This window comes from Streptomyces sp. NPDC002403 (assembly GCF_053593015.1).
On sequence record NZ_JBSFBQ010000002.1, the window covers coordinates 277,846 to 326,568 of the forward strand.

The 48,723-nt window shown below is 71.3% G+C and carries 36 protein-coding genes and 2 pseudogenes (1 of these 38 only partly in view); 22 read left to right on the forward strand and 16 right to left on the reverse strand.

Features of this window, described 5'->3' with window-relative positions:
- Positions 1 to 528, forward strand: partial view of an endonuclease/exonuclease/phosphatase family protein gene (locus ACWCPY_RS03755; RefSeq protein WP_451262692.1) — the 3' portion only. It extends 519 nt beyond the left edge of the window; only the last 528 of its 1,047 coding nucleotides appear in the window; its start codon lies off the left edge, out of view; it ends in the stop codon at positions 526 to 528.
- Between the two features lie 244 nt (positions 529 to 772).
- Entirely contained in the window at positions 773 to 1,993 is a 1,221-nt protein-coding gene (locus ACWCPY_RS03760; RefSeq protein WP_451262693.1) for an MFS transporter, read from the forward strand.
- 53 nt (positions 1,994 to 2,046) lie between these two features.
- On the opposite strand, the gene ACWCPY_RS03765 is transcribed toward ACWCPY_RS03760, so the two are convergent.
- The 5 genes from ACWCPY_RS03765 to ACWCPY_RS03785 all read right to left on the reverse strand — a co-directional run bounded on the left by ACWCPY_RS03765 (position 2,047) and on the right by ACWCPY_RS03785 (position 7,397).
- The gene (locus tag ACWCPY_RS03765) at positions 2,047 to 3,801 is read right to left on the reverse strand and encodes an NAD+ synthase (protein ID WP_451262694.1); all 1,755 of its coding nucleotides are present in this window, start codon (positions 3,799 to 3,801) and stop codon (positions 2,047 to 2,049) included.
- A 90-nt stretch (positions 3,802 to 3,891) separates the two neighbouring features.
- Entirely contained in the window at positions 3,892 to 5,559 is a 1,668-nt protein-coding gene (locus tag ACWCPY_RS03770; RefSeq protein WP_451262695.1) for a multicopper oxidase family protein, read from the reverse strand.
- A gap of 67 nt (positions 5,560 to 5,626) precedes the next feature.
- Positions 5,627 to 5,797, reverse strand: coding sequence for a hypothetical protein (locus ACWCPY_RS03775; protein ID WP_451262696.1), 171 nt, complete (start codon positions 5,795 to 5,797; stop codon positions 5,627 to 5,629).
- 164 nt (positions 5,798 to 5,961) lie between these two features.
- Positions 5,962 to 6,387 carry a CBS domain-containing protein gene (locus tag ACWCPY_RS03780; RefSeq protein ID WP_403770932.1) on the reverse strand — a complete coding sequence of 142 codons (426 nt, stop codon included), beginning with the start codon at positions 6,385 to 6,387 and terminating at the stop codon, positions 5,962 to 5,964.
- Positions 6,388 to 6,713: 326 nt separating this feature from the next.
- Entirely contained in the window at positions 6,714 to 7,397 is a 684-nt protein-coding gene (locus tag ACWCPY_RS03785; RefSeq protein ID WP_451262698.1) for a DUF3105 domain-containing protein, read from the reverse strand.
- 289 nt (positions 7,398 to 7,686) lie between these two features.
- Between ACWCPY_RS03785 and glnA the strand changes: the two genes are divergently transcribed.
- On the forward strand, positions 7,687 to 9,048 hold the full coding sequence (gene glnA / locus ACWCPY_RS03790; protein WP_072483343.1) for a type I glutamate--ammonia ligase: 1,362 nt from the start codon (positions 7,687 to 7,689) through the stop codon (positions 9,046 to 9,048).
- Between the two features lie 92 nt (positions 9,049 to 9,140).
- Here glnA and ACWCPY_RS03795 read toward each other — a convergent pair whose 3' ends face one another.
- The gene (locus ACWCPY_RS03795; RefSeq protein WP_451262699.1) at positions 9,141 to 9,344 is read right to left on the reverse strand and encodes a tyrosine-type recombinase/integrase; all 204 of its coding nucleotides are present in this window, start codon (positions 9,342 to 9,344) and stop codon (positions 9,141 to 9,143) included.
- Positions 9,345 to 9,570: 226 nt separating this feature from the next.
- On the opposite strand from ACWCPY_RS03795, the gene ACWCPY_RS03800 reads away from it, so the two are divergent.
- Positions 9,571 to 9,759: a hypothetical protein gene (locus ACWCPY_RS03800; RefSeq protein ID WP_451262700.1), complete on the forward strand. Its 189-nt coding sequence runs from the start codon at positions 9,571 to 9,573 to the stop codon at positions 9,757 to 9,759.
- Between the two features lie 170 nt (positions 9,760 to 9,929).
- Here the strand turns inward: ACWCPY_RS03800 and ACWCPY_RS03805 are convergent, their stop codons facing one another.
- On the reverse strand, positions 9,930 to 10,304 hold the full coding sequence (locus tag ACWCPY_RS03805; RefSeq protein ID WP_451262701.1) for a hypothetical protein: 375 nt from the start codon (positions 10,302 to 10,304) through the stop codon (positions 9,930 to 9,932).
- A gap of 412 nt (positions 10,305 to 10,716) precedes the next feature.
- Between ACWCPY_RS03805 and ACWCPY_RS03810 the strand changes: the two are divergent.
- The 6 genes and pseudogenes from ACWCPY_RS03810 to ACWCPY_RS03835 all read left to right on the forward strand — a co-directional run.
- Positions 10,717 to 10,809 (forward strand): annotated as a pseudogene (locus ACWCPY_RS03810) (glutamine synthetase); the annotation flags it as partial.
- A gap of 81 nt (positions 10,810 to 10,890) precedes the next feature.
- Positions 10,891 to 11,025: a hypothetical protein gene (locus ACWCPY_RS03815; protein WP_451262702.1), complete on the forward strand. Its 135-nt coding sequence runs from the start codon at positions 10,891 to 10,893 to the stop codon at positions 11,023 to 11,025.
- 247 nt (positions 11,026 to 11,272) lie between these two features.
- Positions 11,273 to 12,619 (forward strand): discoidin domain-containing protein, encoded by a 1,347-nt coding sequence (locus tag ACWCPY_RS03820; RefSeq protein ID WP_451262703.1) that lies wholly within the window; start codon positions 11,273 to 11,275, stop codon positions 12,617 to 12,619.
- A complete protein-coding gene (locus tag ACWCPY_RS03825; RefSeq protein ID WP_451262704.1) occupies positions 12,619 to 13,920 on the forward strand; it encodes an MFS transporter in 1,302 nt (433 codons plus the stop codon). The genes ACWCPY_RS03820 and ACWCPY_RS03825 overlap by 1 nt, the downstream gene beginning before the upstream one ends.
- The gene (locus ACWCPY_RS03830) at positions 13,917 to 14,975 is read left to right on the forward strand and encodes a TolB family protein (RefSeq protein ID WP_451262705.1); all 1,059 of its coding nucleotides are present in this window, start codon (positions 13,917 to 13,919) and stop codon (positions 14,973 to 14,975) included. Before ACWCPY_RS03825 ends, ACWCPY_RS03830 begins: the two co-directional genes overlap by 4 nt.
- Before the next feature lie 195 nt (positions 14,976 to 15,170).
- Positions 15,171 to 15,992, forward strand: coding sequence for a putative protein N(5)-glutamine methyltransferase (locus ACWCPY_RS03835; RefSeq protein WP_451262706.1), 822 nt, complete (start codon positions 15,171 to 15,173; stop codon positions 15,990 to 15,992).
- On the opposite strand, the gene ACWCPY_RS03840 is transcribed toward ACWCPY_RS03835, so the two are convergent.
- Positions 15,985 to 16,497, reverse strand: coding sequence for a pyridoxamine 5'-phosphate oxidase family protein (locus ACWCPY_RS03840; RefSeq protein WP_451262707.1), 513 nt, complete (start codon positions 16,495 to 16,497; stop codon positions 15,985 to 15,987). The two genes, ACWCPY_RS03835 and ACWCPY_RS03840, sit on opposite strands and share 8 nt — an antisense overlap.
- A 135-nt stretch (positions 16,498 to 16,632) precedes the next feature.
- Here ACWCPY_RS03840 and ACWCPY_RS03845 point away from each other — a divergent pair, with 135 nt between their 5' ends.
- On the forward strand, positions 16,633 to 19,623 hold the full coding sequence (locus tag ACWCPY_RS03845) for a bifunctional [glutamine synthetase] adenylyltransferase/[glutamine synthetase]-adenylyl-L-tyrosine phosphorylase (RefSeq protein WP_451262708.1): 2,991 nt from the start codon (positions 16,633 to 16,635) through the stop codon (positions 19,621 to 19,623).
- A gap of 82 nt (positions 19,624 to 19,705) precedes the next feature.
- On the opposite strand, the gene ACWCPY_RS03850 is transcribed toward ACWCPY_RS03845, so the two are convergent.
- On the reverse strand, positions 19,706 to 20,320 hold the full coding sequence (locus ACWCPY_RS03850; RefSeq protein WP_451262709.1) for a TetR/AcrR family transcriptional regulator C-terminal domain-containing protein: 615 nt from the start codon (positions 20,318 to 20,320) through the stop codon (positions 19,706 to 19,708).
- A gap of 142 nt (positions 20,321 to 20,462) precedes the next feature.
- On the opposite strand from ACWCPY_RS03850, the gene ACWCPY_RS03855 reads away from it, so the two are divergent.
- Positions 20,463 to 21,938 carry an APC family permease gene (locus ACWCPY_RS03855; protein WP_451262710.1) on the forward strand — a complete coding sequence of 492 codons (1,476 nt, stop codon included), beginning with the start codon at positions 20,463 to 20,465 and terminating at the stop codon, positions 21,936 to 21,938.
- A gap of 11 nt (positions 21,939 to 21,949) precedes the next feature.
- Entirely contained in the window at positions 21,950 to 23,548 is a 1,599-nt protein-coding gene (locus tag ACWCPY_RS03860; RefSeq protein ID WP_451262711.1) for an amidohydrolase, read from the forward strand.
- Positions 23,549 to 23,576: 28 nt separating this feature from the next.
- Here the strand turns inward: ACWCPY_RS03860 and ACWCPY_RS03865 are convergent, their stop codons facing one another.
- A complete protein-coding gene (locus tag ACWCPY_RS03865) occupies positions 23,577 to 24,476 on the reverse strand; it encodes a phosphatase PAP2 family protein (protein ID WP_451262821.1) in 900 nt (299 codons plus the stop codon).
- 211 nt (positions 24,477 to 24,687) lie between these two features.
- Positions 24,688 to 25,725: a LacI family DNA-binding transcriptional regulator gene (locus ACWCPY_RS03870; protein ID WP_451262712.1), complete on the reverse strand. Its 1,038-nt coding sequence runs from the start codon at positions 25,723 to 25,725 to the stop codon at positions 24,688 to 24,690.
- A gap of 358 nt (positions 25,726 to 26,083) precedes the next feature.
- Between ACWCPY_RS03870 and ACWCPY_RS03875 the strand changes: the two genes are divergently transcribed.
- From ACWCPY_RS03875 to ACWCPY_RS03910, 8 genes are all read left to right on the forward strand, one after another.
- Positions 26,084 to 27,358, forward strand: coding sequence for an extracellular solute-binding protein (locus tag ACWCPY_RS03875; protein ID WP_451262713.1), 1,275 nt, complete (start codon positions 26,084 to 26,086; stop codon positions 27,356 to 27,358).
- 19 nt (positions 27,359 to 27,377) lie between these two features.
- A complete protein-coding gene (locus ACWCPY_RS03880; protein WP_329816124.1) occupies positions 27,378 to 28,394 on the forward strand; it encodes a carbohydrate ABC transporter permease in 1,017 nt (338 codons plus the stop codon).
- Positions 28,388 to 29,257 (forward strand): sugar ABC transporter permease, encoded by an 870-nt coding sequence (locus ACWCPY_RS03885; RefSeq protein ID WP_451262822.1) that lies wholly within the window; start codon positions 28,388 to 28,390, stop codon positions 29,255 to 29,257. The genes ACWCPY_RS03880 and ACWCPY_RS03885 overlap by 7 nt, the downstream gene beginning before the upstream one ends.
- 115 nt (positions 29,258 to 29,372) lie before the next feature.
- Positions 29,373 to 31,049, forward strand: coding sequence for a glycoside hydrolase family 13 protein (locus ACWCPY_RS03890; protein WP_451262714.1), 1,677 nt, complete (start codon positions 29,373 to 29,375; stop codon positions 31,047 to 31,049).
- Positions 31,034 to 32,092, forward strand: a complete 1,059-nt coding sequence (locus tag ACWCPY_RS03895; protein ID WP_451262715.1) for a LacI family DNA-binding transcriptional regulator — start codon at positions 31,034 to 31,036, stop codon at positions 32,090 to 32,092. The genes ACWCPY_RS03890 and ACWCPY_RS03895 overlap by 16 nt, the downstream gene beginning before the upstream one ends.
- A 411-nt stretch (positions 32,093 to 32,503) precedes the next feature.
- Positions 32,504 to 34,210, forward strand: coding sequence for a carbohydrate-binding module family 20 domain-containing protein (locus tag ACWCPY_RS03900; protein WP_451262716.1), 1,707 nt, complete (start codon positions 32,504 to 32,506; stop codon positions 34,208 to 34,210).
- 95 nt (positions 34,211 to 34,305) lie between these two features.
- A complete protein-coding gene (pulA, locus tag ACWCPY_RS03905; RefSeq protein WP_451262717.1) occupies positions 34,306 to 39,642 on the forward strand; it encodes a pullulanase-type alpha-1,6-glucosidase in 5,337 nt (1,778 codons plus the stop codon).
- A 189-nt stretch (positions 39,643 to 39,831) separates the two neighbouring features.
- Positions 39,832 to 41,868, forward strand: coding sequence for an ATP-binding protein (locus ACWCPY_RS03910; protein ID WP_451262718.1), 2,037 nt, complete (start codon positions 39,832 to 39,834; stop codon positions 41,866 to 41,868).
- A 31-nt stretch (positions 41,869 to 41,899) separates the two neighbouring features.
- On the opposite strand, the gene ACWCPY_RS03915 is transcribed toward ACWCPY_RS03910, so the two are convergent.
- The 4 genes from ACWCPY_RS03915 to ACWCPY_RS03930 all read right to left on the reverse strand — a co-directional run bounded on the left by ACWCPY_RS03915 (position 41,900) and on the right by ACWCPY_RS03930 (position 46,707).
- Positions 41,900 to 42,622 (reverse strand): TetR/AcrR family transcriptional regulator, encoded by a 723-nt coding sequence (locus ACWCPY_RS03915; protein ID WP_451262719.1) that lies wholly within the window; start codon positions 42,620 to 42,622, stop codon positions 41,900 to 41,902.
- A gap of 83 nt (positions 42,623 to 42,705) precedes the next feature.
- A complete protein-coding gene (locus ACWCPY_RS03920) occupies positions 42,706 to 43,788 on the reverse strand; it encodes a PDR/VanB family oxidoreductase (protein WP_451262720.1) in 1,083 nt (360 codons plus the stop codon).
- Between the two features lie 2 nt (positions 43,789 to 43,790).
- Entirely contained in the window at positions 43,791 to 44,696 is a 906-nt protein-coding gene (locus tag ACWCPY_RS03925; RefSeq protein ID WP_451262722.1) for a metal-dependent hydrolase, read from the reverse strand.
- A gap of 76 nt (positions 44,697 to 44,772) precedes the next feature.
- Positions 44,773 to 46,707 (reverse strand): hypothetical protein, encoded by a 1,935-nt coding sequence (locus tag ACWCPY_RS03930; RefSeq protein ID WP_451262723.1) that lies wholly within the window; start codon positions 46,705 to 46,707, stop codon positions 44,773 to 44,775.
- A 454-nt stretch (positions 46,708 to 47,161) separates the two neighbouring features.
- Between ACWCPY_RS03930 and ACWCPY_RS03935 the strand changes: the two genes are divergently transcribed.
- Positions 47,162 to 47,887: an AfsR/SARP family transcriptional regulator gene (locus tag ACWCPY_RS03935; protein ID WP_451262724.1), complete on the forward strand. Its 726-nt coding sequence runs from the start codon at positions 47,162 to 47,164 to the stop codon at positions 47,885 to 47,887.
- Positions 47,888 to 48,026: 139 nt separating this feature from the next.
- On the opposite strand, the pseudogene ACWCPY_RS03940 reads toward ACWCPY_RS03935, so the two are convergent.
- Positions 48,027 to 48,723, reverse strand: a pseudogene (locus tag ACWCPY_RS03940) (hypothetical protein); the annotation flags it as partial.

Below are 48,723 nucleotides of genomic sequence, written 5' to 3' on the forward strand. Positions count from 1 at the left end.
GCGACGTACGAGGCGGCCCTCGCCGACCGCTACCGGTACCACTCGGTGCAGGGCACCGTCGGCCTGTGGAGCAAGTACCCGATGAGCGGCACCAAGCCGGTCGACATCAAGATGGGCTGGACCCGGGCGATGCGCTCCACGGTGACGACCCCGAAGGGCGAGGTCGCCGTCTACGTGGCCCACCTGCCGTCCGTACGGGTCAAGCTGCACGCCGGATTCACCGCCAACCAGCGCGACGACAGCGCGGACGCCCTGGGCGAGGCCATCGCCCACGAGAAGCTCGGCAGGGTGATCCTGCTCGGCGACCTCAACGGCACGATGAACGACCGCGCGCTGAACGGCGTCAGCGCCCAGATGCGCTCCACCCAGGGCGCGGCGGGCAACGGCTTCGGCTTCAGCTGGCCGGCCTCGTTCCCGATGGCGCGGATCGACCAGATCCTGGTGAAGGGCGTCGAGCCGATGTCCTCGTGGACGCTCGGGGCGACGGAGAGCGACCACCTGCCGATCGTGGCGCGCGTGCAGCTCTGAGGCGTGACACCGGTGACGCGGTGAGCCGTTCCGCCACCGGCTCCGAACGCTGACGAAACGGTCCGTTCACCCGCCGGGACAGAGCGTCTGAGAGAATTTGTTCCGTTCGGGAACCAAGGGTGTCCGGCGACGGCGCCGGATGGGCCGCGCACCGGCCCGCCCGGTTCCCTCCTCCGCCTCCCGCCCACCGGTCCGCCCTGTCCGGCCGGGGCGGTCCGGGCTTCCCGCGGAAAGGTCTCTCCTCATGCCCCTGGCCCTGCTCGCACTCGCGGTGAGCGCCTTCGGCATCGGTACCACGGAGTTCGTGATGATGGGCCTGCTGCCCGATGTCGCGGACGACCTGGGCACCTCCGTACCCACCGCCGGCCACCTCGTCTCGGCGTACGCGATCGGTGTCGTGGTGGGAGCCCCGCTGCTCACCGCCGTCGGCTCCCGCATCCCGCGCAAGCGGATGCTCCTGCTGCTGATGACCCTCTTCACCGTCGGCAACCTCGCCTCCGCCTTCGCCCCCGGCTTCGGCTGGCTGCTGGGCGGCCGGTTCCTGGCCGGGCTGCCGCACGGGGCGTTCTTCGGCGTCGGCGCGGTCGTCGCGGCCCGGCTGGTCCCCGAGGGGCGCCGGGCCCGGGCCGTGGCCACCATGTTCCTCGGGCTCACCGTCGCCAATGTCGTCGGCGTCCCGGCGGCCACCCTGCTCGGCCAGCACCTCGGCTGGCGGGCCACCTTCCTGGTCGTCGCGGCGATCGGGCTCTGCGCGCTGGCGGCGCTCGCCCGGCTCGTACCGCAGGTGCCCCTCGACGCCCATCAGGGCCTGGGCCGGGAACTGCGCGCCCTCGGCGACCGCCAGGTGCTGCTCGGCCTGCTCACCGCCGTCCTCGGCTTCGCCGGGGTCTTCGCCGTGTACTCCTACCTCTCGGCCATGACGACCGAGGTGATGGGCTTCGGCGAGTCCGCGGTGACGCCGGTGCTCGCGCTCTTCGGCATCGGCATGACCCTCGGCGCACTCGCGGCGGGACCGCTCACGGACCGGGCGCTGCGGCCGACGCTCTACGGATCGCTCGGCGCGCTCGCCGTCGTCCTCGCGGTCTTCCCGTTCGCCGTCCATGCGCGGTGGGCCGCGCCGGTGCTGGTGGTGCTGCTGGGCGGGGTCGGCTTCATGACGACCACACCGCTCCAGATGCTGGTCATGAACAAGGCCAAGGACGCCCCGACCCTGGCGTCCGCCTCCAACCACTCCGCGTTCAACCTCGCCAACGCGGGCGGCGCGTGGCTGGGCGGCGCCGCGATCGCGGCGGGCTGGGGATGGACCTCCCCGGCCCCGGTCGGCGCGGCCCTCGCGGTCGCGGGCCTGGCGGTCGCGGTCACGGCCGGCCTGCTGGACCGGGAACGCACACCGGGGACGTCGAGGGTGGTGGCCCGTGCGCAGGCGCGGCCCGCACGGGACGACACCCCGGTGGACACGCGCTGAGACGCGTGGGCGCGGTGACCGGGCGGACCGGTCACCGCGCGCCCACGCCCCGCTCAGCCCGACTCGCGCCACCGGTTGGTGATCGGCAGCCGCCGGTCCTTGCCGAAGCCCTTGGGGGAGATCTTGGTGCCCGGCGGGTACTGCCGCCGCTTGTACTCCGCGGTGTCGACCATCCGCAGTGTCTTCGCGACCAGGGCCTTGTCGAACCCGGCCGCGACGATCTCGTCCAGCCCCTGGTCCCGGTCGACGTACAGCTCCAGGATCCGGTCCAGCACGTCGTAGTCGGGCAGCGAGTCCGTGTCGACCTGGCCCGGGCGCAGCTCGGCGCTGGGCGGCTTGGTGATGGACGCCTCCGGGATCGGCGGGGTCTGCCCGCGCTCCTCGGCGGCCCGGTTGCGCCACTTCGCGAGGCGGAAGATCGACGTCTTGTAGACGTCCTTGATCGGGCCGTACGCCCCGACCGAGTCGCCGTACAGCGTCGAGTAGCCGACCGCCAGCTCGGACTTGTTGCCCGGTGCGAGGACGATCTGGCCCTCCTGGTTGGAGACGGCCATCAGCATCGTGCCGCGCAGCCGGGACTGCAGGTTCTCCTCGGCGAGACCGGTGAGCCCCAGCGAGCCCATGTACGCGTCGAACATCGGCTCGATCGGTACGGTGCGGAAGTTCAGCCCGGTGCGGCGGGCCAGCTCGGCCGCGTCGCCCTTGGAGTGGTCCGAGGAGTACTTCGACGGCATCGAGATGCCGTACACGTTCTGCGCGCCCAGCGCGTCGCAGGCGATCGCCGCGACCAGCGCCGAGTCGATCCCGCCGGAGAGCCCGATCAGCACACTGCTGAAGCCGTTCTTGGCGGCGTACGCCCGCAGGCCCACGACCAGCGCCGAGTACAGCTCCTCGTCGTCGTCCAGCCGCTCCGCGTACCCGCCGCCCAGCTCCGCCGGGTACGCCGCGAGGGGCTCCTCGGAGAGCACCACGTGGTCGATCCGCAGCCCGTCGTTGACGACACCGGACGGCGGCTCGGCGGCGGCCGCCGGCAGCTCCAGGTCGAGTACGACGCTGCCCTCGGCGAACTGCGGGGCACGGGCGATCACTTCGCCGTCCCGGTCGACCACGATCGAGTCGCCGTCGAAGACCAGCTCGTCCTGGCCGCCGATCATCGCCAGGTACGCGGTGGTGCAGCCCGCCTCCTGGGCCCGCTTGCGGACCAGTTCCAGCCGGGTGTCGTCCTTGTCCCGCTCGTACGGCGAGGCGTTGATCGACAGCAGCAGCCCGGCGCCGGCGGCCCGCGCGGCCGGCACCCGGCCGCCGTCCTGCCAGAGGTCCTCGCAGATCGCGAGCGCCACGTCCACGCCGTGGACCCGTACGACCGGCATCGAGTCGCCCGGCACGAAGTACCGGAACTCGTCGAAGACGCCGTAGTTGGGGAGGTGGTGCTTGGCGAAGGTCAGCGCGACCTGCCCGCGGTGCAGCACCGCCGCGGCGTTCCGCGGGGAGCCGGCGGGCTGGCCGTAGCGGGGCTGGGCCGTCTCGGAGCGGTCGAGGTAGCCGACCACGACCGGCAGCTCCCCGAAGCCCTCCGCGTCGAGCCGGGCGGCGAGCGCGCGCAGCGCCTGCCGCGAGGCCTCGACGAAGGACGGGCGCAGGGCCAGGTCCTCGACCGGGTAGCCGGTCAGCACCATCTCCGGGAACGCCACCAGATGGGCGCCCTGTTCGGCGGAGTGGCGGGTCCAGTGGACGATCGCCTCGGAGTTGCCGGAGAGATCACCGACGGTCGAGTCGATCTGATTCAGTGCGAGACGTAGTTGAGGCACGCGCACCAGTGTAATCGTCTGACTGACGCAATGTCCTGGCGGGCCGCGGAACCAAGGCCGCGGCCCGCCAGGAGCCGGGTCCCGCGGCCCTCAGCGGCGGTAGCCGATGACCGTCATCATGCCCACGTCCGAGTGGTAGATGTTGTGGCAGTGGAGCATCCACAGCCCCGGGTTGGTCGCGTCGAACTCGACGGCCAGGGAACTGTCCGGCCGGATGATCGCGGTGTCCTTGCGTGCCCAGTCGACCGCGCCCCGGCGGGTGGCCCGGTGGCTCGGCCCCGCCGGTCCCACCAGGCCGAACGAGTGCCCGTGCAGGTGGATGGGGTGCCACATCTCCGTGACGTTGAAGAACTCCAGCCTGACCCGCTCGCCCTCCCGCACCGGATGGCGCTGGTGGGGGTTGTAGGGCTCGTGGTCGAAGGCCCAGTCGTACGCCTTCATGTTGCCGGTCATCCTGAACCGGATGGTCCGGTCGGGCTTGCGCGAGGACAGCTTCACGGACTCGTCCGGCATCAGTCCGTACGCCTCCACCAGCTCTCCGTCCAGCTCCCTGGGGCGTACGGACGCGGTGGGCGCCTTCCCCTGGCCGGTGCGGAGCAGGGCCAGCGCCGAGGCCCTCTTGCCCTCCGCGAGCGCGGTCAGCGGGAACACCCCGTCGCCGGCGGTGATCATCACGTCGTACCGCTCGCCCATGCCCATCAGCAGGGCGTCCGTCGTTCTGTGCCGGACCGGGTAGCCGTCGGTGTGGGTGATCGTCATCCGGTGGCCGCCGAGCGCCACCCGGAAGGCGGTGTCGCCGCCCGCGTTGATGATGCGCAGCCGGATCCGGTCGCCGGGCTTGGCGGCGAAGGACGTGGGGGACTTCGCGGTGCGGCCGTTGATCAGGTAGTACGGATAGGCGACATCGCCCCCGTGGCTGTCGAGCAGTTCGCTGTAGGAGTCCCTCGTCATCCGCGAGGGTCCGGAGCGGCCCTTGGCGGGCTTGGCGGGGGCTCCGTGCGCGCCGCTGCCGTGGTCCATGCCGCCCCTGCCGCCGCTGAGCTCGTACAGCACCGAGTCGGGCGTCGAGCCGTCCACCCCGTCGACCCAGTCGTCCAGGACGACGACCCATTCCTTGTCGTACTTGAGGGGCTCCCTGGGGTCGTCGACGATCAGCGGCGCGTACAGTCCGCGGTCCTGCTGGACGCCCGTGTGCGGGTGGAACCAGTACGTCCCCGCGTGCGGGACCTTGAACCGGTAGGCGAATTCCGCACCGGGCTTGATGGGTGCCTGGGTCAGAGCGGGCACCCCGTCCATGTCGTTGCGCACATTGAGCCCGTGCCAGTGCAGTGTCGTTTCCGCAGGCAGGTGGTTGGCAAAGTTGACGGCGAGGGTGTCGCCCATCGTGACCCGCAGCTCCTTGCCGGGCAGCCGGGCGTCGTACGCCCAGGAGCCGACGGTGAGCCCGTCGCCCAGATCGAGCCGGGACGGGGTGGCGACGAGGTCGATCTTCCGTACGGGGCCGGAGCCCCGCTTGGCCTCGGCCGCCGCGACCTCCTCCCCGCCGGGGGAGACGTACCCGTCATCGGACTTCCCGCGGGGCGGGGTCCCGTGGTTCACGCCGCCGTGGCTCGTGCCACCGGCGTTCGCGCTGCCGGTCTTCTTGCCGCCGTGGCCATGGCCGGTGTCGGATTCGTCGGAGCAGGCGGCCAGTACCGCCGTGCCGGCGGTGGCGAAAGCGGCGCCGAGCACGGCGCGTCGGGTGGGTGGAGTGCGCATGACGGAGTGCACCTCGGGGTGTTGTCGGTATTTCGGTCTGCTGGGAGAGGGGGAGGCGCGCCCCCTTCTATATGCGCAGCACCGACAACGGGGCGGGACGGACGCCGCCCTGCCGGGGCCCCGGCCCCGGCAGGGGAGCGACCCTGACCGCGACGCCCCTGAGGAGGTGGAGGATCCCGATGAGCAGCGAGACGCACAGCAGCAACTGTCCGTATGTCGCACCTTCACTCAGGGTCATGCAGAGCACCCTACCCCCGCCGGGTATCCGGCGCGCGCGGAGACGTTTCTCCGCAGCGGTACGGGCTCCGGCGGGGGAGGGCGAGGCAATGGCCCGGCACCCTTCGGGCAGGGGGCACCGGGCCATCGGCGCAGCAGGACTGCGGACCGGGTCGGCGCGGGCGGTCAGCCGCGCGCGTAGACCTTCTCCGCCCAGCCGGCGATCTGTTCCTCGGTGAGGTGCTGCGCCAGGTCGGCTTCGCTGATCATGCCGATCAGCATCTTGTTCTCGATCACCGGAAGCCGGCGGATGCGATGGGTCTGCATCTCCTCCAGCACCATCTCCACATCGGCTTCCGAGTCGATCCAGCGAGGGGTGCCGTGGGCGAGGTCGCCCGCCGTCATCTTGGACGGGTCGTGGCCCATGGCCACACAGCCGACCACGATGTCCCGGTCCGTGAGGATGCCGATCATCCGGTCCTGCTCGCCATTGGCCGAGATGGGCAGCGCACCGACCTTGTGGTCGCGCATCAGCTGCGCGGCCCGGTCGAGCGTCTCGTGCGCGGGGATCCACGTGGCCCCGGTGTGCATGATGTCCTTGGCGGTGGTCATGAGGGATTCCTCCTGCGTGCCGATGGGCATGCTGTACGACCCCGAGCGAACCCATCGTCATGGGCCCGTTCGGGGGACGCGACCGCTATCACCCGTTCGGGTGCACCTGCGGCCGGAGGGAATCTTTCAGGAGCGGGGTCCCGCGCCTCGCGCCGCCGGCATGTCGGCCATCGCGTCCGGCTCCGACTGCTGGGCCTCTGCCATTCCCCGGGCGAGCCGCTTCTCCGCCGGCACCGTGCCCGCGAACAGCAGCGCGAGCGCCACGGCGGAGCCGGCCGCTCACCGCACGCGCCGGACGCGTTCCGTACCGGTCACTGCGCCACCGGTCACTGCTCCCCCAGGCCGCCCGTGCAGGGCGCACCGGGCTCGGGCGTCTGCGGCCCCTGCACGAACTGCGAGAAGAACCGGTCGACCCGCGGGTCGTCGGCGCCGTCCACCGTCACCTGCTTGCCCCAGGCGGTCAGCATGATCGCCCCGGACTGTTCCTCGTACGGGCTCATCAGCGAGTACGGCGTCCGCCCGACCCGCTCGGCGAGCTTCGCCACATCGGCCTGCGGGGCCTTGTCCGTGTACGTCACCCACACCGATCCGTGCTCCAGCGAGTGCACGGCGTTCACATCGGGCAGGGCCTTGGTGTACACATCGCCGTCGCAGTTCATCCATACGGGGTTGTGGTCACCGCCCACCGGCGGCTTCATCGGGTACGCGACGGTCCCGGTGACGTGGTTGCGGGTCAGCTTCGTCGCGTCCCAGGTCCGCAGCCCCGCGACCGGTCCGTCGGCGGGCTCCGTCTGCTTCTGCTCCGTCGAGGGCGCCTTGGCGTCCTCCGCCGGGGCGGCCCGCTCCTGCTCGGACGCCTCGGACGTCTCCAGCACCATGTAGGTGCCGAAGCCGGCCAGGCCCACGACGACGAGCACGCTCAGGCCTATGGCCAGGGCACGGTCGCGGCGCTGCCGCGCGCGGTGGGCGTCGTGCTGCTGAGCCATGGGGGCCCTGGGGTCGAAGCTCATGTCGTCAGGTCCTTCCGGGAAGGGGCGGGAACGGCTGGCGGGAGGCCGGGGACCGTCGTTCGGATCCGGCCGGATCCGAACGGGAGACCCTGGGAGAACCGGCGTGCGCGGGGCCGTCGCGAGGCCGCTCCACCCCCGGTGCGCCGTGGGCGCCGATCGTAGTGGGTGGCCGGGTGCTCCATCTCACTTCGTGTGCGTAATCTGGGTGAAATCCCGGGTCGTGATACTGGAGCTTCTCCCCTACCCCGGGCGGTGGTGCACGGACCGTCTGAACTGCAAGGATGTGGCTATGGACAAGCAGCAGGAATTCGTCCTCAGGACGCTTGAGGAGCGCGACATCCGCTTCGTACGGCTGTGGTTCACCGATGTCCTCGGCTACCTCAAATCCGTCGCAGTGGCCCCCGCCGAGCTGGAGCAGGCGTTCGACGAGGGTATCGGCTTCGACGGCTCGGCCATCGAGGGCTTCGCCCGGGTGTACGAATCCGACATGATCGCCAAGCCGGACCCGGGCACGTTCCAGATACTCCCGTGGCGTGCGGAGGCCCCCGGCACGGCCCGGATGTTCTGCGACATCCTCATGCCCGACGGTTCGCCGTCCTTCGCCGACCCGCGCTATGTCCTCAAGCGCATCCTCGCCAAGACCTCCGACCTGGGCTTCACCTTCTACACCCACCCGGAGATCGAGTTCTTCCTGCTGAAGGACAAGCCGGTGGACGGCAGCCGCCCCACCCCGGCCGACAGCTCCGGCTACTTCGACCACACCCCGCAGAACGTCGGCATGGACTTCCGCCGCCAGGCGATCACCATGCTCGAATCGATGGGCATCTCGGTCGAGTTCAGCCACCACGAGGGCGCCCCCGGCCAGCAGGAGATCGACCTGCGGTACGCGGACGCGCTCTCCACCGCCGACAACATCATGACCTTCCGCCTGGTGATGAAGCAGGTCGCACTGGAACAGGGCGTGCAGGCGACGTTCATGCCGAAGCCGTTCTCCGAGTACCCCGGCTCGGGCATGCACACCCACCTCTCCCTCTTCGAGGGCGACCGCAACGCCTTCTACGAGTCGGGCGCCGAGTACCAGCTCTCCAAGGTCGGCCGCTCCTTCATCGCCGGTCTGCTCACCCACGCGGCGGAGATCTCCGCCGTCACCAACCAGTGGGTCAACTCCTACAAGCGCATCTGGGGCGGCTCCTCCCGTGCCGCGGGCGCCGGCGGCGAGGCCCCCTCGTACATCTGCTGGGGCCACAACAACCGCTCCGCGCTCATCCGCGTCCCGATGTACAAGCCCGGCAAGACCGGCTCCGCCCGGGTGGAGGTCCGCTCCATCGACTCCGGCGCCAACCCCTACCTGACGTACGCGGTGCTCCTCGCCGCGGGCCTCAAGGGCATAGAGGAGGGCTACGAACTCCCGGCCGGCGCCGACGACGACGTCTGGGCGCTGTCCGACGCGGAGCGCCGCGCCATGGGCATCGAGCCGCTGCCGCAGAACCTGGGCGAGGCGATCGCGCTGATGGAGAAGAGCGAACTGGTGGCCGAGACGCTCGGCGAGCACGTCTTCGACTTCTTCCTCCGCAACAAGAAGCAGGAGTGGGAGGAGTACCGCAGCGAGGTCACCGCCTTCGAGCTGAAGGCACTGCTGCCGGTGCTGTAACCGCAGGTCAGTGGGCTAGGAAGTGTTACACGGGCGGGTCGTCCGGTCGAGCAGAGGCGACCCGCCCGCAGTCATGATCAGCCCTGGGCCGTCTATGGGCCGTCAGACACGAACGGGCGGCCGAGGTACACCTTGTCCATGGCGACACGGGCCTGGCCCTCGCTGCTCGGCAGCAGGTGCGTGTACGTCCGCAGGGTGAACCCGGGGTCGGTGTGACCGAGGTACGTGCTCAGCGCCTTGATGTTCTCCCCGGCGTCCAGGAGCACCGACGCGTAGAAGTGCCGCAAGGCATGCATCCCATGCCTCTCGCAGCCGCGTGGCGCTTGCCCGGCTCGGCGCGCACGGTGCTCGCGCTGCAAGGGTTCTTGCGCAGGTACTCGTCATCGACGGCCGCATTGAGGATCGCTGAGACGCTGGAGAAGATGACGCGCCGGTACGGGAAGTGGCTGAGCTGCGGTCGAAACGCCTCTCGGCGGCCTCGATGTACCGTGCCCCGTAAGGCAAGCACGGGGGAAACGCAGCATGAGCCGAAGACGGTATGTGGCCAGAGGGGTCCCTGGCGGCTACCGCATCTGGGACAACAAGGGTGGCCGTTGGTGGGGCGACCACTATGAGCTCTGCCCGGATGATCTCCTTGCGGAACTGAACGGCGGCGCCGACTACGCGAAGATCACGGCTCTACTCAAGAGGTACAGGGCCCAGAAGCGCTGAAGTGCCGTGCCCCGCACGTGCCCGATCGAGCGGGAACAGGCGGGGAACCACGGCGTCCTACGGGCGGCGCGCACGAGAACGGCCCCCGACCGATTCACCAGGTCAGGGGCCGTTCAGCTGCGGTGGGTGTGGGATCTGAACCCACGGTTACGTCGCTGCCACGACGGTTTTCAAGATCGCTGCCGAGTTGAGTCGGCCCTTGTTTTCACGGAGGCGATCACGGCGGTAGCGACACCGGTCACGACGAGGCTCCCCATCGCGATCATCCCCACGCCGACCATGAATAGGCCGCTGGAGTCGTCCGACCAGTCGTAATAGGCGGCAACGGTCAGGCCGATTGGGACGCCGAGCACGGCGCCTGCGATGTAGCGCCGGGATGCCGCCCAGTACACCGGCGCCAGCAAAGTCAGCACCAGCCCGATCACCTGCCACGCCTCGTACGGGCCGGTCACCGAACCATCAGGATGCACGTCACGTTTCTGGTCCCAGCCCAGCCAGGCAGCCCACACCGCTAGCGTCATCACAGCCAGCACGAGGATCGCCATCAGCTGGGGAACGAGTTTCATAGGTCGTTGTGGCATGGCTCAAGCGTTCCGGCTCACCCTGGAGCCGACCAGAGTCCAAGTACTCACCTCTGCTTGAGTGATTCGCCCACGGATCACAAGTTCCCCGTGCCGCAACCGCGCCAGATCGGTCGGGGACTCACGGGGAACTGCGGCTGCTGGCCGGAGCTCACAGTCAGCAGGCACCGAGGTCCGTGTTCCGCAGGTCAGGCCCCAACTCGCCCCACCTCGCTCCTGAAGTGGTGGTCGGCGCAGTACGGCGGCGAGCACCATCCCTGGGCCGTCTTGGGGCCGTGGAAGGGCACTCAGCGATGAACAACGTTGACAACTGCTGACAGCTCGGCCGCAGGTCACAGCGTTGATCGATACATGACCGCAGGTCGGAATCGCCTCAGATCACTTCCTCCGCAACAAGAAGCAGGAGTGGGAGGAGTACCGCTCCGAGGTCACCGCCTTCGAGCTGAAGGCACTGCTGCCGGTGCTGTAGCCGCATCGCGGCGACGCGACGGCGATCCGGGCCGGAGGCGGCATGCCTCCGGCCCGGAGTGCGTCCGGGTTGAATGCCGGCATGCGAAAGAACGACGACCAGGCGAGAACTGGTGCCCGGCTGACAACATCCGGCTGTCTGGCCGGCCTGCTGGTCGCGCTCGCGATCCCGCTGTGGATTGTCGGAGCGCTCCTGCTCGACGTCCTCTCCCGTTGAGAAGCCGCGCGGGCGGTGCCGAACAGGCCGTGGAATGAAGCAAGTTGGGGGACTGGTAGGAAACTTTACTGTTCGCTAGCATTCCCGGCGGTGGCTTGGCGCGGTGTCCGTCGTGCGGGCATGACGCGCTCAGTGAGAGCTCTGGCCCGGCCACCGGGTCCCCGTCACTCGCCCGTACCCGGGAGTGCGGGGCCGACACGTACCGATGCCCAGCTCTCGCCACCCCCACAAGGCCAGGAGTCCAGGGATGCATCCGAACGGCTCAGCTTTGCTCCTCACGCCCACGCGGCGCCGTACGGTGGGCGTGGTCCTCGCCGCCGTACTCGTCCTCATCGGCGGCCTGTTGCTCGCCTACCCCGAACGGGCCGGGGCCGCCGCCGACCCCCTCATCTCGCGCGGCAAGGCCGCCACCTCCTCCTCCGACGAAGGCTCCGGGCTCGGACCGCAGAACGCCTTCGACGGCGACCCGGCCACCCGCTGGGCCAGCGTCGAGGGCAAGGACCCGCAGTGGCTGAGCGTCGACCTCGGCGCCGGTGCCGAGGTCACGCGGGTCAAGCTGAGCTGGGAGGACGCGTACGCCAAGGCGTACCGGATCGAGATCTCCGCCGACGGCACCGGTTGGACCCGGCTCGCCGAGGAGACGGCCGGGAACGGCGGCACCGACGACTGGGCCTCCCTCTCCGGAAAGGGCCGCTTCCTGCGCGTGTACGGCACCGCGCGCTCCACCGCCTACGGATACTCGCTCTACGAGGTGGAGGTCTACGGCACCCCCGGCAGCGAACCCCCGCAGACCGGTGCCTTCACCGTGGTCGCCGCCGGTGACATCGCGGCCCAGTGCACCGCGTCCGACAGCGACTGCGCCCACCCCAGGACCGCGGCGCTGGCCCAGAAGATCAACCCGAAGTTCTATCTGACGATGGGCGACAGCCAGTACGACGACGCCCGGATCGCCGACTTCCGCGCCTACTACGACAAGACCTGGGGCGCCTTCAAGGACAGGACGCGCCCGGTGCCCGGCAACCACGAGACGTACGACCCGGCCGGGGCGCTGGCCGGCTACAAGGCGTACTTCGGGGCCATCGCGTACCCCCAGGGCAAGAGCTACTACAGCTACGACGAGGGTAACTGGCACTTCATCGCCCTCGACTCCAACTCCTTCGACCAGAGCGCGCAGATCGACTGGCTCAAGGCCGACCTCGCCAAGAACAGCAAGGCGTGCATCGCCGCCTACTGGCACCACCCGCTGTACTCCTCGGGCGGACACGGCAACGACCCGGTCAGCAGGCCGGTCTGGAAGATCCTCTACGGGGCCAAGGCCGACCTCGTGCTCAACGGACACGACCACCACTACGAGCGGTTCGCCCCGCAGAACCCCGACGGGAAGGCCGTCGCCGACGGGATCACCGAGATCGTCGGCGGGATGGGCGGCGCCGAGCCCTACCCCATCGAGGAGGTCCAGCCCAACAGCCAGAAGCGGATCAGCGGTGAATACGGCGTCCTGAAGATGGACTTCACCGACTCCGGCTACAGCTGGAACTACGTCGGCACCGACGGCAAGACCAAGGACACCAGCCCGAAGTACACCTGCCACTGATGTATCTGGCGACCACAGGCCGCCGGGACACGCCGGCCCCGCCCCGCACCGTCGGGGCGGGCCGGCGGGTCCCCGGCACCGTCCTCGCACTCGGCACGGTCAGCCTCGTCACCGACATCTCCTCCGAGATGGTCACCGCGGTGCTACCGCTCTACCTGGTCCTCGGACTCGGACTCTCACCCCTCCAATTCGGCTTCCTGGACGGCCTGTTCAACGGCGCCGCCGCCGTCGTACGACTGCTCGGCGGGTACGCGGCCGACCGCGGCCGCGGCCACAAACGCGTCGCCGGGCTCGGCTACGCCCTCTCCGCCCTCTCCCGGATCGGCCTGCTGCTCGCGGGCGGCGCCACCGCCGGGATCGCGGCCGCCCTCGCCACCGACCGGGTCGGCAAGGGCATCCGCACCGCACCCCGCGACGCGCTGATCACGCTGAGCAGCCCGCCCGAGGCGCTCGGCCGCTCCTTCGGCGTGCACCGGGCGATGGACACCACCGGCGCCCTGCTCGGCCCGCTCGCCGCGTTCGCCCTGCTCTGGGCGACCGCCGACGCCTACGACGCGGTGTTCGTCGTCAGCTTCTGCGTCGGCCTGCTCGGGGTGCTGCTCCTCGTCCTGTACGTCCCCGGGCACCGGCCCGCACCGGCGCTCCCGATCCCGGCACCCCGCAGGCGCAGGGCCTTCACGGCCCTCCGCGACCCCGCCTTCCGGCGGATCCTCGCGGCCGCCTCCCTGCTCGGTGCCGCCACCGTCGGCGACGCCTTCGTCTACCTCCTGCTCCAGCGCCGACTCGACCTGCCCGTCGGCTGGTTCCCGCTGCTGCCGCTCGGCGCAGCCGCCTGCTACCTGCTGCTGGCCGTCCCGGCGGGCCGGATCGCCGACCGGATCGGCCGGCGGCTGCCGTTCCTGTACGGACACCTCGCCCTGCTCGGCGTGTACGCCACGCTCCTCGCCCCCGCCGGTGGACCGGCCCCGCTGCTCCTGGTGCCCGTCCTCGCGCTGCTCGGCGTCTTCTACGCCACCACCGACGGCGTGCTGATGGCCCTCGCCGGACCCGTGCTGCCCGCCGACGGCCGGGCGGGCGGACTCGCCGTGCTCCAGACCGGCCAGGCGCTGGCCCGGATGCTCGCCGCGGCGGGCTTCGGTGCCGCCTGGACCCTGTGGGGGCCCGGGCCCGCGCTGTGGGCGGCGCTCGCGGCCCTGCTCCTCGCCCTCGCGGGCGGCTGGACTCTGCTGCCGCGCGACCCGTCCGGCGCCCCCGCTCCCGGAGAGCCGGGAGCCCAGACCCCCGAAAGGCGGACCGCATGAGTGCCAGGTTCCCCGGAACTGCGAACCCGCTGGGCCCCCGGGCCCGGATCGCCGTCGTGGTGGCCGCGGTGCTGCTCCTCGCCGGCGGTTCCGTCGGGTACGTGTTGCACGCGCAGCAGCGGACCAAGGGCGAACGGACCGAGGCCGACGCCTCGTTCGCCCTCACCGGGCCCGCGCTGTACTTCCGCGACACCGCCAGCGGACGCGTCGCCCGCCGGCCGATGGCCGGCGACCCCGAAGTCCGTACCGCGGGCGCCCGCACCTCCGCGGCCCGGACCACCGGCGGGCCCGCCTGCGACCGGTTCTACGCCTCGCGGGACGGCGCGCTCTGCCTGCGCGCCAGGCCCGGGGTGCTGCCGAAGACGTACGCGATCGTCCTCGACCGGCAGTTGCGCGAGAAACGCCGGATCACCGTGCCGGGCGTCCCCACCCGCGCCCGGGTCTCCGCCTCCGGACGGATGCTGTCCTGGACGGTGTTCGCGACCGGCGACTCGTACGCCACCACCTCCTTCTCCACCCGCACCGCCATCCTCGATCTGCGGACCGGCTACCTCATCAAGTCCATCGAGAACATCCAGCTCACCATCGACGGCGCCCGCTACCACGCCCCCGACGTCAACTACTGGGGCGTGACCTTCGCCCGCGACGACAACCGCTTCTACGCGACCGTCTCCACCAGGGGCCGCACCTACCTCGTCGAGGGGAACATGCGGGACTGGACGGCGAAGGCGCTGCGGCAGAACGTCGAATGCCCCTCCCTGTCGCCCGACAACACCCGGCTCGCGTTCAAGAAGAAGGTCTCCGACGACGCGGCGGCACCCTGGCGGCTGTACGTACTCGACCTGCGGACCATGCGCGAGACCCCGCTCGCGGAACAGCACAGTGTCGACGACCAGGCGGCCTGGACGGACGACGACACGCTCGCCTACGCGCTGCCGGGCGGGTCGGGCCGGGGGAGCGACGTCTGGACCGTGCCGGCGGACGGGACGGGGACGCCCCGCGTGGCCGTGGAGGGAGGGTCGTCACCGGTGGCGGTGGCGGGGCCCGCGCGCTGAACGGGGCGGCGGGGCCGGTGCCCGTCCGGCGACCGGTGTAGTGTGACGCATCCCCGCACGGGGGCCGACCGAGGAGGTGAGACCCATTACCGCTGTATCAGGCTGGGTGCTCATCCCTCGCGACCGCGTGGTCGACCCGACATAGGGTCTGTGCGGCTGCGGAGCGCCCATCGGCTTCTCCGAAAGGCTCCGCTCATGCCGGTTCCCACCACACCGCCCGCCGTCTCCACCGTCGTCACCACCCTCCGCGCCGCCGGCTGCGTATTCGCCGAGGACGAGGCGGAACTCATCCTCTCCACGGCCACCGGCCCCGCCGAGGTCGCCGCCATGGTCGAACGGCGGGTCGCCGGGCTCCCCCTGGAACACGTCCTCGGCTGGGCCGAGTTCGGCGGTCTGCGGATCGCCGTCGGCCCCGGCGTCTTCGTACCCCGCCGACGCACCGAGTTCCTGGTCCGCCAGGCCGCCGCCCTCGCCCGGCCCGGAGCGGTCGTCGTCGACCTCTGCTGCGGCTCGGGAGCCCTCGGCGCCGCGCTCGCCGCGAGACTGGGCCGGGCCGAACTGCACGCGGCGGACGTCGAACCCGCCGCCGTGCGGTACGCCCGCCGCAACATCGGCGAGGCGGGCGAGGTGTACGAGGGCGACCTCTTCGGGCCGCTGCCCGGATCGCTGCGCGGCCGGGTGGAGATCCTGCTCGCCAATGTGCCGTACGTACCCACGGACGACGTCGAACTGCTCCCCCCGGAGGCCCGCATCCACGAACCCCGGGTGGCGCTCGACGGCGGTCTCGACGGTCTCGACGTCCTGCGGCGGGTCACCGCCGAGGCCCCGCGATGGCTGGCACCGGGCGGACACCTGCTGGTCGAGACGAGCGAACGGCAGGCGGCACGGGCCGAGGAGACCGTCGCCCGCAGCGGCCTCACCCCGCGTGTGGTCCGCTCCGAGGAGCTGTACGCGACCGTCGTCATCGCCACCAGACCCGGCCCGGCCGGCCCCCGCGGAGGCGACACGGTCAGCTGAACCGCCACCTCGTCTGACTGAAGCGGGCGCCCTTGCCGAAGCCGAAGGCCTTGCGGGGGCGCACCTGGAACACCAGCGCCGTGTGCCCCGCGTTCACGAACGTGCCGGCCCGGACGTCGAAGTGCCACTCCGGGCCGTACTTCGCCTCCCAGGCCGTGGCCAGCAGGCCCAGCCGGTCCTCGTCCGTCACCCGTTCCGCCCGGCCCTCGACCACCACGTCCAGCCCCTCCGACATGGTGTTGTTGCCGGTCGTCAGCACCACCTCGGGGTTGGCGGCGAGATTCCGGGCCTTGCGCTCCTCGGCACCGGTGGCGAAGTGCAGCGCGCCGTCCGCCCACACCCCGATCAGCGGAGTGACATGCGGGCGGCCGTCCGGGCGGACCGTGGACAGCCAGTACAGCTCCGCCCCGGTCAGCAGCTCCCTCGCCGTGGACCACGGGCAGGCCGCCGCGTCCTTGTCGCTGTAGTCGCCGTCCAGCTCGGCGTAGGGTTCGAATCCGGACATGAGGGGCCTCCTGGTCTGCTCCTGAAAAAGATCGTGCCTGCGAAGTACAGACCGTGCACCCGCTCCGAATTCATCGGTGCCGGGCTAGGCTCGGAACGCTGGATGGTGTGTGAGCGGCGAGCGGGAGAGCACGGAATGACGACGGTGCCGGGGCGCAGGAGCAGCACGTTCACCCGACTGCTGCGGCACGGCTTCACCGACCCCTCCGCCGCCGAGCGGCTCCTCGACCTGCCCGAGCTGTCCTCCGTACGCGCCGACCCGGTCCTGCTCGAAGCGCTCGGCGCCACCGCCGACCCCGATCTGGCTCTGCGGGGGCTCGCCCGGCTGGTGGAGGCCGAGGAGGCGGACGAGCGCCAGATCCTGCTGGACACGCTGGTCACCGCCAAACCGCTGCGGGACCGGCTGCTCGGGGTGCTCGGGGCCTCCGAGGCGCTCGGCGACCACCTCGCCCGCCACCCCCGCGACTGGCAGGCCCTCGTCACCTACGAGGCCACCGATCTCCACCCCGGCGTGGCCGAGTTCGAGCAGGGTCTCGCCGGGGCCGACGACCCCGACTCGCTGCGCGTCTCCTACCGCCGCTGCCTGCTGGCCATAGCGGCCCGTGACGTGTGCGGGACGACGGACGTCGCCGAGGCCGCCGCCGAACTGGCCGACCTGGCCACCGCGACGCTGCGGGCGGCGCTCGCCATCGCCCGTACGGCCGCGCCCGCCGACGCCGCCCAGTGCCGGCTCGCCGTCATCGCGATGGGCAAGTGCGGCGGGCACGAGCTGAACTACGTCTCCGACGTCGACGTGATCTTCGTCGCGGAACCCGTCGACGGCTTCGAGGAGAGCGCGGCCGTGCAGGCCGCCACCCGGCTGGCCGCGCACATGATGCGGATCTGCTCCGACACCACCGTCGAGGGCACCATCTGGCCCGTCGACGCCAACCTCCGCCCCGAGGGCCGCAACGGCCCCCTGGTCCGCACCCTGTCCTCGCACCTCGCGTACTACCAGCGCTGGGCCAAGACCTGGGAGTTCCAGGCGCTGCTCAAGGCCCGGCCGGTGGCCGGCGACCCCGAGCTCGGCGCGGAGTACATCGAGGCCGTCTCGCCGCTCGTCTGGCAGGCCGCCGAACGCGAGAACTTCGTCCCCGACGTGCAGAAGATGCGCCGCCGCGTCGTCGACAACATCCCCGCCGACCGCGTCGACCGCGAGATCAAGCTCGGCCCCGGCGGGCTGCGGGACGTCGAATTCGCCGTGCAGCTCCTCCAGCTGGTGCACGGCCGCAGCGACGCCACCCTGCGCAGCGGCGCCACGCTCGCGGCCCTGCGCGCACTCGCCGAGGGCGGCTACGTCGGCCGGGTGGACGCCTCGCAACTGGACGACGCCTACCGCTTCCTGCGCGCCATGGAGCACCGCATCCAGCTCTACCGGCTGCGCCGCACCCATCTGGTCCCGGAGGACGCCCCCGACCTGCGGCGGCTCGGACGCTCCCTCGGGATGCGCACGGACCCGATCACCGAACTCAACCAGGCGTGGAAGCGGCACGCGTCCGTGGTGCGGCGGCTGCACGAGAAGCTGTTCTACCGGCCGTTGCTCGACGCCGTCGCCCAGCTCGCGCCCGGTGAGTCCCGGCTCAGCACGAAGGCGGCCGGACACCGGCTCGAAGCGCTCGGCTACGCCGACCCGGCCGCCGCGCTCCGGCACCTGGAGGCGCTGTCGTCCGGGGTGTCCCGCAAGGCCGCCATCCAGCGCACCCTGCTGCCGGTGCTGCTCGGCTGGTTCGCCGACTCCGCGGACCCGGACGCCGGGCTGCTCGGCTTCCGCAAGGTGTCCGACGCCCTCGGCAAGACCCCCTGGTACCTGCGGCTGCTGCGGGACGAGGGCGCCGCCGCGGAGAACCTCGCCCGGGTCCTGTCGGCCGGCCGGCTCGCCCCCGACCTGCTGCTGCGCGCCCCGGAGGCGGTGGCGCTCCTCGGCGACCCGCAGGGGCTGAAGCCGCGCACCCGGGAGCACCTGGAGCAGGAGGTGCTGGCCGCGGTGGGGCGCGCGGACGGTGCCGAGTCCGCCGTCGCGGTGGTGCGCGCGGTACGCCGGCGCGAGCTGTTCCGGACCACGGCCGCGGACCTCATCGGCTCGTACGGTACGGAGGAGAGCCCGGCCGAGGAGGATCCGGGGACCCTGGTCGACCGGGTGGGCAACGCCGTCACCGATCTGAACGCCGTCACGATCGCGGGCGCCCTGCGCGCCGCCGTGCGCGAGCAGTGGGGGGACACCCTCCCCACCCGGTTCGCGGTCATCGGCATGGGCCGGTTCGGCGGCCACGAGCTCGGCTACGGCTCCGACGCCGATGTCCTGTTCGTCCACTCGCCGCGCGAGGGCGTCGACGAGCAGGAGGCGGCCCGGGCCGCGAACGCGGTGGTCTCCGAGATGCGCCGACTGCTCCAACTGCCCACCGCGGACCCGCCGTTGCTCATCGACGCGGATCTGCGCCCGGAGGGCAAGAGCGGTCCGCTGGTGCGGACGCTGGCGTCGTACGAGGCCTACTACCGGCGCTGGTCGCTGGTCTGGGAGAGCCAGGCGCTGCTGCGCGCCGAGCCGGTCGCGGGCGACGTGGAACTCGGTCGTGAGTTCATCGAGTTGATCGATCCGCTGCGCTACCCGATGGAGGGTCTGGGCGAGGACGCGATCCGCGAGATCCGGCGTCTGAAGGCCCGGATGGAGTCCGAGCGGCTGCCGCGCGGCGCCGATCCGACGCTCCACACCAAGCTGGGGCGCGGCGGGCTGAGCGATGTCGAGTGGACGGTCCAGCTGATGCAGATGCAGCAGGGCTGGGCGGAGCCGGGGCTGCGGACGACCCGCACCCGCGAGGCGCTGGCCGCGGCCTGCGCCGCGGAGCTGATCTCCGGGGAGGACGCGGCGACGCTGGACGAGGCGTGGGTGCTGGCGACCCGGGTGCGCAACGCGGTGATGCTGGTACGAGGCCGGCCGGGCGACACCTTCCCGTCGGGTCCGCGTGAACTCACCGCGGTGGGCCGGTACCTGGGGTACGAGCCGGGGCATGTCGGGGACATGCTGGACGACTACCGGCGGATCACCCGGCGGGCGCGGGCGGTGGTGGAGGAGCGGTTCTACGGGGCGTGAGGCGAGGTGCGCGCACCCGTGCGACCTCGCCGCGCGGGTGCGTACCGGCGCCGGCTCGCCGCGCGGACGCGCACCCGGGCCCTCACGCCGCCTTCGCGTCCAGCAGCTCGCGGCAGTGCCCGATGAACGCGCCCAGGGCCAGTTCGAAGGCCGCGTCCGCCCGGCCCGTACCCACCGCGGCCAGTGCCTGTGCGAGGCGCGGGGTCGTGGTGTCGTCGGGGAGCTCCCACATCGTCTCCGGGGCCGCCAGGTCCAGCGCCGAGCCCAGGACCAGGTTCTCCAGCGCGGTGATCACCGTCATCACCCCGGGCAGCGCGAACCCGACGCCCAGCAGCAGCCGGACCGCCCGCTCGTACTGGTCCAGGACCTTCGGGGCGCGCACCGGTGACGTGGTCAGCAGCGGGATCGCGCGCGGGTGGGCGGCGAAGGCGGCACGGTAGGAGCGGGCCCAGGCCGTCATGGCCGCGTCCCAGGGCTCCACGTCGAGGGTCGCGGAGTCGATCGCGGCGCACACCCGTTCCCGGATGAGCTCGACGACGCCGCCCCTTCCGTCCACATGGTGGTAGAGCGACCCGGTCTGCACCCCGAGCCTCCGGGCTATCTGCGGGACGCTGAACTCGCCCTGCTCGTCGATGAGTTCGAGCGCCGTGGTGGTGATGCGCTCCCGGTCCAGCAGCGGTGTGCGCGGCCGTCCCATGCGTGGTTCTCCTGACGTGTGTCCTCCGGAAGGTCTTCCCGGATGCCCGTGGGTGAGGCTACATTGCGCAAAACCGAAAGCCTTTAGGTTTTCGGTCGCCGGTCCCTGCCCCCGCCAGTCGCAGAAGGGCTCCCCTTTTCACATGGATGCGCCAACCCTCGGAAGAGGCACCCTCGGCACCGCCGACATCGCCTTCTTCGTCATCTCGGCGGCCGCCCCGCTCACGGTGATGGCCGGAGTCGCCCCCATCGCCATCCTGCTCGGCGGCATCGGTGCCCCCGTCGGCTACCTGCTGGCCGGTGTGACCCTCGCGATCTTCGCCATCGGGTTCACCACGATGAGCCGCCACGTCCGCAGCGGCGGCGCGTTCTACGCGTACATCACCCGGGGCATGGGCCGCCCCATCGGCATCGCCTCCGCCCTGATCGCGATGCTCGGCTACAACGGCATGGAGATCGGCGTCTACGGACTGCTCGGCTCGACCGCCGCCGACACCGCCCACGCCCTGTGGGGCATCGACGTCCCCTGGCTGCCGATCTCCCTCGCCGGGCTGCTGATCGTCTGGTACGGCGGCTTCCGCTCGATCGACTTCGGCGCCAAGGTCCTCGGGGTGCTGCTCGTCGCCGAGACCGGCATCCTCGTCCTGCTCGCCGGCGGCGTACTGCTGGACGGCGGAGCCGACGGGATCTCACTCGCCTCCTTCACCCCCGACCATGTCCTCGTGCCCGGCACGGCGGCCGTGCTGGCCTGCGCGTTCGCCGCGTTCACCGGCTTCGAGTCCACGGTGATCTACCGGCGCGAGGCACGGAACCCGGACCGTACCGTTCCCCGCGCCACCTATATCGCCGTCGCCTTCCTCGGGCTCTTCTACGCGTTCATCGTCTGGACCGTCATCCAGGCGTTCGGCGACGCCGACGTGGTCGAGGCCGCCGCCACCGACCCGGGCGGGCTCTTCTTCTCCGCCATCACCCACTACGTCGGCTCCTGGGCCGCGGACCTGATGCACATCCTCATCGTCACCAGCGTCCTCGCCTCGCTGCTCGCCTTCCACAACGCCATCAACCGGTACGGACTCGCGCTCTCCGAGGAAGGGGTGCTGCCCGCGGCCCTGGGCCGCATCCACCCCCGCCACCGTTCCCCCTACGTGGCCGGGCTCGCCCAGATCGCCCTCGGAGCCGTGATCGTCATCGGCTTCGCGGCGGCCGGCGCCGACCCGTACGCGCAACTGCTGCTCTGGGTCAACACCCCGGGCATGCTCGGCCTGATGCTGCTCCAGCTGCTCGCCGCGATCGCCGTACCGCTCTACTTCCGCCGGTTCGCGCACGGCGAGGGCAGGTTCCGCACCGTCGTCGCGCCGATCGTCGCCGCCGTGCTGCTGGCAGCCGCGATCTTCCTGGTCACCGACCACGTCGACCTGTTCTCCGGCGCCTCGACCGGGGTGAACGTCGTGCTCGTCTCGCTGGTGCCCGCGGTCTTCCTGATCGGACTCGCACTCGCCCACCGGCTGAAGCGCAACAAGCCCGAGGTGTACGCCCGTTTCGCGGCCGAGCCCTCGACAGTCCCGCCGCGGGAGCCCGGGGCCGGGACCGCCCCCATCCCCGCCACCACCACCGTCTAAGGAGCCCCACCGTGTCCTCAGCCGACCTCCTCCTCACCGGAGCCCGTGTCCGCACCCTCGATCCGGCCCGGCCGGAGGCCACCGCCGTGGCGGTCAAGGACGGGGTGATCACCGCGGTCGGCGACGAGGCCGGGCTGCGCGAGTGGCGCGGCAACGGCACGGAGCTGATCGACCTGTCCGGGGCCACCCTCACGCCCGGCCTGGTCGACGCGCACAGCCACCCCGTCTGGGGTCTGGAGATGGCCACCGGCACGGACCTCGGCGCCGTCCGCGACCTCGACCAGCTGCGCGCCGCGCTCGCGGCGGCCGAACGCACCGAGGGCTGGATCGTCGCCTGGGGCCTGGACCACAACGCCTTCGGCGGCCGGCCCGTCGACCGGGCCCTCATCGAGGACGCCATCGGCGGCGCCCCCGCCTTCATCCGGCTCTACGACGGGCACTCCGCCCTGGCCAGCGGGGCGGCCCTGGAACGCGCCGGGATCACCGGCCCGCGCACCTTCGCCCAGCGCTCCAGCGTCGTCTGCGACCCCGACGGCCGCCCCACCGGGCACCTGATCGAGCACGCCGCGATGGACCTGGTCGGCGAACGGCTGCCCAGGCCCTCGTACACGGAGCGCCGCACCCGCCTCGTGGAGCTGCTCTCCGGCATGGCCGCCACCGGTCTCACCGGGGCCCATGTGATGGACCTGGCCGACGGCTCCGTACCGGAACTGCTGGCCGCCGTGGAGGAGGAGACGGACCTGCCCGTGCGGCTGCGGCTGGCCCCCTGGTGCATGCCGGGCGCCGACAAGGAGGCCCTGGACGAGCTGGTGCGGCTGCAGAGCGAGGCGGGCCGGCTCTGGCGCGTCGGCGGCGTCAAGTTCTTCATGGACGGCACCGTCGAGGGCGGCACCGCGTGGCTGGAGCACGCCGACTGCCACGGGGAGGGCACCGAGGCGTTCTGGCCGGACCCCGAGGCGTACACCGCCGCCGTCCACCGGCTCCACCACGCCGGGGTGCGCACCGCCACGCACGCCATTGGGGACGCGGCCGTGCGCCATGTGCTGGACACGGTCGAGGCGCTGGGGGAGAGCGGCCGGCTCCGTCACCGCATCGAGCACATCGAGACCGTGCCCGGCAATCTGGCCGCCCGGTTCGCCGAGCTCGGGGTGATCGCCTCGATGCAGCCCACACACACCGCCTACACCCGCGCCGACCACAGCGACGAGTGGTCCAGGCGGCTCGGCGGCGAACGGGCCGGACGGGCCTGGCGCTGCCGCGACCTGCGCGACGCCGGGGCGTACCTGGCGCTGGGCTCCGACTGGCCGATCGCCCACTACGACGTACGGCAGGTGCTGGCCACGGCCCGGCTGCGGCGGCTGCCCGGGGCGTACGACACCGAGCCGGTCACCGCCGAGCAGGCGCTGACCGGGCTGATGGCGCTGGAGGGCTGCACCTCGCACGCGGCGGTCGCCGCCGGGGAGCAGGACGTCGCGGGGCGGATCGCCGTGGGCCACCGGGCCGATCTGACGGCGTTCGGGCTGGATCCGGTGACCGCGCCCGCGGACGAGCTGGGGGAGGCGCCGGTGCGGCTGACGGTGTGCGGGGGGCGCGTGGCGCACCGCGGGTGAGGCAGTGGCTGGCGGGCCGGGCGGGGCCTCAGCGGCGGCCCGCCGCCGCGTCCGCCGCCGGGTGCGGTGTCCGGACCGGCGCACCGGCGGACAGGCAGGCCGGCCGCGCCCTCCCGCCCGGCAGCGGCACCCGCTTCGTGAGGTGGTGCGGCAGCGAGCCGTACCAGGCGTACGACACCGCGTAACCGAAGCTCAGGCAGGTCATGCCGCCCAGCGCGTCCAGCCAGAAGTGGTTGGCGGTCGACACGATGACGACCAGGGTCAGCGTCGGGTAGAGCAGCGCCAGCAGGCGCGCCCAGGGCGCGGAGGCCAGCGCGAAGACGGTCAGACCGCACCAGAGCGACCAGCCGATGTGCATCGACGGCATCGCCGCGTACTGGTTCGACATGTTCTTGAAGTTGCCCGAGGCCATCGAACCCCAGGTGTGATGGACCAGGACGGTGTCGATGAAGTGGCCGCCGCCCATGAGACGGGGCGGCGCCAGCGGATACAGGTAGTAACCGAGCAGCGCCACACCGGTCGTCGCGAACAGGGCCAGTCTGGCCGCCGCGTAACGGCCGGGGTGGCAGCGGAACAGCCACACCAGGACGCAGACCGTGACGACGAAGTGCAGTGTCGCGTAGTAGTAGTTCATCGAGACGATCAGCCATGTCACGGAATTCACCGCGTGGTTGACCGTCTGCTCCACGGCGATGCCCAGGTAGCGCTCGGCCGACCAGATCCAGTCGGCGTTGCGCAGGGCCGCGGTCCGCTGCTCCGGGACGGCGTTGCGGACCAGCGAGTACACCCAGTAACTGGCCGCCACGAGCAGGATTTCGAACCAGATGCGCGGTCGGCGGGGGCAGCGCAGGGAACGCAGTCTCGTCGGGCCGCTGTTGCGTCGTCCGGTGTTCCGCTTCGGGTTCGCCGCGAAGGCCGCCTCGTCCACGACGGGTGACGGGGTGGCCTCCGGCCGGCCTTCCTGTGGCGTCACGCTCAATTCACCCATAGGCACAGAGTCTGCCAGAAATTGCCCCTCCGCCCGATGATCCTCCGGTCGGGTCCGGGCCGCACATCACGAGTGCCGGGAGCGAGGGCCCGAACTGCGCGCCGGGAACGGGCATGGGATCCTGGGCGGGCCGGGAGCCCGTCGGACGACCTCAGGCGGTGACGGCCGGAGCGGGCCCGGGGCCGGCTGCCGTTGAACCGCGAACGACCAGTTCGGGCATGAAGACGAACTCGCTGTGCGGGGCGGGCGTGCCGCCGACCTCCTCCAGGAGCGTACGCACGGCGGCCTGGCCCATCGCCGTCACCGGCTGACGGATCGTGGTCAGCGGCGGATCGGTGAACGCTATGAGCGGCGAATCGTCGTAGCCGACCACCGACAGCTCGCGCGGCACCTCCATCGACAGCCGGCGGGCGGCCCGGATCGCGCCGAGCGCCATCATGTCGCTCGCGCACACCACCGCCGTGCAGCCCCGCTCCATCAGTGCCGACGCCGCTGCCTGTCCACCCTCAAGAGTGAACAGCGAATGCTGGATCAGCTCCTCCACCGCGTCCGGCGCGAGGTCCAACTGCTCCTGCATCGTGGCGCGGAAGCCCTCGATCTTGCGCAGGACCGGCACGAACCGCTTCGGGCCGACCGCCAGACCGATCCGCTGATGCCCCAGCGACACCAGGTGCGTCACCGCGAGCCGCATCGCCGCGCGGTCGTCCGGCGAGATGAACGGCGCCTGGACCTTGGGAGAGAAGCCGTTGACCAGGACGAACGGGACACCCTTGGCGCGCAGTTGCTCATAGCGCTGCATGTCGGCCGAGGTGTCGGCGTGCAGCCCGGAGACGAAGATGATGCCCGAGACACCGCGGTCGACCAGCATCTCGGTCAGCTCGTCCTCGGTGGAGCCGCCGGGGGTCTGCGTCGCCAGCACCGGTGTGTAGCCCTGCCGCGTCAGCGCCTGGCCGATCACCTGGGCCAGGGCGGGAAAGATGGGGTTCTCCAGCTCGGGCGTGATCAGCCCGACCAGCCCCGCGCTGCGCCTGCGCAGCCGTACGGGCCGTTCGTAGCCGAGAACGTCGAGCGCGGCGAGAACGGATTCGCGGGTGGCCGCTGCAACACCGGGCTTGCCGTTCAGTACGCGGCTGACCGTCGCTTCGCTGACCCCCGCCTGAGTTGCGATATCGGCAAGCCGTGCGGTCATGGAAGTGGACTGTACCGGGCGTATGTCGGATTGCCCACCATGCACATGAATCGGACGACCGCACTCCTGCGGCGGCCCGCGGTGGATTCCCGGCAACCTCTTGCAAGCTCTTGCGAACCAGGTTTGCGGACGGCGGTCCGATCGTCGCACCGCACGGGTGGCGGGCCGTGGCCTGCCGCTGCCAGGGAGAGACGCCCGCCGTCAAGGGGCTTGACGGCAACCGTGAGGACACGCGAATGTAACGATCGTCGGCGCTTGCAGAAATCTTCCGCAAACTCTTTCGGCGTTCTTTCATCCTTGTTACGTTCTCGTCGACCCGGCGCCGCGACGGAGCGGTACGGCAGTTGAAGGAGTTCAGATGCGACGTGGCATAACGGCCACCGCCCTGGTCGCGGCCCTGGCGCTCGCGGCGACCGCCTGCGGCAGCGACAACGAGTCCGACGGCACGAGCAAGAGCTCGGGCGAGCTGTCCGGCACCGTGACGTGGTGGGACACCTCCACCGCGGGCAGCGAGGACAAGGTCTTCAAGAAGATCGCCGAGGACTTCACCAAGAAGCACCCGAAGGTCCACGTCAAGTACGTCAACGTCCCCTTCGGCGACGCGCAGAACAAGTTCAAGAACGCGGCCCAGTCCGGCTCCGACGCCCCCGACGTCATCCGCTCCGAGGTCGCCTGGACCCCCGAGTTCGCCGACCTCGGCTACCTCGCCCCGCTCGACGGCACCGCCGCGCTGAAGAACTCGGACGACTTCCTGAAGCAGGCCGCCGCGTCCACGAAGTACAAGGACAAGACCTACGCGGTGCCGCAGGTCATCGACTCCATGGGCATCTTCTACAACAAGAAGATCTTCAAGGAGGCCGGTGTCGAGGTCCCCAAGACCGTCGACGAGCTGAAGACCGTCTCCAAGAAGATCAAGGACAAGACCGGCAAGACCGGTATGTACCTGCGCGGCGACGACGCCTACTGGTTCCTCTCCTTCCTGTACGGCGAGGGCGGCGACATGGTCGACGCCTCCACCAAGACCGTCACCATCGACAACCCCCAGGGCGTCAAGGCGATGAAGGTCGTCAAGGACCTCGTCGACTCGGGTGCCGCCGAGACCGATGCCACGGACGGCTGGGAGAACATGCAGGCGTCCTTCAAGGACGGCAAGGTCGCCATGATGATCAACGGCCCCTGGGCCGTCGCCGACACCCTCGCCGGCAAGGAGTTCAAGGACAAGGCCAACCTGGGCGTCGCCCCGGTCCCGGCCGGCTCCGCCGCGCAGGGCGCCCCGCAGGGCGGTCACAACCTCGCCGTCTACGCGGGCTCCAAGAACCTCGACGCCTCCTACGCCTTCGTCGACTACATGACGTCCGCGGAGACCCAGGCCAAGGTCACCAAGGAGCTGAGCCTCCTGCCGACCCGCACCTCCGCCTACGCCCGGCAGGACGTCGTCGACAACGAGATCGTCGGCTTCTTCAAGCCCGTCGTCGAGACCGCCGTCGAGCGCCCCTGGATCCCGGAGACCGGCAGCCTCTTCGCCCCGCTCGTCACCGAGTACACCAAGGTCCTCACCGGCCAGGCCACTCCGGAGAAGGCCGTCAAGACGACCGGCGACTCCTACCGCAAGCTCCTCAAGGGCTGGAAGTAACAGGAAGGCAGGCCGGCTGATGGCTGTCCACACCAGCCAGTCGGTGGCGAAGGCCGCGGGCGACGACGTCGCCCGCGGCCGGAGCCGCGGTACTGGCAACCCCCCGCCGCCGGGCAAGCTCCGACGGGCCCTGTCGACCCACTGGTACGCCTGGACCATGGTCGCCCCGGTCGTCGTCGTGATCGGCGTGATCATCGGGTATCCGCTGGTCCGCGGCATCTACCTGTCGATGACCGACGCCAACGAGCGCAACGTCGAACGGTCCATCGGTGTCAACCACATGCCCGCCACGTACAAGTTCGTGGGCCTGGACAACTACACCGAAGCGCTCACCGGCGACCAGTTCCTCGGCACGCTCGGCTGGACCCTGGTGTGGACGGTCTCCTGTGTGGCCATCACCTTCTGCCTCGGGATGGCCCTCGCCAACATCCTCAACCGCCGCATCGCCGGCCGCTCCGCCTACCGGATGGCGCTGATCCTGCCCTGGGCCATTCCCGGTTTCGTCTCCGTCTTCGCCTGGCGCTTCCTCTACAACGAGAAGCGCGGGCTGCTCAACGAGATCCTCTCCGGCGCCGGGATCGACGGCATCCCGTGGCTGAACGACCCCACCTGGGCGAAGTTCTCCGTCATCGCCGTCAACGTCTGGCTGGGTGTGCCGTTCATGATGGTCGCCCTGCTCGGCGGACTGCAGTCGATCCCCAGCGAGCACTACGAGGCCGCAGAGATGGACGGCGCCACCGCCTGGCAGCGCTTCCGCCACATCACGCTGCCCGGACTGCGGCCGGTCTCCACCACGGTGATCCTGCTCTCCACCATCTGGACCTTCAACATGTTCCCGGTGATCTTCCTGCTGACCCGCGGCGGACCCGGCGAGGCCACCCAGATCCTGGTCACCCAGGCGTACAAGTTCTCCTTCGAGATCAGCCCGCGCGACTTCGCGCAGTCCTCCACCTGGGGCGTACTGATCCTCGTACTCCTGCTGATCTTCGCCGCCGTCTACCGGCGAGTCCTGCGCACACAGGGAGACGACTGGTGACCACCGCCCCCGCCCCCACCGCACGCAAGGTCCGGCTGCGCGGCGAGCGTTCGCCGATCGCCTCCGCCGCGCTGCACCTCACGCTCGTCGTGGCGTCCGTGATCGCCGTCTTCCCCGTGCTGTGGGTCCTGCTCACCTCGCTGAAGCCCGCCGCGTACGCGACCACCACGGACTTCTTCAAAGAGACGACGTTCGAGAACTACACGAACCTGATCCAGAACACGAAGTTCCTCACCTGGTTCGGCAACTCCCTGCTCGTCGCGGGGCTCACCACGCTTCTCGGCGTCATCATCTCCGCCTCCACCGGCTACGCCGTCAGCCGCTTCCGCTTCCCCGGCAAGCGCGGGCTGATGTGGACGCTCCTGGTCACCCAGATGTTCCCGGTGGCCGTCCTCATCGTGCCGATCTACAACATCATGGCGGGCATGGGGCTGCTGAATCAGCCGGCCGGCCTCGTCATCACCTACCTCACCATCTCGGTGCCGTTCTGCGCCTGGATGATGAAGGGCTTCTTCGACACCATCCCGCACGAGATCGACGAGTCGGGCCAGGTCGACGGCCTCACCCCGTTCGGCACGTTCTGGCGGCTGATCCTGCCGCTCGCCAAGCCCGGCCTCGCCGTCACCGCGTTCTACTCCTTCATCACCGCCTGGGGCGAAGTGGCGTACGCCTCCGCCTTCATGGTCGGCGAGGACAACCTCACCCTCGCGGGCGGACTGCAGCTCTTCGTCAACCAGTACGGGGCCCAGTGGGGGCCGATGACCGCGGCGTCCGTGCTGATCGCGATACCCGCGGCCCTGGTCTTCCTCTTCGCCCAGCGCCATCTGGTCACCGGCATGTCCGCCGGAGCCGTCAAGGGCTGAGAGCCTGTCGGGCCTCAGCACGCCCCGCACGACCCGCACGCACCAAGTCACGGCGGCCGCCGGTGTCCCGACCCGGTCCCGGCGCCGCTTCCCACCCCGACACCTCAGGGACGACATGACCCAGCACCTCGCTGCCCCCTCCACCGGCACGTCCGGCGACGCTCCGGCCCACCAGACCGGCTGGTGGCAGGACGCGGTGATCTACCAGGTCTATCCACGGAGCTTCGCCGACGGCAACGGCGACGGCATGGGCGATCTCGCAGGCGTACGCGGCAGACTCCCGTACCTCAAGGAACTCGGTGTGGACGCGGTCTGGCTCAGCCCGTTCTACGCCTCCCCGCAGGCCGACGCGGGTTACGACGTCGCCGACTACCGTGCCGTCGACCCCATGTTCGGCACCCTGCTGGACGCCGACGCGCTGATCCGGGACGCCCACGACCTGGGCCTGCGGATCATCGTGGACCTGGTGCCCAACCACTCCTCGGACCAGCACGAGTGGTTCAAGCGCGCCCTCGCCGAGGGCCCCGGCTCCGCCCTGCGCGAGCGCTACCACTTCCGCCCCGGCAAGGGCGAGGACGGCGAACTGCCGCCCAACGACTGGGAGTCCGTCTTCGGCGGCCCCGCATGGACCCGGACCACCGACCCGGACGGCACCCCGGGCGACTGGTACCTCCACCTCTTCGCACCCGAGCAGCCCGACTTCAACTGGGAACACCCGGCCGTCGCCGACGAGTTCCGCTCGATCCTGCGCTTCTGGCTCGACATGGGCGTCGACGGCTTCCGGGTCGACGTCGCCCACGGCCTCGTCAAGGCCGCCGGCCTGCCCGACCTCGGCAGCCACGACCAGCTCAAGCTGCTCGGCAACGACGTCATGCCGTTCTTCGACCAGGACGGGGTGCACGAGATCTACCGCTCCTGGCGCACCATCCTCGACGAGTACCCCGGCGACCGCATCGCCGTCGCCGAGGCCTGGACCCCCACCGTCGAGCGCACCGCCAACTACGTGCGCTCCGACGAGATGCACCAGGCGTTCAACTTCCAGTACCTCTCCACCGCCTGGGACGCGGCCGAACTCCGCGAGGTCATCGACACCTCGCTCGACGCGATGCGCCCGGTCGGCGCCCCCACCACCTGGGTGCTCTCCAACCACGACGTGACCCGGCACACCACCCGGTTCGCCAACCCGCCCGGCCTCGGCACCCAGATCCGTGAGGCCGGCGACCGCGAGCTGGGCCTGCGCCGGGCCCGCGCCGCCACCCTGCTGATGCTGGCGCTGCCCGGCTCCGCCTACGTCTACCAGGGCGAGGAGCTCGGCCTGCCCGACGTCACCGACCTGCCCGACGAGGTCCGCCAGGACCCGTCGTTCTTCCGCGCGGAGGGCCAGGACGGCTTCCGCGACGGCTGCCGGGTGCCGATCCCCTGGACCCGCGACGGCAGCTCGTACGGCTTCGGCGACGGCGGCAGCTGGCTGCCCCAGCCCGACGGCTGGGGCGAGCTGAGCGTCGAGGCCCAGACCGGCGTCGCCGGCTCGACGCTGGAGCTCTACCGGTCCGCTATCGCCGCCCGCCGGGCGCACCCGGGGCTCGGCGCCGGAACGGCGGTGGAGTGGCTGGGCGCCCCCGAGGGCCTGCTGATCTTCGCCCGCCCCGGCTTCGTCTGCACCGTCAACACGACGGGCCGCCCGGTGCGCATCCCGGTGCGCGGCACCGTCCTGGTGTCCAGCAGCCCGGTCGTCACCGACGGCGCCGAGATCGAGCTGCCCGCGGACACCACGGTGTGGTGGACGGTGTGACCGTCCCCCTGCCCAGGACCGGCGGTGCGCCGAGGCTCTCGGACATCGCCGGCCAGGCAGCGGTCAGCGAGGCGACCGTCAGCCGGGTGCTCAACGGGAAACCGGGCGTCGCGGACCCCACCCGGCAGCGGGTGCTCGCGGCGCTGGACATCCTCGGCTACGAACGTCCCGTGCGGCTGCGCAGGCGCAGCGCCGGGCTGATCGGACTGGTGACGCCCGAGCTCACCAACCCGATCTTCCCGGCGTTCGCGCAGTCCGTCGAGCAGGTGCTGGCCGGGCACGGCTACACCCCGGTGCTCTGCACCCAGCTGCCCGGCGGCGCCACCGAGGACGAACTCGTCGAGCAGCTCGTCGAGCGCGGCGTCGGCGGGATCGTCTTCATCTCCGGGCTGCACGCCGACATGTCGGCCGACCCGGCCCGGTACGCCGCGCTCACCGAACGCGGCGTGCCGTTCGTCCTGATCAACGGTTACAACGAACGGATCAGCGCGCCGTTCGTCTCGCCCGACGACTCCGCCGCCGTGCGGATGGCCGTCGGACACCTCGCCGAGCTCGGCCACAGCCGGATCGGCCTGGCGATCGGGCCGCAGCGCTATGTGCCGTCCCGCCGCAAGCGCGAGGGCTTCCTGGACGCCTCGGTGAACCTGCTGGGCCTGGACCGGGCCGAGGCCGAACTCCTGGTCTGCCCCACGCTGTTCAGCGTCGAGGGCGGCCAGGTCGCGGCGGGTGCGCTGCTCGACCAGGGGTGTACGGGCATCGTCTGCGGCAGCGACCTGATGGCGCTGGGCGTGGTGCGCGCGGCCCGGGAGCGTGGGCTCGGTGTGCCGCGCGACGTGTCGGTGGTGGGCTTCGACGACTCGCAGCTCATCGCGTTCACCGATCCGCCGCTGACGACGGTGCGCCAGCCGGTGCAGGCGATGGCGGCGGCAGCGGTGAGCGCCCTGCTGGAGGAGATCGGCGGCAGCCCGGTGCAGCGTACGGAGTACGTGTTCCAGCCGGAGCTGGTGGTACGGGGATCCACCGCGGCGGTCCGGGGAGTCTGATCCCCGCGGGGCCGGTACGGGCGTACAGGAGAGGCACCGGGAGTCGGCCCTGAACGGGCCTGCGGGGAGTGAGCGACTCCGGGTGCCTCTCTTGTCCGTGACCGGCCCGGCCGGCCGGGCGCGTGGGGTCCGGGGTCGCCGGAACCCCCGGCCGACCGGACCGGAGTCGGGAGAAACTTAACAGCGCTGCAATGTTTTGCGTAAGTGCTTGCAGGAAGAAAACTGCCGTATTTCCTGGATGTAAGCGGACGGTGTCCAAAGGGTTGACCGGGGAGTGGTGGGCTCGTACGGTCGGCGTCGCGGCAAGGTTTGCATTCTTGCAGCAAGAACCTTCAGGAGCCTTGAAGGCAGGGCGCGTTGCCATGTGAGGCTGCACCGTCACCCGCATTTCCCCCCACAGCAGGAGGAAACATGGCACGCAGACCACTGTCCGCGGCGCTCGCCCTGGCAGCAGGCGCCGCTGCCCTTATATCCCCGACCGCCACCGCCCGGGCCGCCACCCCCGGCGACAAGGACGTCACCGCCGTCCTCTTCGAGTGGAAGTTCGACTCCGTGGCCAAGGCGTGCACGGACACCCTCGGCCCGGCCGGCTACGGCTACGTACAGGTCTCGCCGCCCCAGGAGCACATCCAGGGCAGCCAGTGGTGGACCTCGTACCAGCCGGTCAGCTACAGGATCGCCGGGCGGCTCGGCGACCGCGCCGCCTTCGCGGCCATGGTCAGCACCTGCCACGCCGCGGGCGTCAAGGTCGTCGCCGACTCCGTCATCAACCACATGACGTCCGGCTCGGGCACCGGTACCGGCGGCTCCTCGTACACCAAGTACGACTACCCCGGCCTGTACTCCGCTCCGGACATGGACGACTGCACCGCCCAGATCACCAACTACCAGGACCGCGCCAACGTCCAGAACTGCGAACTCGTCGGCCTCGCCGACCTGGACACCGGTGAGGACTACGTCCGCGGGAAGATCGCCGGATACCTGAACGACCTGCTCTCGCTGGGCGTCGACGGCTTCCGCATCGACGCCGCCAAGCACATGCCCGCCACCGACCTCGCCAACATCAAGTCCCGGCTGAGCAACCCCGGCGTCTACTGGAAGCAGGAGGCGATCTACGGCGCGGGCGAGGCCGTCCAGCCCGGCGAGTACACCGGCACCGGCGACGTCCAGGAATTCCGCTACGCCCGCGGCCTCAAGCAGGTCTTCACCAACGAGAACCTCGCCTATCTGAAGAACTTCGGCGAGGGCTGGGGCTTCATGCCCTCGTCGAAGGCCGCGGTGTTCGTCGACAACCACGACACCGAGCGCGGCGGCGACACGCTGAACTACAAGAACGGCGCCGACTACACGCTCGCCAGCGTGTTCATGCTGGCCTGGCCCTACGGCTCGCCCGACGTCCACTCCGGCTACGAGTGGTCCGACAAGGACGCCGGTCCGCCCAACGGCGGCACGGTGAACGCCTGTTACAGCGACGGCTGGAAGTGCCAGCACGCCTGGCGCGAGATCTCCTCCATGGTCGGCTTCCGCAACACCGCGCGCGGCGAGGCCGTGACGAACTGGTGGGACAACGGCGGCGACCAGATCGCGTTCGGCCGCGGCTCGAAGGCTTACGTCGCGATCAACCACGAGGGCTCCTCGCTGACCCGCACGTTCCAGACCTCGCTGCCCGCCGGTGACTACTGCGACATCCAGTCCGGCAACGGCGTCACCGTCAACGGCTCCGGCCAGTTCACCGCGACGCTGGGCGCGAACACGGCGGTGGCGCTCCAGGTGAACGCCCGTACCTGCACCGGCGGCGGTACCACGGAGCCGGGCACCGGCACCTCCGGCGCCTCCTTCGGCGTCAACGCCACCACCCAGCCCGGCCAGAACATCTACGTCACCGGCAACCAGTCCGCCCTCGGCAACTGGGACCCCGCCGGTGCGCCGAAGCTGGACCCGGCCACGTACCCCGTCTGGAAGCTCGATGTGAGCCTGCCCGCGGGTACGTCCTTCGAGTACAAGTACGTCCGCAAGGACGCGAGCGGCAACGTCACCTGGGAGAGCGGTGCCAACCGCACGGCCACGGTGCCGTCCTCCGGCAAGGCCGCCCTGACCGCCGACGTCTGGCGCGGTTAGCCCCGGCTCCCGGTGTGCCGGAGGGGGCCGGCCCGGCCCCCTCCGGCACACCGGACTCCCGCCCCGAGTCCCGTACCCCTTCGAGGAGAACCCGAGTGATACGTCCGTCCCTGCGCGCGCCCGCGCGAAGAACGGCGACCGCCGTCGTCGCGGCCGCCCTGTGCGCGGCCCTCGTGCCCGCGCTGCCCGCCGCGGCGGCCAGGCCGCCCGCCGCGCCCTCGGACGCCCGGCTGGCCGCCGAACCCGCACGTCACGACCTGACGCGCGAGCAGTTCTACTTCGTCATGCCGGACCGTTTCGCCAACGGAGACGCCTCCAACGACCGGGGCGGGCTCACCGGTTCGCGCCTGGAGACCGGCTACGACCCCACGGACAAGGGCTTCTACCAGGGCGGCGACCTCAAGGGCCTGACCGACCGGCTCGACTACATCAAGGGCCTCGGCACCACCGCCATCTGGCTCGCCCCGATCTTCAAGAACCGCCCCGTCCAGGGCACCGGCAAGGACGCCTCGGCCGGCTACCACGGCTACTGGATCACCGACTTCACCCAGGTCGACCCGCACTTCGGCACCAACGCCGACCTGTCGAAGCTGATCGACAGGGCCCACGCCAAGGGTATGAAGGTCTTCTTCGACGTCATCACCAACCACACCGCGGACACCGTCGACTACGCCGAGAAGGCCTACGGCTACCGGCCGAAGGGCGCCTACCCGTACCTGGACAGGGACGGCCGCCCGTTCGACGACGCCAAGGGCCTGGCGAAGGTGGACGCGGACTCGTTCCCGTACACCCCCAGGAACACCGGGACCGCCGGGACCAAGGTCCCCTCCTGGCTCAACGACCCGACGATGTACCACAACCGCGGCGACTCGACCTTCGCCGGTGAGTCCGCCACCTACGGCGACTTCTCCGGGCTGGACGACCTGTGGACCGAGCGGCCCGAGGTCGTCTCCGGCATGGAGAAGATCTACGAGAAGTGGGTCCGGGACTTCGACATCGACGGCTTCCGGATCGACACCGTCAAACACGTCGACCTGGACTTCTGGACCCAGTGGGCGACCGCCCTGGACACCTACGCGGCCAGGCACGGCCGCAAGGACTTCTTCATGTTCGGCGAGGTCTACTCCGCCGACACCGCGATCACCTCGCCCTACGTCACCCGGGGCCGGCTGGACGCGACGCTCGACTTCCCGTTCCAGGAAGCGGCCCGCCAGTACGCCTCGCAGGGCGCCCCGGCCCGGAAGCTCGCCGCCGTCCTCGGTGACGACTACCGCTACACCACCGACAAGGCCAACGCCTACGAGCAGGTGACCTTCCTCGGCAACCACGACATGGGCCGCATCGGCGCGTTCCTGAAGCAGGACAACCCGAAGGCGGACGACGCGGAGCTGGTCGCGCGCGCCCGGCTCGCCAACGAGCTGATGTTCCTCGGCCGCGGCAACCCCGTCGTCTACTACGGCGACGAGCAGGGCTTCACCGGCGCGGGCGGCGACAAGGACGCCCGCCAGACGATGTTCGCCTCGAAGACCGCCGACTACCTCGACGACGACGAACTGGGTACCGACCGCACCCACGCCGCCGACGCGTACGACCCGAAGCACCCGCTGTACCGGAACATCGCCGCCCTCTCCGAACTCACCCGGAAGAACCCGGCCCTGCGCGACGGCGTCCAGACCGAGCGGTACGCGGAAGGCTCCGTCTACGCCTTCTCCCGCACGGACCCCGAGCAGCCCAACGAGTACCTCGTGGCCACCAACAACGCCGCCACCCCGAGCACCGTGGAGCTGCCCACCGCATCGGCCGGCATGAACTTCCGTACCCTGTACGGCGGTTCCGCGACCCTCCGCAGCGGCGCCGACCAGAGGATCACCGTCACCGTGCCGGCCCTCTCCAGCCTCGTGCTGCGCGCCGAGAAGCCCCTGGGCGCCCCCGCCACCAAGCCCTCGATCACCCTGGAGGCACCCGCCGCCGGAGCCACCGGCACCGTGGAGCTCTCCGCCGACGTCGACGGCGGACAGCTCAACCGTGTCGTCTTCGCCGCGCAGACCGGCAACGGCAAGTGGGTCACCCTCGGTTCCGCCGACCACGCCCCGTACAAGGTCACCCAGTACCTGGACGACAAGGTGGCGGCCGGAACACCGCTGCGCTACAAGGCGGTCGTCGTCGACCGCGCGGGCCGCACCGCGAGCGCCCTCGCCGCGACCACCGCGGGGCAGGCCCCCGCCGAGACCAGGCCGGTCGCCGTCCGGCGCGACTACGCCGTCGTCCACTACAAGCGCGCGGACGGCGACTACGGCGGCTGGAAGCTCAGGTCCGGCGACACCACGGCCGGCTTCACCGGGCGCGACGCCTACGGAGCCTTCGCCTGGCTCAAGCTCGACGAGGACGCGTCCACCGTCCCGTACACCGTCGAGAAGGACGGCACCGCCGACGGGCCGCAGCGCACCGTCGAACTCGCGCGGACCGGACAGGTCTGGATCGAGCAGGGCAAGGACGGCCAGGCCGACACGGCCCCCGACGGCGCCTACCCGCCGCAGGACACCACCAAGGCCGTACTGCACTACTACCGGCCCGACGGCGACTACGACGGCTGGGGGCTGCACACCTGGACCGGCGCCAAGGACCCCACCGACTGGGCCAAGCCCCTCCAGCCGGTGAAGAAGGACGCCTCCGGAGTCACCTTCGAGGTGCCGCTCACCGACGGCGCCACCTCGCTCAGCTACATCCTGCACAAGGGCGACGAGAAGGACCTCCCCAGCGACCAGTCGCTCGACATCGCCACCTACGGGCACGAGGTCTGGATGCTCGGCGCCACGCCCGGCTACCTGCTGCCCCAGGCCGGCGGCGTACCCACCCCCGACCTCTCCAAGGCCGAGGCGCAGTGGATCGACGCCGACACCGTCGTATGGAAGGTGAAGGCCACCGGCGCCACCAGCCAGCAGCTCGTCCACGCACCGCGCGGCGGGATCTCCGTCGTCGACGGGGCGCTCTCCGACGAGGGCCGGTGGCTGCGGCTCACCCCCTCCGCGCTGACCGACGCACAGAAGGCGAAGTACCCGAACCTCAAGGACTACCCGGCGTTCACCGTCGACGTCCGGGACCGGGACCGGGTCCGCGACGCGCTGCGCGGCCAGCTGATCGCCACCCAGCGCGCCGCCGACGGCGCCCTGCTCGCGGCCACCGGCGTACAGAGCGCGGGCGTGCTCGACGACCTGTACGGCAAGAACGCGGCCGGTGCCTCGCTCGGCCCGGTCTTCGACCACCGCGGCCGCCCCACCCTGTCCGTCTGGGCCCCCACCGCCCGCACCGTCGCCCTCGAACTCGACGGGAAGAACGTCCCGATGCGACGCGACGACCGCACGGGCGTCTGGTCCGTCACGGGCACGAAGCAGTGGACGGGCAAGCCCTACCGCTACGTGGTGGACGTCTGGGCGCCCACCGTCGGCAAGATGGTCACCAACAAGGTCACCGACCCGTACTCCACCGCCCTGACCACGGACTCCGCGCGCAGCCTCGTCGTCGACCTCGACGCCCCGGCCCTCGCCCCGAAGGGCTGGTCCGGGCTGAAGAAGCCCGCCGCCGTCCCGCTGCGCGACGCCCAGATCCAGGAGCTGCACATCCGCGACTTCTCCATCGCGGACCGCACCTCGAAGCACCCCGGCGAGTACCTCGCCTTCACCGACACCGGCTCCGACGGGATGAAGCACCTCAAGCAGCTCGCCGGCTCCGGCACCTCCTACGTCCACCTGCTGCCCGCCTTCGACATCGGAACCATCCCCGAGAAGAAGTCCGCACAGCAGAAACCGGCCTGCGACCTGTCCGTGTACGCCCCCGACTCCGAGGAACAGCAGGCCTGCGTGGCGAAGGCCGCGGCGAAGGACGGCTTCAACTGGGGCTACGACCCGCTGCACTACACCGTCCCGGAGGGCTCCTACGCCTCCGACCCGGACGGCACCCGGCGCACCGTCGAGTTCCGGCAGATGGTGCAGGGGCTGAACGGCGCGGGGCTGCGCACTGTCATGGACGTCGTCTACAACCACACCGTCGCCTCCGGGCAGGACGACAAGTCCGTACTCGACCGGATCGTGCCCGGCTACTACCAGCGGCTGCTGGACGACGGCACCGTCGCCACCTCCACCTGCTGCGCCAACACGGCGCCCGAGAACACCATGATGGGCAAACTGGTCGTCGACTCGGTCGTCACCTGGGCCAAGGAGTACAAGGTCGACGGCTTCCGCTTCGACCTGATGGGCCACCACCCCAAGGCCAACATCCTCGCCGTCCGCAAGGCGCTCGACGCCCTGACGATCGCCGAGGACGGCGTCGACGGCAAGAAGATCATCCTGTACGGCGAGGGCTGGAACTTCGGCGAGATCGCCGACGACGCCCGCTTCGTCCAGGCCACCCAGAAGAACATGGCCGGCACCGGCATCGCCACCTTCTCCGACCGGGCCCGCGACGCCGTACGCGGCGGCAGCCCCTTCGACGAGGACCCGGGCGTGCAGGGCTTCGCCACCGGCCTGTACACCGACCCCAACACCTCGACCGCCAACGGGACGCGGGCCGAGCAGAAGGCCCGGCTGCTGCACTACCAGGACCTGATCAAGGTCGGTCTCACCGGCAACCTCGCCGGTTACACCTTCACCGACTCCGCCGGGAACACGGTCAAGGGCTCCGGCGTCGACTACAACGGCGCCCCCGCCGGATACGCCGCCGCCCCCGGCGACGCCCTCGCCTACGCGGACGCCCACGACAACGAGTCGCTCTACGACACGCTCGCCTTCAAGCTTCCGGCGGGCACCCCGGCGGCCGACCGGGCCCGTATGCAGGTCCTGGCCATGGCGACGGCCACCCTCTCGCAGGGGCCCTCGCTCTCCCAGGCGGGCACCGACCTGCTGCGCTCCAAGTCCCTGGACCGCAACTCGTACGACAGCGGCGACTGGTTCAACGCCCTGCACTGGGACTGCCGCGACGGCAACGGCTTCGGCCGCGGACTGCCGCCGGCCGCCGACAACGAGTCCAAGTGGTCCTACGCGAAGCCGCTGCTGGCCGACGCCGCGCTCCGGCCCGGCTGCGCGCAGATCGACGGCGCGTCCGCCGCGTACCGGGACCTGCTCACCATCCGCGGCACGGAGCGGGACTTCGACCTCTCCACCACCGAGCAGGTGCAGTCCGCCCTGTCCTTCCCGCTCTCCGGCAAGGACGAGACACCGGGCGTGATCACCATGCGGCTCGGGAAGCTGGTGGTCGTCCTCAACGCGGCCCCCGGCACCGAGACCCAGACGGTTCCCGCGCTGGCGGGGAAGGAGTACGCACTGCACCCGGTCCAGGCCGCGGGCGCGGATTCTACTGTCAAGAAGGCCTCGTACGAAAGGAGTTCGGGAAGGTTCACCGTCCCGGGGCGTACCGTGGCGGTGTTTTCCCTGAACTGAGCCATGACGGGGCTACGTTGGGAGGCAGCAGCCGTCGGGGAATGCCGCAGCACCGCACCCCCGGCGCGCCCTCCCACCCCCCGGCCGGTCCCGGCCCCTCTCCGGTACGCCAGGCGTCCTCGTATGCCTGCTCCGTACGGGAACCAGGGGCCGGGACCGGCCGGTCCACCTGTTTCGGCGACGGTGACCATGGCGAGCAACATCCCCGAGGAGACAAGCAGCTTTGTCGGACGGAAAGCGGAACTTGCCAGGCTGGAACACACATTCGCCACGCACCGGCTGATCACGCTCACCGGCAGCGGCGGTGTCGGCAAGACCAGGCTCGCCGTCCGTGCTGCCCGGCAGTCGGCGGCCGCCCACCGCGACGGCGCGTGGTGGGCGGACCTGTCACCGCTCCACGACGACGGACTGCTCATCGCGACCGTCTCCGACGCGGTCGGGCTCTCCGACCACACCCTGCGCATGCCCATCGACGCGCTGTGCGAATGGCTGGTCGACAAGGAACTGCTGCTGATCCTCGACTCGTGCGAGCATCTGCGCCCCGCCTGCGCGCACCTGCTCGGCGAGATCCTCACCACGTCCCCCGGCCTCACCGTGCTCGCCACCAGCCGGCAGCCCCTGGACATCAGGGGCGAGCAGGTCGTCGAGGTGGACCCGCTGCCCGTCGAGGGCGCGGCCGACGCGCTGACCCTGTTCCGGGACCGGGCGGCCGCCGCGGCCCCGGGCCTCGCCCTCGACGAGCCGGGCAACGCGGAGGCCGCCGCCGAGATCTGCCGCCGCCTCGAAGGCATTCCGCTCGCCATCGAACTCGCGGCGGGAGCCCTCGGCCGGGACACCGTCGAGCAGGTCGCCGCACGGATCAGGTCCCGCTTCGACGTACCCGCCGACGCCTCGCTCTGGCCGCCGCGCCACCGCACGCTGCGCACCGCCATCGGCTGGAGCCATGAGCTGTGCACCCCGCTGGAACGGCTGCTCTGGGCCCGGCTGACCGTCCTGCGCGGCGACTTCGACGAGGCCGTCGCCCGCGAGGTCTGCGCCGGGGGACCGCTCACCGCGGACGGGGTGTCCCGGGCTCTGAACGGCCTGGTCACCAAGTCCGTCGTCGGCCGGGACGGCACACGGCACCGCATGCTCGACACCATCCGCGAGTACGGGCGGATGTGGCTCGCCGAACTCGGCGAGGAACGGGCCGCCGCCGACCGGCACGCCGCCTGCTTCCTCGGCCTGGCCCGCAAGGCCCACGCCGGCTGGACCGGCGACGACCAGATCAGCTGGTACCACCGCATCGCCGAGGCGCACGCCGACCTCTGCGCCGCCCTCGACCACCTGCTGGCCCACGACACCGCGGCAGCCCAGGAGATGGCGGGACGGATCGGCTTCTTCTGGTGCTGCTGCGGCCACCTTCCGCAGACCCGCGAGTACGCCCGGCGCGCCCTGGCCGCCGGACCGACCGAGGGCCCCCACCGCACCCGCGCCCTGTGGGTGCTGGGCATCACCGTCATGCTCCAGGGCGACTACCCGGCCGCCCGCCGGCTGGGCCGGGAGTGCACCAGGGAAGCGGCGCGCGACGGCACCGACGAAGGCATCCTCGCCGCCGCCTATCTGTGCGGCCTCACCGACCTGATGACCGGCCGCCCCGAGGCGGGCCTGCGCGAGGTCGACCGGGTCCTGCGCTCGACCGGCACCGCCACCCCGCTGGAGAAGGCCTACCGGCTGCGGTGCAGGCTCATCACGGTCTTCGCCCTGACCGGGCTCGGCCGGCTGGACGAGGCGGCGGAGGCCGCCGCGGTCCTGCGTGAGGTCTGCGAGGCCCAGGACGAGTGCTGGACCCGTAGCTACGTCGACTACCAGCTCGCCCTGATCGCCCTGCTGCGGGGCGACGCCGAAACATCCGCCGCCCACGCCCGCTCGATGCTCGAGGGCAAGCACCGCATGCGCGACCGCTTCGGCATCGCGCTGGGCCTGGACATTTTGGCCGCGGCGATCGCCGCCCAGGGCGCGGGAGCCCGCGCCGCCCGGGTCTACGGCACGGGACAGGTGTACTGGCGCATGGTCGGCCATCCGCAACGCGGCACCCCGGAACTGGGACCCCTGCGCGAGGCATGCGAACGCCAGGCCCGCGAGGCCGTCGGTGACGCCGCCTACCAGCGGGCGTTCGAACGGGGCCGGGCGGACAACGCGGAAGTGGGCCTGGCCGCCGCACTCCAGGGCGAGCTGCTCATGTGAGGCGAGCCGGCCCGGGCACCCGGAACCGGCCCTACGGCAGCCGCTGCGGGGGAACGGCCGGTACGGCGGGGGCCAGGTCGGAGAGCCGGTCCAGCAGCTCGCCGAACGGCCCGTCCGCCGGCTCCTGGCCGAGCACCCGCAGCACGACGCCCGCCATCTCCGTGTTGTACGCGGCACTCACCGCGGCCAGCGCGGCGAAGTCGTGCACCAGTTGCAACTCCAGCTCCTCGCGCGGAATCCGCCGCCCGTCCAGCCAGATCAGTGCCGTCGACTCGGCCAGCGAGACCCATGACCGCACGACCAGCTCCAGCCGGTCCGGCGGATTCTCGACCCCCAGATGGGCCAGGATCTGCTCGCAGGCAGCCTGCCGCACCCCGTCGATCATCGCGTTCGCGGTCGAGGACCCCACCGCCGGCCCGCCCCGCATCAGCGCCGAGAAGCCGGGCCCGTGCTCGTCGACGAAGTCGAAGAACCGGCGCATCACCCTCAGCAGCCGGGCCCCGAGCGGGCCTTCGCGGGGCTCCACGAACCGGGCGGCCAACTCGTCGGCAGCCCGTCGCAGCGCTGCCTCGTACAGGCTCTGCTTGCCCGGGAAGTAGTGGTAGACCAAGGGCCGCGAGATCCCCGCGGCGGCCGCGATCTCGTCGATCGACACCTCGTCCGGGGCGCGGTGACTGAACAACTCCAGCGCGACACCGATCAATTGCTGTCTGCGCTCCTCGACGCCCATCCTGCGCCGCACCCCGGTCGTCATGGTGGACAGCGTACCGAGTGGAGCGGCGGGGGAGGGGCGGCGGGCGACCCCGTCTCCGTCGGTCCTGATCCGCCGCACCGGCACTAAAGGTCCAGTACCAGCCGCTCGCCCCGGCACCGGGACACACAGATCAGCATCGAGTCGTTCCGCTCGGAGTCCGTCAGGAGATCGTCGCGATGGTCGATCTCGCCCTCCAGGACGCGCTGCTGACACGTTCCGCAGAAGCCCTGTTCGCAGGAGTACGAGACGTACGGAAGCGCGTCGCGCACCGCCGCCAGCACCGACCGGTCCGCCGGTACCCGGACCGTACGGCCGGAGCGGCGCAGCTCGACCTCGAAGGGGGCGGAGCCGGCCGACGACGCGGCCGCCGCGGTGAAGCGCTCCAGATGGAGGGTGCGGCCGGGCGGGAGCGCGGCGCCGACCGCGTCCATCAGGGGTTCGGGGCCGCAGCAATGGACGGCCGTGCCCTCCACCGTGTCCGCCAGGGCCGCGGCGGCGTCCGGGTGGCCCGCCTCGTCCTCGGCGACGACCGTCACCCGGCCGCCTTCGGCGCCCAGCTTCTCGATCTCGTCCAGGAACGGCATCGTGGCGCGGCTCCGTCCGCCGTACAGCAGCCGCCAGTCGGCGCCCGAGGCGGCGACCGACCGCAGCATCGGCAGGATCGGAGTGATGCCTATGCCGCCCGCGATGAACAGGTACGCGGGCGCGTCGGCGAGCGGGAAGCGGTTGCGCGGGTCGCGGATCTCCACCTCCTCGCCCTCGCGGAGCCGCTCGTGGACCTCGCGGGAGCCGCCGCGACCGTCCTCGACCAGCCGCGTCGCGATGGTGTACGTGTCGGGGTCGGCCGGGTCCCCGCACAGGGAGTACTGGCGGACCAGGCCGGAGGGCAGCAGGAGGTCGAGGTGCGCGCCGGGCTGCCAGGCCGGCAGGCCACAACCCTTGAGCCGGAGCTGGACGACGCCTTCGGCCGGGGTGGTCCGCTCGGTGATCAGCAGCCGCCGGGTGGCGGTGGTGCGGCGCTCGGAATGGCCCGAGACCGGCTCCTCCAGCGCCGGCAGCGGCCACAGCGGGGAGTTCTGGATGCGGCGGTGCAGGGCGCGCTTGGCCAGCAGTGCGGCGCCCGCGACCAGGACGACGGTGCGCGGACGGGGCAGGGGGAGCGGCATGGTCAGCTGGTTCCCGTCATGCGGGCCTCGGCGGCCGTGGCCGCGGGCGAGTGGGCGAGATAGTCGATGGCCTGGGCCGTACTGCCCTCCTGCGAGGGGTGGTAGCCGCGGCTCAGATAGCGGGGGACCGACCGCAGCAGATCGCCGGTGGCGGGCAGGGTGCCGCGCTTGCCGCTGAGGTAGAACTCCTTGAACGAGCCCTTGCCGTTCAGCAGGCTCGGGTCGTTCTCCATGAAGAAGCGGATGCCGCGCTGCCAGAGGAAGACCAGAGCGCTGAAGGCCGTCGCCCAGGTGCGGGCCCGCCGCCGGTAGCCGCCGTCGACATGCATGAAGACCTCGAACGCGACCGAGCGGTGCTCGACCTCCTCCGCGCCGTGCCAGCGCAGCAGATCCAGCATCATCGGGTCGGCGCCGCGCCGGTCCAGCTCGTCGGCGTTCAGCACCCAGTCGCCGAGGAAGGCGGTGTAGTGCTCGATCGCCGCGATCAGTGCGACCCGCTCCATCAGCCACCACCTGCGCGCCCTGCCCGGCGGCAGCGTCCGGTCGCCGAGCAGCTTCTCGAAGAACCAGTCGACCTGCGCGGTGTACGGCGTCGGGTCGAGACCGAGCTCCTTCAGGCGGGGCAGGACGTCGTCGTGCGCCTGGGAGTGCACGGCCTCCTGGCCGATGAAGCCGATGACGTCCTGGCGCAGCTGCTCGTCGTGGATGTACGGCAGCACCTGCCGGTAGACGTGGATGAACCACCGTTCCCCGGCAGGCAGCAGGAGATGGAGCACATTGATGGTGTGCGTGGTGAACGGGTCACCCGGCACCCAGTGCAGAGGAGTCTTCTCCCAGGCGAAGGAGACCTTGCGGGCCTTGAGGGGCGTCCGCTCCGACGCGACCGGCGCTGGCTGCGTATTAGACATGCTGTCAATGTACTGAGAGGTAGGTCGCGGGAACAGAGGCGTGCCGCGACTTTCTGACACCCACGAAGGCGGGCCGTCAGCGCAGCCCGCCCACCCGACTGCCGTCCGCCAGCGTCCCGTTCAGCCGCGCCCGGTCGCCCGCCCTGGCCGGCACGGCGAGAAGGCGGCTGTCGGAGCGCCCTTCCACCCCGCCCGACGCGGTCAGCGAGGCGAACTGCTCACTGCCCGCCGCCAGTACGTACCAACGGCCGCCCTGCGACTTCCAGAGCACCCCGGCCAGCACCCGGGGGTCGCGCACCCCGCAGGCCGGGGAGTCCTCGGCCCTCGCCGCGACCGCCCCGGGCGGCCCGCCCGTCGCGACGGCCGGCGCCGAAGGGGCCTGGAACTGGGCGAGGACCCGGCTTCCGGTGCCCCGCCAGGTCTCCGCCCTGGTGCAGAGCCAGCGCGCGGAACCGTTGCCCTCGGGCAGCGGCTGCTCGGCGTACTGCCAGGAGTTCACCGACCGCACCCCGCGCGACCGCACGGCGGGCAGCAGACAGGCGGTCCGCGCCCAACTGTCCCGCTCGGCCCACCCGGTGACGTCGTGCGGCGCCGACGGCGGGCCCGAGGTCAGCCGGGCGGGGGTCAGCTCACCGAGGTCCGCCAGCAGCCGGGCCGCCGAGCCGTCACGGATCTCGATCGCCTGCCAGGCACGGCAGTCGCGGGCCGTCGCCGGGCTGGTCAGCGCGGCGGTCACCCCGTCGCGGTCGCGGCGCAGCGGCCGCGGGACGCCGTCCGGCGCCAACAGGTCCCGCACCGACACCGTGGTCACCCAGGGCGCGGTGAGATAGCGGACCCGGTCGCCGGCACGCGCCACGATCAGGGCGGCGGCCGACGCCATGTCCGCACCGTCGGCCCGGGCGAAGTCCAGCGCGACATACCCGTCCCGGCCGGCACCGGGCTCCGCGTACCGCACGATGCGCAGCCCGTCGTAGAACAGCACCACCGCCACCCGGTCCACCTCGCCCGCGTACAGCAGCTGCGGCGCTCCCATCGGAGGCCCGATGGGGGTTTCCGGGGTCGCCGAGATGCGCACCTCGCCGTCCGGGTGCGCCCAGCCGGCGAGCGCGCGGCGCAGCAGCCCGGTGTCCTCGGCGCGGTTGCCGCGGGTGGGCCAGGCGGTGAAGTCGGTACGCGGCGAGCGCTGCCAGAAGCCCGCGGACACCCGGCTCAACCTGCCCGGATCCAGGGCCTGTTCCACAGCGGCGTCATGGGTGTACGACGACGGGGGCAGGGCGCCCGGCCCCCAGCCGTTGCCCGGCAGCCCCAGCAGTGCCCCGCACACCAGCGCCGCCGCGACGGCCGCCAGTGCCGCCTTCGCGTGCTGCCTGCGGCGCAGCAGGTCCGGCGGCCGGGCCTGGAGCGAGCAGGGGTCGAACTCCCGGGAGCCGAGGGGCGCGTACGGCGCCGGAGCGCCCTGCGCCGCCACCAGCGCCGCGTGCGGGTCCGCGACCCCGGCGTCCGAGAGCACCCGCCGCACCTCCGCGTCGGCCAGCCCCTCCAGGCCGCGCAGCGCATGGGCGGCGCGCCCCGGACCGGAGAGCGCCGCCAGGGCGTTCTCCAGGGCGAGCCCGTCCGATCCGCCCGAGTGCGGGAACAGCCGCAGCCCCCACACGAGCGGGAGGAACGGGGGCAGCGCGACGCGGCCGAGGCCGCGTCGCGGCAGGTCCGCCGCCAGCGCCGCACGCAGCACCCGCCGGCGGGCGAGCGCATAGGACGGATCCACCGCCGCCGCGCCGCCGGGCCCGCGCGGCCCCGGGATCCCGCCCCCGGACCCCGCCCGGCGTCCGGACAACAGACACCGCTGGGCCAGCGCGTGCGCCTTCAGCACCCGGCGGTGGCTGCCGAGGGACGGCGGCAGCACGAGATAGCCGAGCCGGACCAGCCGGGGATAGTGCTCGACGAGCGCCGTCCCGGCCTGCTTCCCGTCGGCCGGGGCGGCTGCGGAAGGTACTTCTGGCAGTGGACGCACGTTCAGCAGAACGAGCGAATCGTGCGATGGTCACCCCGGCGTGTCCATGTGTGAGGCAACGGGCCGTCGCCTCACCGCAGTTGTCACCCGCTGAACCCGTGGCCGTGCCGGGCTGCCCGCTCCCGCCGTTCGTCGCGCTCATGAAGATCCCCGCGCGTGGTCCACCGGTGTCCACGGCGCGGCGATGGTGCCCGCCGCCCGCCGGCTCGACTCGTGTGCCATACCCGGAAGCTAGGCCGGAGAGTACCGGTCCTTGGCCCCGATGAGGACAATTCGACATCCCCCGGCAGGTAGAGCAGCATGGCTATGCGGGAGGTGTACAGATCGCCGGCCCCCAGTAAAGACGGCGCGGCCAGTCGAGGGGCGCCGGGTAGACCGACTCCTACGCGATCACAAAGCCATGAGCTCATATGATCTCGCTTTCTCTCCGCTGCCCACCAGGTCCGGGCCGTCCGTGACCATCTCTCTTCTCGGCGGTTTCGACATCGTCGTCGGCGACGAACCAGTGACCGTCCCAGTCGGCTCGAAGCGACTACTGGCGTTCATTGCGCTACAATCCCGGGCCGCTGTTCCTCGCACTCTGGTCGCCGGGAGCCTTTGGCCCGAAGCATCCGAGCAATGTGCGAACACGAACCTGCGGTCGGCGTTGTCACGCCTCCAGACCCTCGGGAAGCAGGCACTGAACATCTGCCCCGCCGAGTTGCGCCTCGCGCGGGAGGTCACCGTCGACCTGTACCGAGTGCGGTCGTTGGCCCAGCGGATACTCGATCCTCATGTCCCGGCCGGGGAACTCGACCTCGACGCGACGGCTGTCGACCAGCTGTCCGCGGATTTGCTGCCCGGCTGGTACGACGACTGGGTGTTGCCGGAGGCGGAGCAATGGCGGCAGCTTCGACTCCATGCTCTTGAGGCACTGACGGGAGCTTTCATCGACACGAAGGAGTTCGCCTGGGCGGTGACGGCCGCCCATGCGGCCGTCACCGCGGATCCGCTGCGCGAGAGCAGTCAGGCTTCGCTGATCCGGGCGCACCTGGCGGAGGACAACCGGTCCGAGGCGCTGTACAACTTCGAACGCTACGAGCAGCAGCTCCGCGACGAACTGGGACTCCGCCCCACACCGCGGCTGTGCCGGCTGGTGTCCGAACTTCAGCGGTCGCGCCCGGGTAGCGGATCCCCGTAGCCGTAGGTTCCCGTCGTAACCGAGCGGGGCCCGCCCGGAGCAGCCGTTCCCGGAGTTGACGAACCCGCCACTGTCCAGTGGCGGGTTCGCACTGCCGAGTTCGGTCGGCAGGTTTGGCGTGGTCAGCACGCGACAGAGGTCACGTCTGTGCGCCCTGCTGGAGGACGTTGCCGCCGTTGTCGCCGCCGGTCTGTGCGCCCTGCTGGAGGACGTTGCCGCCGTTGTCGCCGCCGGTCTGCGCACCTTGCTGGAGGACGTTGCCGCCGTTGTCGCCGCCGGTCTGCGCACCTTGCTGGAGGACGTTGCCGTTGCCGCCACCGGTCTGTGCGCCCTGCTGGAGGACGTTGCCGTTGCCGCCGGTCTGTGCGCCCTGTTGCAGGACGTTGCCGTTGCCGCCGGTCTGCGCACCTTGCTGGAGGACGTTGCCGTTGCCGCGTCCGGTCTGTGCGCCCTGTTGCAGGACGTTGCCGTTGCCGCCGGTCTGTGCGCCCTGCTGGAGGACGTTGCCGTTGCCGCCGGTCTGCGCACCTTGCTGGAGGACGTTGCCGTTGCCGCGTCCGGTCTGTGCGCCTTGCTGGAGGACGTTGCCGTTGCCGCCGGTCTGTGCGCCCTGTTGCAGGACGTTGCCGTTGCCGCCGGTCTGTGCGCCCTGCTGGAGGACGTTGCCGTTGCCGCGTCCGGTCTGTGCACCTTGCTGGAGGACGTTGCCGTTGCCGCGTCCGGTCTGTGCGCCCTGTTGCAGGACGTTGCCGTTGCCGCGTCCGGTCTGTGCACCTTGCTGGAGGACGTTGCCGTTGCCGCGTCCGGTCTGCGCGCCCTGTTGCAGGACGTTGCCG

Excerpts from the sequence above, each read along its gene's own strand:
- ACWCPY_RS03760 (WP_451262693.1), top strand. The coding sequence starts at position 773 with ATGCCCCTGGCCCTGCTCGCACTCGCGGTGAGCGCCTTCGGCATCGGT.
- ACWCPY_RS03770 (WP_451262695.1), bottom strand. The coding sequence starts at position 5,559 with ATGCGCACTCCACCCACCCGACGCGCCGTGCTCGGCGCCGCTTTCGCC.
- ACWCPY_RS03775 (WP_451262696.1), bottom strand. The coding sequence starts at position 5,797 with ATGACCCTGAGTGAAGGTGCGACATACGGACAGTTGCTGCTGTGCGTC.
- ACWCPY_RS03780 (WP_403770932.1), bottom strand. The coding sequence starts at position 6,387 with ATGACCACCGCCAAGGACATCATGCACACCGGGGCCACGTGGATCCCC.
- ACWCPY_RS03785 (WP_451262698.1), bottom strand. The coding sequence starts at position 7,397 with ATGAGCTTCGACCCCAGGGCCCCCATGGCTCAGCAGCACGACGCCCAC.
- glnA (WP_072483343.1), top strand. The coding sequence starts at position 7,687 with ATGGACAAGCAGCAGGAATTCGTCCTCAGGACGCTTGAGGAGCGCGAC.
- ACWCPY_RS03795 (WP_451262699.1), bottom strand. The coding sequence starts at position 9,344 with ATGCATGCCTTGCGGCACTTCTACGCGTCGGTGCTCCTGGACGCCGGG.
- ACWCPY_RS03800 (WP_451262700.1), top strand. The coding sequence starts at position 9,571 with ATGAGCCGAAGACGGTATGTGGCCAGAGGGGTCCCTGGCGGCTACCGC.
- ACWCPY_RS03805 (WP_451262701.1), bottom strand. The coding sequence starts at position 10,304 with ATGGCGATCCTCGTGCTGGCTGTGATGACGCTAGCGGTGTGGGCTGCC.
- ACWCPY_RS03815 (WP_451262702.1), top strand. The coding sequence starts at position 10,891 with ATGCGAAAGAACGACGACCAGGCGAGAACTGGTGCCCGGCTGACAACA.
- ACWCPY_RS03820 (WP_451262703.1), top strand. The coding sequence starts at position 11,273 with ATGCATCCGAACGGCTCAGCTTTGCTCCTCACGCCCACGCGGCGCCGT.
- ACWCPY_RS03825 (WP_451262704.1), top strand. The coding sequence starts at position 12,619 with ATGTATCTGGCGACCACAGGCCGCCGGGACACGCCGGCCCCGCCCCGC.
- ACWCPY_RS03830 (WP_451262705.1), top strand. The coding sequence starts at position 13,917 with ATGAGTGCCAGGTTCCCCGGAACTGCGAACCCGCTGGGCCCCCGGGCC.
- ACWCPY_RS03835 (WP_451262706.1), top strand. The coding sequence starts at position 15,171 with ATGCCGGTTCCCACCACACCGCCCGCCGTCTCCACCGTCGTCACCACC.
- ACWCPY_RS03840 (WP_451262707.1), bottom strand. The coding sequence starts at position 16,497 with ATGTCCGGATTCGAACCCTACGCCGAGCTGGACGGCGACTACAGCGAC.
- ACWCPY_RS03845 (WP_451262708.1), top strand. The coding sequence starts at position 16,633 with ATGACGACGGTGCCGGGGCGCAGGAGCAGCACGTTCACCCGACTGCTG.
- ACWCPY_RS03850 (WP_451262709.1), bottom strand. The coding sequence starts at position 20,320 with ATGGGACGGCCGCGCACACCGCTGCTGGACCGGGAGCGCATCACCACC.
- ACWCPY_RS03855 (WP_451262710.1), top strand. The coding sequence starts at position 20,463 with ATGGATGCGCCAACCCTCGGAAGAGGCACCCTCGGCACCGCCGACATC.
- ACWCPY_RS03870 (WP_451262712.1), bottom strand. The coding sequence starts at position 25,725 with ATGACCGCACGGCTTGCCGATATCGCAACTCAGGCGGGGGTCAGCGAA.
- ACWCPY_RS03875 (WP_451262713.1), top strand. The coding sequence starts at position 26,084 with ATGCGACGTGGCATAACGGCCACCGCCCTGGTCGCGGCCCTGGCGCTC.
- ACWCPY_RS03880 (WP_329816124.1), top strand. The coding sequence starts at position 27,378 with ATGGCTGTCCACACCAGCCAGTCGGTGGCGAAGGCCGCGGGCGACGAC.
- ACWCPY_RS03890 (WP_451262714.1), top strand. The coding sequence starts at position 29,373 with ATGACCCAGCACCTCGCTGCCCCCTCCACCGGCACGTCCGGCGACGCT.
- ACWCPY_RS03900 (WP_451262716.1), top strand. The coding sequence starts at position 32,504 with ATGGCACGCAGACCACTGTCCGCGGCGCTCGCCCTGGCAGCAGGCGCC.
- ACWCPY_RS03910 (WP_451262718.1), top strand. The coding sequence starts at position 39,832 with ATGGCGAGCAACATCCCCGAGGAGACAAGCAGCTTTGTCGGACGGAAA.
- ACWCPY_RS03915 (WP_451262719.1), bottom strand. The coding sequence starts at position 42,622 with ATGACGACCGGGGTGCGGCGCAGGATGGGCGTCGAGGAGCGCAGACAG.
- ACWCPY_RS03920 (WP_451262720.1), bottom strand. The coding sequence starts at position 43,788 with ATGCCGCTCCCCCTGCCCCGTCCGCGCACCGTCGTCCTGGTCGCGGGC.
- ACWCPY_RS03925 (WP_451262722.1), bottom strand. The coding sequence starts at position 44,696 with ATGTCTAATACGCAGCCAGCGCCGGTCGCGTCGGAGCGGACGCCCCTC.